Annotated in this window: 45 protein-coding genes and 1 pseudogene; 22 read left to right on the plus strand and 24 right to left on the minus strand. The window is 68.0% G+C overall.

Features of this window, described 5'->3' with window-relative positions:
• Positions 1-210 precede the first annotated feature (210 nt).
• The 4 genes from ADL01_RS27515 to ADL01_RS27530 all read right to left on the minus strand — a co-directional run bounded on the left by ADL01_RS27515 (position 211) and on the right by ADL01_RS27530 (position 2,678).
• Positions 211-522, minus strand: coding sequence for a hypothetical protein (locus ADL01_RS27515; protein ID WP_199834943.1), 312 nt, complete (start codon positions 520-522; stop codon positions 211-213).
• 36 nt (positions 523-558) lie between these two features.
• Positions 559-981: a hypothetical protein gene (locus ADL01_RS27520; protein WP_053744700.1), complete on the minus strand. Its 423-nt coding sequence runs from the start codon at positions 979-981 to the stop codon at positions 559-561.
• A gap of 202 nt (positions 982-1,183) precedes the next feature.
• On the minus strand, positions 1,184-2,155 hold the full coding sequence (locus ADL01_RS27525; RefSeq protein ID WP_199834944.1) for an NAD(P)-dependent alcohol dehydrogenase: 972 nt from the start codon (positions 2,153-2,155) through the stop codon (positions 1,184-1,186).
• Between the two features lie 184 nt (positions 2,156-2,339).
• Positions 2,340-2,678, minus strand: coding sequence for a hypothetical protein (locus ADL01_RS27530; RefSeq protein WP_199834945.1), 339 nt, complete (start codon positions 2,676-2,678; stop codon positions 2,340-2,342).
• A 166-nt stretch (positions 2,679-2,844) separates the two neighbouring features.
• Here ADL01_RS27530 and ADL01_RS27535 point away from each other — a divergent pair, with 166 nt between their 5' ends.
• Together ADL01_RS27535 and ADL01_RS46675 are read left to right on the plus strand one after the other, a co-directional pair.
• Positions 2,845-3,540 (plus strand): hypothetical protein, encoded by a 696-nt coding sequence (locus ADL01_RS27535; protein ID WP_234354809.1) that lies wholly within the window; start codon positions 2,845-2,847, stop codon positions 3,538-3,540.
• Positions 3,540-3,748 (plus strand): annotated as a pseudogene (locus ADL01_RS46675) (IS630 family transposase); the annotation flags it as partial. The gene ADL01_RS27535 and the pseudogene ADL01_RS46675, both read left to right, overlap by 1 nt.
• A 40-nt stretch (positions 3,749-3,788) precedes the next feature.
• On the opposite strand, the gene ADL01_RS27540 reads toward ADL01_RS46675, so the two are convergent.
• Positions 3,789-4,166, minus strand: a complete 378-nt coding sequence (locus ADL01_RS27540; protein WP_053744702.1) for a hypothetical protein — start codon at positions 4,164-4,166, stop codon at positions 3,789-3,791.
• 615 nt (positions 4,167-4,781) lie between these two features.
• Between ADL01_RS27540 and ADL01_RS27545 the strand changes: the two genes are divergently transcribed.
• From ADL01_RS27545 to ADL01_RS27565, 5 genes are all read left to right on the plus strand, one after another.
• Positions 4,782-6,389 carry a carbamoyltransferase C-terminal domain-containing protein gene (locus ADL01_RS27545; protein ID WP_053744703.1) on the plus strand — a complete coding sequence of 536 codons (1,608 nt, stop codon included), beginning with the start codon at positions 4,782-4,784 and terminating at the stop codon, positions 6,387-6,389.
• Positions 6,386-7,186, plus strand: a complete 801-nt coding sequence (locus tag ADL01_RS27550; RefSeq protein ID WP_159049653.1) for a hypothetical protein — start codon at positions 6,386-6,388, stop codon at positions 7,184-7,186. The genes ADL01_RS27545 and ADL01_RS27550 overlap by 4 nt, the downstream gene beginning before the upstream one ends.
• A gap of 47 nt (positions 7,187-7,233) precedes the next feature.
• Positions 7,234-10,878 (plus strand): SUMF1/EgtB/PvdO family nonheme iron enzyme, encoded by a 3,645-nt coding sequence (locus ADL01_RS27555; RefSeq protein WP_159049654.1) that lies wholly within the window; start codon positions 7,234-7,236, stop codon positions 10,876-10,878.
• On the plus strand, positions 10,878-11,642 hold the full coding sequence (locus ADL01_RS27560) for a pentapeptide repeat-containing protein (RefSeq protein ID WP_053744706.1): 765 nt from the start codon (positions 10,878-10,880) through the stop codon (positions 11,640-11,642). The genes ADL01_RS27555 and ADL01_RS27560 overlap by 1 nt, the downstream gene beginning before the upstream one ends.
• Before the next feature lie 68 nt (positions 11,643-11,710).
• The gene (locus tag ADL01_RS27565) at positions 11,711-12,016 is read left to right on the plus strand and encodes a YciI family protein (RefSeq protein ID WP_053744707.1); all 306 of its coding nucleotides are present in this window, start codon (positions 11,711-11,713) and stop codon (positions 12,014-12,016) included.
• A 33-nt stretch (positions 12,017-12,049) separates the two neighbouring features.
• On the opposite strand, the gene ADL01_RS27570 is transcribed toward ADL01_RS27565, so the two are convergent.
• Positions 12,050-12,892, minus strand: coding sequence for an SAM-dependent methyltransferase (locus tag ADL01_RS27570; protein WP_063783595.1), 843 nt, complete (start codon positions 12,890-12,892; stop codon positions 12,050-12,052).
• Positions 12,893-13,061: 169 nt separating this feature from the next.
• Between ADL01_RS27570 and ADL01_RS27575 the strand changes: the two genes are divergently transcribed.
• A complete protein-coding gene (locus tag ADL01_RS27575; RefSeq protein ID WP_053744709.1) occupies positions 13,062-13,472 on the plus strand; it encodes a DUF6924 domain-containing protein in 411 nt (136 codons plus the stop codon).
• A 153-nt stretch (positions 13,473-13,625) separates the two neighbouring features.
• Here ADL01_RS27575 and ADL01_RS27580 read toward each other — a convergent pair whose 3' ends face one another.
• From ADL01_RS27580 to ADL01_RS27590, 3 genes are all read right to left on the minus strand, one after another.
• Positions 13,626-14,387: a PIG-L deacetylase family protein gene (locus ADL01_RS27580; protein ID WP_053744710.1), complete on the minus strand. Its 762-nt coding sequence runs from the start codon at positions 14,385-14,387 to the stop codon at positions 13,626-13,628.
• Positions 14,388-14,562: 175 nt separating this feature from the next.
• Positions 14,563-14,778, minus strand: coding sequence for a DUF397 domain-containing protein (locus tag ADL01_RS27585; RefSeq protein ID WP_053744711.1), 216 nt, complete (start codon positions 14,776-14,778; stop codon positions 14,563-14,565).
• Positions 14,775-15,623, minus strand: coding sequence for a helix-turn-helix domain-containing protein (locus tag ADL01_RS27590; RefSeq protein WP_199834946.1), 849 nt, complete (start codon positions 15,621-15,623; stop codon positions 14,775-14,777). The genes ADL01_RS27585 and ADL01_RS27590 overlap by 4 nt, the downstream gene beginning before the upstream one ends.
• Before the next feature lie 225 nt (positions 15,624-15,848).
• Between ADL01_RS27590 and ADL01_RS27595 the strand changes: the two genes are divergently transcribed.
• Entirely contained in the window at positions 15,849-16,490 is a 642-nt protein-coding gene (locus ADL01_RS27595; protein ID WP_053744713.1) for an ATP-binding protein, read from the plus strand.
• 154 nt (positions 16,491-16,644) lie between these two features.
• Here the strand turns inward: ADL01_RS27595 and drmB are convergent, their stop codons facing one another.
• The 5 genes from drmB to ADL01_RS42645 all read right to left on the minus strand — a co-directional run bounded on the left by drmB (position 16,645) and on the right by ADL01_RS42645 (position 28,827).
• Positions 16,645-18,510 (minus strand): DUF1998 domain-containing protein, encoded by a 1,866-nt coding sequence (gene drmB / locus ADL01_RS27600; protein ID WP_053744714.1) that lies wholly within the window; start codon positions 18,508-18,510, stop codon positions 16,645-16,647.
• Positions 18,507-21,761: a helicase-related protein gene (locus tag ADL01_RS27605; RefSeq protein ID WP_053744715.1), complete on the minus strand. Its 3,255-nt coding sequence runs from the start codon at positions 21,759-21,761 to the stop codon at positions 18,507-18,509. The genes drmB and ADL01_RS27605 overlap by 4 nt, the downstream gene beginning before the upstream one ends.
• On the minus strand, positions 21,758-23,659 hold the full coding sequence (locus ADL01_RS27610) for a UvrD-helicase domain-containing protein (protein WP_199834947.1): 1,902 nt from the start codon (positions 23,657-23,659) through the stop codon (positions 21,758-21,760). Before ADL01_RS27610 ends, ADL01_RS27605 begins: the two co-directional genes overlap by 4 nt.
• A complete protein-coding gene (locus tag ADL01_RS27615) occupies positions 23,656-28,416 on the minus strand; it encodes a DEAD/DEAH box helicase (RefSeq protein ID WP_053744717.1) in 4,761 nt (1,586 codons plus the stop codon). Before ADL01_RS27615 ends, ADL01_RS27610 begins: the two co-directional genes overlap by 4 nt.
• Before the next feature lie 192 nt (positions 28,417-28,608).
• Entirely contained in the window at positions 28,609-28,827 is a 219-nt protein-coding gene (locus tag ADL01_RS42645; protein ID WP_078960787.1) for a hypothetical protein, read from the minus strand.
• A 533-nt stretch (positions 28,828-29,360) separates the two neighbouring features.
• Between ADL01_RS42645 and ADL01_RS27620 the strand changes: the two genes are divergently transcribed.
• From ADL01_RS27620 to ADL01_RS27630, 3 genes are read left to right on the plus strand one after another with little or no spacing between them, the layout of a single operon-like run.
• Positions 29,361-31,514 (plus strand): helix-turn-helix transcriptional regulator, encoded by a 2,154-nt coding sequence (locus ADL01_RS27620; protein ID WP_053744718.1) that lies wholly within the window; start codon positions 29,361-29,363, stop codon positions 31,512-31,514.
• Positions 31,515-31,517: 3 nt separating this feature from the next.
• Positions 31,518-32,513, plus strand: coding sequence for a hypothetical protein (locus tag ADL01_RS27625; RefSeq protein WP_053744719.1), 996 nt, complete (start codon positions 31,518-31,520; stop codon positions 32,511-32,513).
• Entirely contained in the window at positions 32,510-33,388 is an 879-nt protein-coding gene (locus ADL01_RS27630) for a DUF6339 family protein (RefSeq protein ID WP_053744720.1), read from the plus strand. The genes ADL01_RS27625 and ADL01_RS27630 overlap by 4 nt, the downstream gene beginning before the upstream one ends.
• Before the next feature lie 50 nt (positions 33,389-33,438).
• On the opposite strand, the gene ADL01_RS27635 is transcribed toward ADL01_RS27630, so the two are convergent.
• From ADL01_RS27635 to ADL01_RS27645, 3 genes are read right to left on the minus strand one after another with little or no spacing between them, the layout of a single operon-like run.
• A complete protein-coding gene (locus ADL01_RS27635; protein ID WP_053744721.1) occupies positions 33,439-34,821 on the minus strand; it encodes a DNA cytosine methyltransferase in 1,383 nt (460 codons plus the stop codon).
• 11 nt (positions 34,822-34,832) lie between these two features.
• The gene (locus ADL01_RS27640) at positions 34,833-35,828 is read right to left on the minus strand and encodes a DNA cytosine methyltransferase (protein ID WP_053744722.1); all 996 of its coding nucleotides are present in this window, start codon (positions 35,826-35,828) and stop codon (positions 34,833-34,835) included.
• On the minus strand, positions 35,816-36,226 hold the full coding sequence (locus ADL01_RS27645; RefSeq protein WP_053744723.1) for a very short patch repair endonuclease: 411 nt from the start codon (positions 36,224-36,226) through the stop codon (positions 35,816-35,818). The genes ADL01_RS27640 and ADL01_RS27645 overlap by 13 nt, the downstream gene beginning before the upstream one ends.
• A 429-nt stretch (positions 36,227-36,655) precedes the next feature.
• Between ADL01_RS27645 and ADL01_RS27650 the strand changes: the two genes are divergently transcribed.
• On the plus strand, positions 36,656-37,315 hold the full coding sequence (locus ADL01_RS27650; protein ID WP_053744724.1) for an HAD family hydrolase: 660 nt from the start codon (positions 36,656-36,658) through the stop codon (positions 37,313-37,315).
• Here the strand turns inward: ADL01_RS27650 and ADL01_RS27655 are convergent.
• Positions 37,296-38,570, minus strand: coding sequence for a hypothetical protein (locus tag ADL01_RS27655; protein ID WP_053744725.1), 1,275 nt, complete (start codon positions 38,568-38,570; stop codon positions 37,296-37,298). The two genes, ADL01_RS27650 and ADL01_RS27655, sit on opposite strands and share 20 nt — an antisense overlap.
• Before the next feature lie 360 nt (positions 38,571-38,930).
• Between ADL01_RS27655 and ADL01_RS27660 the strand changes: the two genes are divergently transcribed.
• Genes ADL01_RS27660 through ADL01_RS27675 form a run of 4 tightly spaced genes read left to right on the plus strand, consistent with a single transcriptional unit; the run spans position 38,931 to position 42,306 of the window.
• Complete coding sequence (locus tag ADL01_RS27660) at positions 38,931-39,290, plus strand: hypothetical protein (protein ID WP_053744726.1); 360 nt, start codon at positions 38,931-38,933, stop codon at positions 39,288-39,290.
• A 5-nt stretch (positions 39,291-39,295) separates the two neighbouring features.
• Positions 39,296-40,597, plus strand: coding sequence for a radical SAM protein (locus tag ADL01_RS27665; protein ID WP_053744727.1), 1,302 nt, complete (start codon positions 39,296-39,298; stop codon positions 40,595-40,597).
• On the plus strand, positions 40,594-41,499 hold the full coding sequence (locus ADL01_RS27670; RefSeq protein WP_053744728.1) for a radical SAM protein: 906 nt from the start codon (positions 40,594-40,596) through the stop codon (positions 41,497-41,499). The genes ADL01_RS27665 and ADL01_RS27670 overlap by 4 nt, the downstream gene beginning before the upstream one ends.
• A 36-nt stretch (positions 41,500-41,535) precedes the next feature.
• Complete coding sequence (locus tag ADL01_RS27675) at positions 41,536-42,306, plus strand: hypothetical protein (RefSeq protein WP_053744729.1); 771 nt, start codon at positions 41,536-41,538, stop codon at positions 42,304-42,306.
• A gap of 59 nt (positions 42,307-42,365) precedes the next feature.
• Here the strand turns inward: ADL01_RS27675 and aspS are convergent, their stop codons facing one another.
• The 3 genes from aspS to ADL01_RS27690 form a co-directional block, all read right to left on the minus strand.
• Positions 42,366-43,676 carry an aspartate--tRNA(Asn) ligase gene (gene aspS / locus ADL01_RS27680; protein ID WP_053744730.1) on the minus strand — a complete coding sequence of 437 codons (1,311 nt, stop codon included), beginning with the start codon at positions 43,674-43,676 and terminating at the stop codon, positions 42,366-42,368.
• 710 nt (positions 43,677-44,386) lie between these two features.
• Positions 44,387-47,044 carry a valine--tRNA ligase gene (locus tag ADL01_RS27685; protein ID WP_053744731.1) on the minus strand — a complete coding sequence of 886 codons (2,658 nt, stop codon included), beginning with the start codon at positions 47,042-47,044 and terminating at the stop codon, positions 44,387-44,389.
• A gap of 676 nt (positions 47,045-47,720) precedes the next feature.
• Positions 47,721-48,629, minus strand: a complete 909-nt coding sequence (locus ADL01_RS27690; RefSeq protein ID WP_053744741.1) for a LysR family transcriptional regulator — start codon at positions 48,627-48,629, stop codon at positions 47,721-47,723.
• Between the two features lie 133 nt (positions 48,630-48,762).
• Between ADL01_RS27690 and ADL01_RS27695 the strand changes: the two genes are divergently transcribed.
• The 3 genes from ADL01_RS27695 (at position 48,763) to ADL01_RS27705 (ending at position 52,379) form a co-directional block, all read left to right on the plus strand.
• Positions 48,763-49,881 carry a PrpF domain-containing protein gene (locus ADL01_RS27695; RefSeq protein ID WP_053744732.1) on the plus strand — a complete coding sequence of 373 codons (1,119 nt, stop codon included), beginning with the start codon at positions 48,763-48,765 and terminating at the stop codon, positions 49,879-49,881.
• Entirely contained in the window at positions 49,878-51,362 is a 1,485-nt protein-coding gene (gene dctA / locus ADL01_RS27700; RefSeq protein WP_053744733.1) for a C4-dicarboxylate transporter DctA, read from the plus strand. The genes ADL01_RS27695 and dctA overlap by 4 nt, the downstream gene beginning before the upstream one ends.
• 195 nt (positions 51,363-51,557) lie before the next feature.
• Positions 51,558-52,379 (plus strand): SDR family NAD(P)-dependent oxidoreductase, encoded by an 822-nt coding sequence (locus tag ADL01_RS27705; RefSeq protein WP_053744734.1) that lies wholly within the window; start codon positions 51,558-51,560, stop codon positions 52,377-52,379.
• Positions 52,380-52,427: 48 nt separating this feature from the next.
• Here the strand turns inward: ADL01_RS27705 and ADL01_RS27710 are convergent, their stop codons facing one another.
• The 3 genes from ADL01_RS27710 to ADL01_RS27720 form a co-directional block, all read right to left on the minus strand.
• The gene (locus ADL01_RS27710; protein ID WP_053744735.1) at positions 52,428-53,393 is read right to left on the minus strand and encodes a GNAT family N-acetyltransferase; all 966 of its coding nucleotides are present in this window, start codon (positions 53,391-53,393) and stop codon (positions 52,428-52,430) included.
• Between the two features lie 38 nt (positions 53,394-53,431).
• A complete protein-coding gene (locus ADL01_RS27715; protein ID WP_053744736.1) occupies positions 53,432-54,442 on the minus strand; it encodes an SEC-C domain-containing protein in 1,011 nt (336 codons plus the stop codon).
• 129 nt (positions 54,443-54,571) lie between these two features.
• Complete coding sequence (locus tag ADL01_RS27720; protein ID WP_053744737.1) at positions 54,572-56,047, minus strand: beta-1,6-galactanase; 1,476 nt, start codon at positions 56,045-56,047, stop codon at positions 54,572-54,574.
• A 257-nt stretch (positions 56,048-56,304) separates the two neighbouring features.
• Between ADL01_RS27720 and ADL01_RS27725 the strand changes: the two genes are divergently transcribed.
• Positions 56,305-57,111, plus strand: a complete 807-nt coding sequence (locus tag ADL01_RS27725) for a class E sortase (protein WP_053744738.1) — start codon at positions 56,305-56,307, stop codon at positions 57,109-57,111.
• A gap of 67 nt (positions 57,112-57,178) precedes the next feature.
• The coding region (locus tag ADL01_RS27730; RefSeq protein WP_053744742.1) for a hypothetical protein at positions 57,179-57,397 on the plus strand (219 nt) is incomplete at its 3' end.

The raw sequence follows: 57,397 nt of genomic DNA on the forward strand, positions 1-57,397 counted from the left end.
CTGGTGGCGGCGGGGGTGGGGCGGGCGTTCCGGGTGGAGGAGGAGTCGACGGAGGGGCTGGTGTCGGCCGGTCTGCGGTAGGGCGGGCGGCGGGGAGCCCCTCAGGCGGCCGCAGGCCCCTAAGGGGGCGCGGGGACTGTGCGACCAGCCACGACGGCGCCGCACCGAATCAACAACCCCCGACGCCGCCTCCAGCGGAGCGCCTCGCGCCTAATGCCGGTCGGCGACGGCCCAGGAGGCGAGGGCGACGGCGCCGGCGACCCCGAACACGGCGGGCCAGGCGCCCACCTTCTTGGCCAGGGGGTGCGATCCGGCGAAGGCACCGGCATACGCGACGGTCAGCGCACCGGCGGCGGTCACGCCCGCCTGCTCCCGCCAGCGCTGGGCGGCGACGGTGCCCGCGACGGCCAGTACGGTTCCGCCGAGCTGCCGGTTCCTGCTCCAGCGGGCGACGGCGTACCCGCCGACGAGCCCGCCGGCGGCCACGAGTCCCGTGGGGACCTTCGTCTTCGCCATGGCCATGGTTGTCTGCCTCCCGCTGAGTCGTATGGGGCGAGGCTAACTTGTGGGCCCGGGCGCCTCGTTCGCCGGGGTGACGGCCCGGCGGGCCCGCGACTCGGCCTCGTACCCGGCGCCGACGCCGAGCGCAGTCCCGGCCAGCGCGAACCCGAGCGCGCCGGGATTGACGTACGCCGGAACCTGGTCGGAGACGTAACTCCCGCCGCCACGCGTCTCGCAGACGAAGCGCAGCGGCACGTAGCTGACGCTGTACCCGGAAACCTCGCCGGCACCCGCGCCCACGCTCCGGCACGGCCGGACGGGCGCGGAGTCCACGCCGCCGTCCTCCGCCGCCAGCACGGCGCCGAGGAGATGCAGCAGCCCCCAGCAGTACAGGGCGAGGGCGAGGGCGCCGGAGATCAGGGCGAGCAGCCGGAGCAGGGAACCGCGATCCAGGGTCAGGAAGAACAAGGCCGGTCCCATCTCGCGAAACTTACGAAGAGCATAATCGTGATCATGATTATGCCGATCGACTATGCCAGCTCTGAGGATGGCTGAGAGTACCGCTTCGGTGAACGAGGTCCACACGGGCTGACAGAAAACGGCGGAAGAGCCCAGACCGCCACGCACACTTCGCCGGTGCGGCGGTCTGGGCTCTTCCGAGGTCGGCTGGGCGGTACGACCGTCAGTTCGGCGGTACGACGGTGATGACGACGTTCCCGGTCTTCTGCCCGGTCTCGACATACCGGTAGGCGTCGGCGATCTCCTCCAACGGATACCGCCGGTCGACGACCGGCCTGAACTCGCCGGCCTCCATCAGGTCCCGGAAGGACCGCACCATCTCCTGATTCTGCGTGGGAAACGGGAACTTCACCTTCCTGCCCCGGAACAGGGGCGTGACCAGCGGCAGCAGCAGGTTCTGGCATCCCGGGCCCAGTTCCGAGGATAGGTACACCCCGCCGGGTTTCAGCAGCCGCTTGCACTGGCCGAACGTGCTCTTGCCGACGGCGTCGAACACGGCGTCGTAGCTCTGCTCGTCCCTGGTGAAGTCCTGGGCCGTGTAGTCGACGACCCGGTCCGCCCCCAGGCCCTTCACCAGGTCCAGGTGGTCCGGGCCGCAGACCGCGGTCACGGTGGCCCCGCGCTGCTTCAGCAGTTGTACGGCCGCCGAGCCGATGCCGCCGGTCGCGCCGTACACGAGGACGTCGTGCCCGGCCCGGATGCCCGCCTTGGTGAGGAACGCCAGCGCGTAGTGCGCGCCCTCGGTACCGGGAGCGGCCTCCTCGAAGGTCACGCCGGTCGGTATGGTCGCGACGGCGCCGTCGTGCGGGACCGACAGATACTCGGCATGCGTTCCGAACGCGCCCTCGTTGTACCCGAACACCCGGTCGCCGACCGCGAAGGACGTGACGCCGCCGCCCACCGCTTCCACCACGCCCGCGTACTCGGTCCCGAGCACGGTGCGCCGCGGCCTGGTGAGTCCGGTGAGCAGGCGCATGAAGAAGGGTTTGGCGGCCCGGTAGGCGCAGTCGGTGCGGTTGACCGTCGTCGCGTGCACCCTCACCAGTACGTCCCGCTCGCCGACCGAGGGCTTGTCCACCTCGGCGATCCGGACCACGTCAGGGGGTCCGTACCGGTTGTGCACAGCTGCTTTCATGTGTGAACCCTATGTCCGGTGTCCAGCCCTGGCCGGGTGAGGACAAGGGGGAGCCGGGCAAGGGGGGTTCGGAGCGGTGTGACCACAGGTGCTGGTCGCGGGGGTCGGCTTCGTGCTCGCGTGGCGGCGATGGCGTTCGGAGGCCGGGCCTCGCTGATCGAATGGCCCGGCTGTCTCGGGTCCCTCACCCGACCTCGAGGTGGAAGACGACCGGAGAGTGGTCGGAGGCCTTGGGGTTGTCCAGTCCGACGCCGAACAACCGGGGGCCCGTGTACCGGGTCGCCCGCAGCGGAACTCCCTTGCGGTAGATCTCGGGGGGCGCGGCGGTCGAGGCGGCGAGCGAGGTCGACGGCAGCAGGTAGTCGAGCTGCCGGTATTCGTTCCCGCCGGCCCAGTAGTGGGTCCACTGGTCGTCCTCGGGCAGCCGGGTCACGACGTTCTCCACCTGGTCCCAGCCGACCAGATCGGCTATGCCGGAATTGCCGTCCGAGTCCGTCTCCATGTAGTCGTTGAGGTCGCCCATGTGTCACCACCGTGGTCAGCAGGAGGGGGGCCTGAACGGGGCCCGGTTTCGTTGGCGGGTGACGGCCCGCTCGAACGGCAGGTCCTTGACAGGGGGTCAGCCCACGGTCGAACTGCCGCCACGACCCGAACCCCGGTGTCAGACCCTGCTGTTACGGTCCCTGGCCATGGCAGAAGACAACGGAATCGCATGGCTGGGTGAGCGCTGGGCGAGCGACCGCGCCGACCCCCTCCTCGGGGACCAGGCGGGTCTGGTGTTCGCGGAGGGCATCGCGCCGCAGGACCTGGCGGTGGTCTTCGGAGCCGTTCCCTGGGAGATCCCCGAGCCGGTGAGCGCCGAGGCCAAGGCCGTCTACGACCGGACCCACCCCAGCGCACATGTCCCTGACGAACCTTGCGTGGCCGCCTACGGCAGGGAAGGCGATTGGTCCTTCGTCGCCGGGAACTTCGACTACCTGATCCACTTCCGAGAGGGCTGGGCCCTGCCCCAGGGAACCGGCCGGGTCGTCCTCCTCTACAACATCTCCGCCAAGGGCATGTACTGCATGCTCTACTTCGAAGACGGCCGACTGGTGTGGACCGACGAGATCTACGGCTACTTCGACGAGGAGACCCAGCGGAACGGCGGACACTACTTCGACTACGCGCCGGAGATGGCCTTCCTCAACTGGGCCATGCACGAAGCGGGATGCCGCCCTGAGGTCCGCTACGTCGATGGGCGCCCGGTCTTCGAGAACGAAGGCTGGATAACCGACTGGCAGCAGCGGTTCCTCAAGGGCTTGGAGATCGCGTTCGGGATCTCGGTGTGCCGGGAGACGTTCGACGGTGGCGGGTACTCGCTGGCCGGCGTCTACTGGACCTGATAACTGTTGAGCCCGTCCGTGTGCCCAGGTTGACCGACCAGGAGGGGCAGAGGCTGCAGCAGATCGTGTCCCGGGCAACACCAGTTCGGCGCGGTTCCCACGCGCGATGACTCTGCTGGCCTCGGCTGGCGGGAACCGGGTGCCGGTGATCGCGAAGCTGACGCAGGCCGACGGGGACACCGTCCGCGACGTGATTCACCGGTTCAACGGGCCGGTTCAGGAGAAGGACGGCACCGCAGGAGGATCACTCAGGGGGCGAACGACTCGATCTCCCCCGCGAAGACGATGACCTGATCGATGAGGCTCCGCCGGAGATGGACGACGTCCGTTCCCGCCAGGCGGAGACCTCTGTCTTGCGTGGTGAAGACCCACTGGTACCGGGCCCACCCGTCAGGCATGTCCACCGCCGAACAGCGCACCATCGTGCCGGTCCCCGCCGGGTGGCGTCGGATGTCCAGCACGAACCGCTCGACCGCCTCGATCCCTTCGCTGCGGCCCAACGGCCCCCAGAAGGCGATGTCCGAGGTCAGGGCCTGGGAGAGCAGCGCATTCACATAGCTGTCGTCCGAGGCGTTGAACGCGGAGATGAACGTGTCGATCGCAGACCGCGCGGTCTCTTCCTGCACACACCAGCAATACCAGTCGCCTCGCGGAACGTGCTCGTCCCGTGAGCCGTCTTCCGACCACGGTGAACGATCCCGGTCACAGCACTGGAACGGCGCCGAAGCCCGCCGCGAGCCACCTGACCTCAGCGTCTCGGCCCGCTTCGCGACTTCCTCGGCCGCGCGTGGATCCGTGTCGGCATTCTGACCAGCCAGAACCCCCGAGCCAGAGCAACCTGACGGAGTCCTACTAGCACTCGGCGATGCCCACCGAGTCATAGGTGGAAAGGTTGGCCATGGAGGTCCAGCCGTAGGTGGAGGTGACTGGTAACGCTCAAGGCCAGCAGGTAGAACCACGCATACCACGGAGGTTGACACCTGAGGAAGTTGCTACCGCGTGCCTCGCTGATCGTCGGCGGGCAGTCCCTCCCCGGGGTGGCAGAGTCTGGCAGCGGCAGGCGAGATGGACCTGGGAGCATGATCGAGGTCATCGCGCTGACGAGCACCGGGGCGTGTACGACGTAAGGTCGCGCGCAGTCGCCCTCATACTCAACTCAGCCTACTCATAGGCCCATTGACCTGCACGACTGCCCGTCGTTATGTTTATCCGCCGGATAAGACAGCCGTTCGGGGGACCTGGTGCGCATCCTGTCGTTCAAGCCTGGGCATGACGGGACCGTCGCCCTTGTCGAGGACGGGCGCCTCGTCTTCTCGCACGAGAGCGAGAAGGACTCCTTCCCCCGCTATACCGACCTGACCCCTACCGCCTTGCTGGACGCCGCCGAGCGGTTGGACGGACCGCCGGACGTGGTGTGTCTCAGCGGGTGGGTCAAGGGGTTCCACTCAGTCGATCCTCCGCTGGGTGCGGGGTACTTCGGGTACGACGAGGGCGGCATCCTCACTGGCGAGAGCCGCTTCTTCGGCACTCCTGTCCGCACATTCAGCTCGACCCACGAGCGGTCTCATCTGCTGAGCGCATACGGGATGTCGGAGTTGGAGCCCGGGCAGCCCTGCTACGCGCTGGTCTGGGAAGGCAACATCGGGTCGTTCTACGCCTTCACACCGGACCTTAAGGTCCGGCGCTTGTCCACCGTGCTGGAGGACCCGGGAAACAAGTACCAGCACATTTTCGCCCTCGCGGATCCCTCGACGTCACGGGAGCACGGCGGATTCCGTTTCTCCAATGCCGGCAAGCTCATGGCGTTGACCGGCTTCGCGCGCAGCTCCGCGATGTCGCCGGCGGAAAGGGATCTGGTCGAATACATCCTTGACCAGCCGTCGATCCTGCTCACCGCGCCGAAGGAGAAACTGGCATGGTCGCCCTTCCACGACATAGGCGTAGAGAGCCAGGAGTTCAAGGATCTCGCCGCGAAACACTCCCAGGCCATTTTCGACCGCTTCCTCGCAGTGGCCGAGCGGGAGCTCACAGAGGGCTTCCCGCTCCTCATCGCCGGTGGGTGCGGCCTCAACTGCGACTGGAACCAACAGTGGCGCGACTGCGGCCTCTTCCCCGAGGTCTTCGTGCCGCCCTGCCCGAACGACTCAGGCTCAGCCATCGGCACAGCGGTCGACGCGCAGCGTCACTTCACCGGCCAGGCCAAGATCACTTGGGATGTCTACAGCGGGCCCGAATTCGTCCACGACCGGAGCCCGGAGCAGATCGCGGAGGATTTCACGGACGAGCCCCTGGACCTGTCCCGGGTTGCGGGGTTGCTGGCCCAAGGTCAGGTTCTCGCCTGGGTCCAGGGACGATGCGAGATCGGGCCGCGCGCACTCGGGAATCGGTCGCTCCTGGCCGCGCCGTTCGAGGATCAGACACGTGATCGGCTCAACCAGATCAAGCAGCGGGAGTCCTATCGGCCCATCGCCCCGGTGTGCCTGGAAGAGGACGTGAGCGAGCACTTCGACTGGGCCGGTCCCAGCCCTCACATGCTCTACTTCCAGAACGTCCGTAACCCCTCCCTGCGCGCGGTCACCCATGTCGACGGCACCGCACGGGCTCAGACCGTCAACTCGGTACAGAATCCCCAACTGCACGGTCTGCTACTAGCCTTCAGGCAGGCGACCGGAGCGGGCGTGCTCTGCAACACGTCGCTCAACCTCCCGGGCCGAGGCTTCATCAACAGGACCACCGACCTGGTCGAGCACGTCCTCGACCGAGGCATCGACGGCTTCGTCTTGAACGATCGGCTTCACTTGCTACGCAAGCCAACCCCCGCCGACGCACTGCGGGAGGCGAGGGCGTGACCGGTGATCACCGGATACTGACGCTCGCCGGGTTGGCCCAGGGGTGCCTGGAACCATTGATAGCCGGAGACGTCCTGGCCATCCGAATTCCCGGCTTCACGGACCCGGCAGAGGCACACGGGATGGCGCGCCGCCTCGCGGCCCACCCCAGCCTGTCCGCCTACCGCAACACACCCGAACTGGTCAGAGTCGGTGAGAGTCATTACGAGACTCATGACGCGGATGGCAGCACGAACGGCCACGCGCTCGCGGAGTACTTGCGGAACGCGGACCCACTCATGGAACAGATCCGAGCCTGCTGTGCGCCGTACGTCTCTCCGCTGGATGCGCTGTGGCAGGCCCTCGACGCCCTCTACGGACTGGAGCGCGCTCACATCGACGACCGGCCGATGTTCGCCGGGGTGTGTCGCGTCTTTCCCGAGGGCAGCGAACTTCTTCCGCACAACGACCGCCTGATCCGCGATGCTCCCGGGCTGGGCCTCGGTCGTGAACTGGATGCGCAGCTCGCGGCCAACATCTACTTGCGGGTGCCGGAGAAGGGCGGTGAGCTGCAGTTGTGGGACCTCTGGCCGGATGAAGCGCAACTGACGGCCTGGAGGGCGTCCGACAGCGAGTACGGGACCGACCGGGCTCTCGTGCCGCCCCCCGCGTGTGTATTGCCGATCACCGCTGGTGACCTGGTGCTGATCGACGCTACGAAGCTGCACGCCGTGTCCCGGCAGGAGCGGGGCGCCCGGATCGGCCTGTCCTGCTTCCTCGGCGTACGTCGCGGCCGCCCTCTCGTCTGCTGGAGTTGATCCCCCTGACCCCCCGTTCCACGCCTCGCTCCCGGGCTTCCGCTCCTGTGCCGGGACATATCGGTGGTCATCTGCGGAGGCTACGTCTGGCCGGAGGGCTCTCCCAGTTGGAGCTCGCCAGCCGGATGGGCTTTCCCGGGCAGATCGTCACCGAGGTCGAGCGCGGAGAACAGGCGCCCACGGAACGCTACTTGGAAAAGTACGTAGTGGCGGCCGGCCTGTCCCCGCAGCAGACTTTCGCCCTGTGGGAGGAGTTCAGGCGGAGTCCGTCCACTGCCCCGGGTGCCGCCGTGCCGGGCACTGGCCGGGACCATGGTGACTGCCCCTACCGCGGTCTGTACGCCTTCCGGGAGCAGGACGCCCCTCTCTACCACGGCCGCGCCGACGTGGTCCGGCGCCTCGCTCGTACGATCGGACACGCCTCGCTAGCCGGTGTGGTGGGTGCTTCGGGCAGCGGCAAGTCGTCCCTCGTCCACGCCGGCCTGATCCCCGCGCTGCGACGTCAGGAGCACTGGGCGGTCGCCGCATTCCGGCCTGGCTCCCATCCGTACACGGCACTGGCCGGTGCGTTGGTCGAGCTGGCGCACCCCGAGGCTGACGTGGAGCAGAACGCCGTGGCCGCCGCCAGCATGGCCGAGCGCATGCGAAGCGGTGGCATCGGCTCGTCCATCGAACAGATCGTGCGCCGTCTCGACCGGCCGCTCCTTGTCTTTGCCGACCAGTTCGAGGAGTTGTTCACGCACTGCCGTGACAGACAAGACATCGACCAGTTTCTCGACCACCTTGCCGACTTCGCCCAGGAACATCCCGGTGGTACATCCCGCGCGAAGGTCATCCTCACACTTCGAGGCGATTTCTACGGCCGGGCCATCGCGCACCGGCGGTTCTCCGACGTACTCCAGGACCACGTCGTCAACCTGCCACCGATGAACCGGGTCGAACTGCGCAGCGCCATCGTGGAGCCCGCGCGGGCACGACAGCTGGGCCTTGAGGACGGCCTGGTCGACCGCATCCTCGATGACGTGGGCAGCGAACCCGGCCACCTTCCGCTCCTCGAGTTCGCCCTCACCCTGCTCTGGGAACGGCAGACCTCGGGCAAGCTCACGCACACGGCGTATGAGGCGGTCGGCGAGGTCGTCGGCGCGATAGCCACCCGGGCCGAGGAGGTGTACTCGACTCTCTCACCACAACAGCAGGACACAGCAAGGCAGTTGCTGACCCGGCTCGTACGGGTCGCCCCCATCGGCGAGGAGGGCGAGGACGCACGGTGTCGCACCCCCGTCGCCGAACTCACGGGACTCGCCCGCGTCGACGAGGTCATCGCCGCACTCACGGACGCCCGCCTCCTGGTGACCGACTCCGACGAGCGGGCCAGGCCGACGGTCGAGGTCTCCCACGAGGCGGTGATACGCAGTTGGGGCAGGCTACGGACCTGGCTCGACGGCGACCGCCAATTCCTGTTGTGGCAGCAGCGCACCCGCCGCCGCTACGAGGACTGGCGGGCCGTCCCTGACGACGCCTCGACCGTCCTGCACGGCCGACTGCTCACTGAGGCCGAAGGATGGCTCCAGTCGCAGGGCAGCGACGCCGTGGCCGACGATCTCCAGGAGTTCATTCGGCACAGTGCGGACGTCCACCGGGCCGAGCTGCACCAGCAGGCCCTGGCACAGGTCGAGCGGCTTCTGACGGTGAAGACCGACGAACTCCTGGCGGTTGTGACCCAACTGGCACTTCACCGCACGGTCGTCGACCAGCGGGTCCGGCAGATCCTGCGCGGTGAGGTGGCGCTGCGGGCAGGCGCGGACGACGGCCTCGCGTATGAGGACATCTGGCGGCTGCGACTCTTCCTCGCCGGGGCGGATCCCGTCGAGGCCGCATGGATCGGCCGCAACCTGCGTGGTATCGCGCCCGGGGAGCTCGCGGTGGCCCGGCAGGTCCTGTCGCCGATCGACGCGGAACTACGAGGACAGTTGTGGGGGACGCTTCTCGACACCGATACCGTCGGACCCACCGCGCGCCTGCACGCCGCCGTACTCCTCGCGGAACCGGCGACCGCTCCTGGCAACGATCGCTGGAGCGGCGTCGCACAGCGGCTCGCCGCTGACCTCCTCGAACAGGACCAGCTCCACCTGCCCGCGTGGCTGGCGGCGCTGGGCCCGGTCGTTGAGTACCTGCTCGAGCCACTGACCGCGTCCGCGGTGGACAAATCCGTACGGGAGACAGTTCGTGAGACCGCCGTGTCGGTCCTTCAGGAAGTTGCCGCAGATCGCGGTGACCTGTTGGCGAGACTGGCGAGCGGCGGTCCCGAGCACACGTACGCGGAGGTCGTCAGACGCCTGACGCAGAGCGCGATCCCAGGAGTCCACGAGGCGGCGCGCGTCGAACTCCGATCCACCCTGCGCCTCCCGTCGCCCCCAGCTCCCACTGAGACAGAGAGAGTCGAACTCGGCCGGCGCCGTGTCGCCGCAGCCTGCACACTGCTCCGGTTCTCCCACACGGACGGCATTCTGGAGCGGCTGGTGACGGCTCCGGACCCTGAGTTCGCCACCCAGTTCGCGCATCAGGCGTCACAACGTGCGATTCCGGCCGACATCCTCGCGGGACTGCTCGCCGAGGCCCCTGACGCCCAAGCCCGCTACTACCTGATGATGGCGCTCGGCCAGTACAGGCCCGAGGCGTTCTCCACCACAGCACAGTTCGACCGCACCGAACGTCTCGTACTCGACCTTCACCACGCCGACCCTTCCGCCGGCGTACACAGCGCCGCCCGCTGGCTCGACCGCCGATGGAACCACCGCATCGACGGTACGGAGGCCACCGCGCCGTACGACCCCACAGGCCGTCGCACCTGGTTCACGTGCGCCCCGCCGCGCGGCCCCCGCCTCACCTTCAGCGTGTTCCGCCCCGGGAACCTGCTCATCGGCTCCCCGCAGGACGAGTCGGAACGCAGCAGCTACGAGGGGCCGAGGCGCCCCACTGCTCTCACCCGGTCATTCGCCCTGTGCGACGCGCAGGTCACTCGAGGCGAGTTCGAGACTTTCATGGCACAGACCGGACGACAGGGCCTGCCGGACATCAGCGAGTGGAGCGACAAGCCGTCCGAACCGGTCGTCGCACCCACCTGGTACGAAGCGGCGGACTTCGGAGCCTGGCTCACGGCTCAGACGGTCCTCGGCTCCGCCCCGGCCGAGTTCGGCGCCGACATCGACGACCACCCGGTGACCCAGGCCGGATGGGATGGCTTCCGGCTGCCCACGGAGGCCGAGTGGGAGTACGCCTGCCGCGCGGGCACCACCACCGCCTACAGCTTCGGCTCCGACCGCCAACTGATCGACGAATACGCGTGGACCGGCGCCAACTCCGGCCTGAAGACCCACGAGGCGGGCATCCTCCGGCCCAACCCGGCCGGACTCTTCGACATCCACGGCCAGTGCTGGGAGTGGTGTTCCGACTGGTACGCCCTCTACGACTCCGCCGCGGAGTCGGACCCTGGCGGCCCCGAAGCCGGCGACAGACGAGTCCTGCGCGGAGGCTGCTGGAACCTCGGCGCGCGCTACGCCCGATCCGCGTGCCGCAACGCTCACATCCCCTCGAACCGCAACTACTACATCACCTTCCGACTGGCCCTGACCGTTCCCGAGCCCGACCCCGCATGGGCGGGCGGCCCCAATCCCCTTCCCTGGAGCGGCTGATGTCCAGTCACCGTGGCCCTCTCTCCCCGGTCGCCATCGGCGCTCTGCTCATGGCCACCGGTCTGGTAGGCATCGTCGTCGGCCATGTCTCAGCCAAGGGCTGGACATGGTCGGGCATGGTCAGCGATATCGGCACCTCGGTGGGTGCGGAACTCATCGCTGTCGCGGTCACCGTGCTGATGATCGACCGCCTGGCCGAACGGCGAGAATCCGCCCGGCTGCGCCAACAGCTCGTACGCGAAGCGAGCAGCACCGACCACGGACTCGCTCTCCGCGCCGTCCTCGAACTGGACGTTCGCGGCTGGCTGGCCGAAGGGGCGCTCGTGGAAGCCCGGCTGCGGGACGCGAACCTCCACGACATCGTGCTGGAGGGCCAGGACCTCCACGGAGCCGACCTGGTCGGCGCGAACCTCCGCAAGGCCAACCTCTCGCGCGCCAACCTGACGGACTGCGACTTCAACAACGCCGACCTGTCCGAGGCCGTGATAGAGATGGCCGACTTCACCGGGGCACGGCTCCAGGACGCCCAGCTGAATCACGCGGACATGGCGCAGGCGGTACTCCGGTCCGCCGACCTGGCCGGAGCCAACCTGGCCCACAGCGACCTCACCGAGGCGGACCTGCGAGGAGCGGTGCTACGCGGCGCCGATCTGACCGGGTGTCTGCTGGACAACATCCGCATGGACTCATCCACCACCTGGGACGAGACGACGCGCTGGCCCGCCGGTTTCTCACCGCAGGCAGTCATCGGCGCGGCAATCTGAGCGGCCCCCGCCGCCAACCACCACCATGTGCCCGACCGACAACACCTCACGAACCCACGGAGAACCCCATGCAGTTCATGCTCCTCGCCTACGACGGCACGGACGAAGGCGCCCTGGACCGCCGCCTCGCCGCGCGTGAAGCGCACATCGCCCTGGGCGACAAACTGGTCGCCGAGGGCCACATGCTTTTCGGTACGGCCATCCTCGACGCGAACGAACGGATGATCGGGTCCATGATCGTCCTCGAGTACCCGTCGAGGGCCGAGCTCGACGCCTGGCTCAAGATTGAGCCGTACGTCGTCCAGGACGTGTGGAAGACGATCGAGGTGAAGACCGTACGCGTCGGCCCGTCCTTCGTCGGACTGCACAAGTAGCGGGGCTCGCGGCGAGCAGAGGACGCCGGGCCGTCACTGCTTGTCGGCGATCACGAGGTACCGGCCGCGCGTTCCGGACAACCCGGGCGCGACGGCCGCGTCCGACCAACGGCCGTAGTCCGCGTCCGGATCGCCGTACGCGGACACGTGAATCTCCCAGCCGAGCGGCGCGAAGAGCTCCTTGGGCTGGTCACTGCCCGACTTCCACGGATGCCCCTGCTCGGCCATGCGTTGGCGCCAGGCGGCCATCCCGGGGCTGTCCAGGATGGTCTGGCCGACATAGTCCGCGAGGAGCTGACTCTTGGCTGCCGACAAGCCGGTGAGCTGACGCAACAGCACGTCGCGCTCGTCCGGTTCGAGGAAGTACAGCAGTCCCTCCACCAGCCAGCACGTGGGCTGCTGAGGATCGAATCCGGACGCGAGGAGAGGCCCTGTCCAGTCGCCCAACAGATCCACTCCGAGCGGGACCCGGACGGCCGTGGCCGGCGCCTGGAGGTCGCGTACGAGATCTTCCTTGAAGCTGAGCAGAGCGGGACGGTCGAGTTCGTACACCAGCACGCCGGGGGACCACTCAAGGCGAAAGGCCCGCGAGTCCATCCCGACGGCGACGAACACGAACTGCCGTACCCCGTCGCCATTGAGCCGCAGCAGTTGATCGTCCAGGAACCGCGTCCGCACCGCGAGCGCCGGGTCCTCCACACCGGCCTGCACCCGCCCCTCGAACTGCGACATGATCCGCGGCCCCTCGTCACCGGCGAAGACCTCCGCCAACGGGTCGGAGAACAGGCGGTCGGCGCGGCGGTGCTCGCGGGCCCTCATTGATGCGGTCCACAGGGCGGTTTTGGCTAGGGGGTCCAGGGGCTGGGACACGTTCATGACTGCACGCCCTTCTTCTGAACACTCTGGGGCAGGCATTGCGCGATTCATGTCGAACAGCCCATATTCTTCCCCGTGATCGCAGGCCAGACGCGTCAGGCGGTGAAGTCCTCATCTGCTCAGCGGGATCCCTAGGGAAGGTTCGCCGGGTTGGCAGTACTGTGCGCGCATGACTGAGCTGCCCTGCGGTTCGGGTGCGCTGGTTGTGCGCACCGACTTTTCCAGTGACGCCGCGTGGGAGGACCTGAGGCTGGCTCTCTCCTCACCGAGCGAGGACGGCTTCCTGGCGTACGTCGAACTCGTCGCCGACCGCCAGTTCACCGGAGTGACTGCGGAGGAGGCGCTCAGCCTGCTTCCGGTGGGGTACGGGCACCCGCTCCTCGTTCTGGCGGACGCGATGGCCCTGGCCTCGGAGGAGCATCCCCTGCTCGTCATGGATCTGCGGGAAGAGCGCGGGCGTTGCATCCGTGTCGTGGCGAGGGAGCTGTGGGGCATCGAGAACAACCTGTCGATCTCGAACATGGACTTCAAGGAGTTCGCCGTGGCCATCGACGCGGACGGGGTGTTCCGCGGCTTCTGACCTTCGGCCATCAGGGTGCCCTTGTACGTACGGGCCCTGGGCCAGAGGGAGTTGGAGGGAGGGGCGTGAACGGAGCGCAGTTCGTACCTGGAGCGCACCTCGCATCTGTCCTTGGCGCTGGTGGCCTGTTCCCCATGTCGTCGGCCGTCATGTTCAGGCCGTCAGCTCTGTCTGCGATGCCCCCGTGGAGACGAGGTTGTGGCGGATGTACCACTCGGTGGAGAGCATTCGTTCCTGTTCGGACGCGGAGAGGCTGGCGATCAGCCCCGGGGCGGCTCCCCGCTCCACCTCGGTGCGGTGAGCCAGCACGGCGGCGATCTTCTGCTCCAGCCAGGGGCTGACGTCGACGGTCGCTGTGATCCACTCGTCCGGAACACTGCGCATCGCCTTGCCCGTAGGGGCCAGGTGTCCGCCCCATACCGGGATGGCCGAGTGCGGGTGCGTGGCCAGGTACAGGGCGCTCGGCTGCCAGGGCTCACCGGCGTCCGGGTAGAGCCGTTCAAGCCCGGCCGCCTGGACGGCGAGCAGGGTCACCCGGTGAGTGTGCACATGGTCCTCGTGGCCGGTCAGCCCGCCGTACGCGTCATGGGTGACCATGATCTCCGGGCGGAACTCCCGGATGTGCGCGACCAGATGCCCCACCGCTTCGTCGAGCGGTGCATCGCGGAACCGCGCCCTGTCCGGCGCCGACTGCGGTACGCGGGCGTCGGCGTACCCGAGCATCCGGGGTGCTTCGGCGCCGAGGATCTGGAGCGCCTCGGCCAACTCTGCGGCGCGCTGGGTGTCCGCGGCCCAGGTCGGTGTGACAACTGCGGTGCGAGCGCCCGAGCTTGCGTGACGGGCGAGGACGCCGCCTGCTGACAGGGACTCGTCGTCCGGGTGGGCGAAGACTGCGAGCAGGCTTGGCGTGGGCACAGGTGGTCGCCTTCCAGGGGATGTACGGATCACAGGCTGGTGCGTGTTGCGTCGCGCTCCCTTGCCGACATCCGCTCGGCTTCGCCGACCTCGGCACCGGGCCGGAGAACCACACGCGGGAGACACGTATGAGCACGGTCGCTACGCAGCGCCGTTGACGTACGGCCTTCCTCGGTCAGCCCTCCCAATTCCCCTGGCGCAGCGCTCGTACGAAGGCCTCCCAGCTCTGCCCTCGAACGGCGATCACAGGCCCTCCGCCAGCCTTGGAGTCGCGGACAAGGGCACCGTCACGAGCCAGCGCACACTCGACGCACTCGCCCCCCGCGCCGTTGCTGTACGACGACGTGAACCACGTCGCGAGGCCGTCGACCCTGGATCCTGCAATGCTCATCTTGCGTACTCCTTCAGAACGGACTTGATCAGCTGACCGGAACGCTGAGGACTCAAAGCCGCGGCCCTGAGCCCGTCGAAGGCCCGGGTGTACTCACGGACATGATGCTCGCCCTCAAGGTAGACGGCGTCGGTGATGCCGTCTCGGTACACGATGTCCGGATCCGCTTGATCAGGGAAGCCGAGCATCGTGAAAGAGCCGGTGGCAGGGTAGGTACCTGAGTCGAAGGCGAGGATCTGCAAGGTCACGCTCGGCAACTCGGTGACTTCCAGGACGCGTTCAAGCTGCTCCCGCATCAGCGCTCGATCGCCCATGACATTGCGCAGAGCGGCCTCGTTCACGATGAACCACGCGTCGGGGGCGCCGGGCTGCGTCAGCATGGCCTGGCGCTCCATGCGTACTCGCACCGCACGGTCGATGTCCTGGGCGGACATGTGCGCGCCGGTCTTGTGGAGTTCGGCGGTGTAGGGCGCGATCTGCATCAGGCCCGGCAACAACTCGCACTGGTACTGGCGGAGTGTGGAGGCGTCCTGCTCCAGGCCGATGTAGATGTTGAACCATTCTGGGATGCCGGCGCCGTGCACCTGCCACCAACCGCGTGTCTTGGCCTGTCGGGCCAGCGACTTGAGGAATTCGCGCAGCTCGTCGCTGGTGCCGTAGAACCGGCACAGGGCATCGATGTCGGACGGCTGGACCCTGCCGCTGCCCGTCTCCATCCGGTTGACCTTGGAGCCGCTCCAATCCAGTGCTTCGCCGACGTTGGCGCAGGTGAGCGCGCTCTTCTCGCGGAGCTTCTTCAGCTCGATCGAGAGACGGCGACGGCGTGCCGTCGGTGAACCGGCCACTTCGACCCTCTTTCGGATAGCGGGCGTTCAGTCTTGCGCCAAGAGGGCCGCCTGCCAATCACTCGGAAGTGGGAATCCCGCCGTGCACATTGCATGAAGGGATGCGCTCGGTCCATCCTTCCAGAGGCGCAACTCATTGTGAGTGCGTGTAACGCTCCGCTGATCGAGCCGGGTCGGGGGAGACGGCATGCGACGAGAGGGGTCTTCGTGATCCGGGAAGCATGTATGTCACGGAAGCCGTGGGACCTTCACTTCCTGGCGGAGCCCGAGGAAGTGGCAGGTCTACGGCGTGTACTGCGTGTCCACTTGGGGCTCTGGGGCCTGGACGAGCTCGTCGATGCGGCCCAACTCTGTGTCAGCGAGCTCGTGTCCAACGTGATCAGTCACGTTGGTCCCGGTACCCCGACGACTCTCGCCGTCTCGATGAAGGGCACTCATCTGCGCATCGAGGTCCATGACCCGGACACCCGCGCTCTCCCCACGCTCCTCGACGAAGACGTCAACTCCGAATCGGGGCGGGGCATGGAGCTGATCACTTCCATGGCTGACCGCTGGGGCGTTCAACTCCTGGCTGACCAGAAGGTGACGTGGTGCGAGCTGGGCACAGCGCTGGCTACGCGAAACGGTCATGTCGCAGTACCCGGAGTTTCGCGGGCTGAAGCCCTGTTGGGTCTCTATGCGGGAGTGAAGCAGGCAGGCGATTCCAAGCCGAGTCGGCTGAGTACGGCCTTGGCTGAGGAAGCGGTGATCGATGTCATCACGGACTTCCTTCACTGGCTTCGGGCGCGCGGTTGCGACGAGGAGGAGATCCTGGACAGGGCTCAGCGGCGTTTCGACAGTCAGTCAGCGATGATCATGGTGAGCTGAGTGAGGCTGGCGTGGCACCAGGCGGAGGCCGTCCACAGGTCTGAAGCGTGGAGACTGGAACGAAGCATCAGCTATCGATCCAGTTCCCGAACTTACTGAGACGTGGGTGGCGCGAGGCGCCGATCTGTGCCGGTGTCCCACGGCCTGCCGGGCGTCACTGCTCCAGTACGTTCGCGAAGAAGCCCACGTGAGGATCCTCGGGGGTACCGACGAGCAGCGCGCGGTCCAACAGGATGTTGTTGTGCTCGCAGCTCGTCTCCGGGAGCATCACGCAGGCGTGACAGGCTGCGAGGTTGGTGCCGCCGGTGCCCGACGCCTCGGACTCGACGCAGAGCGGGTCTGAGGAGCACCACTCGGCGCGGTGGACGGCTGAACGGATCGCCCGGTCGAGGCGGTCCGGTTCGCCTTGCGCGACGAGCCCGCCGAGGCTGCCCGCAGAGTCGCTCGTCGCTGTGTAGATGAGCACCCCCGCCATGTCGTCGGCGGCGTACAGACGCTCGCGCAGGGAGGCAGCCGGGTAGCCCGCGTCCAGGCTCCACTCGTTGATGAGGACGTGGGCCAGGGTGTGCAGCAGCACCATGCGGGGGGTGGCCGGGGAAGGGACGACACGGCTCGGGTCTCCGGCCCGCTGTTCCAGCACCCGTTGGTGAGCGGTGCGCATCCGCTCGACCCGTGCGGCGACCGCTGTGGCCTTCTCCCAGGTGCTCAGTCTGTCCTCGTCCAGGCGGAGGAAGACCCCCTCGCCGCGCACCTCCATGGCCGGGAGCCAGCGCAGAGGAGAGCCAGACAGGGGCATCTCCTTCGATTCGGTCGTGGAGTCGGGGTCGGCGAGCCGGGTGAACGCCTTCAGGGCGCGTACCTCGCGGAGCTTCTTGACCAGCATCGGCCCGGTGACGCCGAGCAGACCGAGCATGCTCTGGTCGCCCAGCGGGGTCTCGCAGACGAACTGCTCCTCGTGGGAGTGCTCTCCCTCGTCGTTGCCGGATCGGAGACGCTCGTACTCCTTGTTGCGGAGAGCGAGGTATCGATGGTCGAAGGTGGGGCCCGCCTTGCCGTCGGGGTCCTCCTCGCGCTCGGCGTCGAGCAGTTCCATCACCTCGTCCAGCGGTACGGGGCACTTGCCCTTGAAAACACCCTGGAGATAGATCTCGACGTGCTCGCGCCTGTCGTACTCGCGGAGGGTGTCCCAGTGCTCGGCCAGCGGGTCTGCGCGGCCGTCGCTCCACGGCGGGATGGAGAGCGCCGACTTCATTACCGGCTGCCACACCGCCGAGGAACCTCGCTGAAGCGTGCGCAGAGGGAGGCCGCACTCCTGGGCGGGGGCGGACGTTCCGAGCCACGGGCGGGGGCCGAAGCACTTGAGGCCCAGGTCCTTGAGCGCGTTCCTGCGGAACGAGCCCTCCATCGAGACCTCGGGAGCCTTTCCACAGGTGCAGGAGATGAGGATAGAGCGGAGCGACGCCGTACGCCCGGACGTGCGCAGTCTGAGCTTTCCCCCGCACTGTCCGGTCGTCGAGGCACCGCGGTCCGTGGAACGGTGTACCCACTGCCAGTACGGGAACTCGCCGAGGTGCCCGGCTTCGCATGCGACGACGAAGCGGGAAGGGACGAGGTCGACCTCACACGCTCCGCAGACACTTCGACCGGTCGGCGGGTTGAAGTCGCGGTGTCGCTGCAGTTCGTTGCACTCGGGGCAGGAGTGCATCAAGGGGAAGCGTCGGACCCTGAGGCCATCCCTGCTGTTGTCGTCGGACGCGGGCGGCAGCCGGAAGTAGTCGATGTCGAGCAGGCGGGCCAAGCGCCGTTCGTAGATCCGAGGTGCCTCGTGGACGCTCCAGCTCTGGTCGGCCTCGTCAAGGCCGGAGACAACGAAGGACTCGGCGTCGACGGCGATGAGCGAACCGATGCCGTACGTGGTGATCGCCTGGGCGCGGCGGACCGCACCACGCCGCGGGAGGTTGTGGGCGGGTGCGGAACCTGTCGCGCCGGTCCGGCGACGGCGGGCGGGGGGCGGGGTCATCGGGTTCCCTCCATGAACAGGGCGGACTCGGCGTCGACGTCACGCAGGCTCCACAGAGTGGCCCACGCCTCGGCGTCCTCGGACTCGTCGTCGTACGCCTTCAGGAGAGAGGGAGCGCGACTGCCCCTGCGGGGCTCGAAGACGAGGCCGCCGTCGATGTCGGCCTCCTCGCACCACCACTCGACGAACTCGTCGAAAGCATGGGACGCGGCCTCGACCTCCTCCGGGGAGACTGCTTCCACGCGCTCCAGGAGCACGGACCTGATACGGCCCCGGAGAACGTGTTCGTAGGATTCGACCCGGCCCGCGCCCTCGTTGGGGCGGGCGGCCGGGATCAGGGTGCGGGCGAGAGCGACGATCACCGCGTGCAGACCCCGGTCGCGGGAGCGGGCGGAGAACGGCGTCACGGAGGTGGACTCGACCTCCCGGTAGAGGGCCGAGTGGAAGTGCTGGAAGCTCTCGTAGTGGGAACGGTCCCGAGATCGGGTCGAGTTGAGCATGACCGTGACCAGGCCGGGGTGCGCACGGCCGACACGGCTGGTCGCCTGGATGTACTCGGCGGTCGTCTGCGGCTGGCCCATCACGGCCATGAGACCGAGGCGGTCCACGTCCACACCCACCGCGATCATGTTGGTGGCCAGGAGGACGTCCACCGCGTCCTCGTCGGGGAGCCTCTTCTCGATGCCCTTGAGGCGGGTAGGGATCTCGCTGGCGTCGACACGGCTGGTCAGCTCCGAGTAGTTGGCGACCGAGCGGACCGCCACCCCTTCGCGCTCGGCGAGCAGCTCCAGATAGGCCACCACGTCGTCGTGGACCTGAAGTTCGGCCGCAGAGAGCAGCCGGAGGCTGTTGAAGTAGCCGACGAGACTCCAGTACGCGTCGCGCACCTCGTCGGCGGTCTTCGCGTGCTTGGCCCGGTGCAGCAGGGTGGCGTACGTGCGGATCAGCAGGGTGGACTGGCTGGTGCCGGGCGCCAGCAGGCCGACGTAGCGCCGGCTAGCCTTCTCCTCGCGCGGGGTCTCCACGGCGAACCACGAGTCGCGGGCGTCCAGGCCCGCAGGCGGGAACTGGCGAACGCCGCGTGCGAAGAGGTGGCGTCCCTGGTCGGCGGCGCGACGGATTGTCGCTGTGGAGGCGATCACCTTTGGGCGACCCGCGAGTGCGTCGACAGCGGTCTCGTACAAGCCGGTCAGGGTGCCCAACGGGCCGGAGATCAGGTGCAGTTCATCCTGAATGATCAGTTGTGGGGGAGGAGTGGCATCCTCCAGGTCGTCGAGGTTGAAGAGTGCCGAGGTCGCCGGACGCCACGGCATCGACGCGAACTTGTCGACGGTGGCGATCACCAGTGTCGGCCGTGCGTCGTACACCGCCTCGTCGATCAGGTGAACGGGCAGACCGTCGGCGAACTCGCAGTTCGTGCCGGGGCAGCGGACATGCATCCGCCTGGCGTTCTCGTCGGCCTCGTAGTTCCGGGCGTCGAGGCGGGTCCCGCACCAGGGGCAGGTGTGCAACTGGACGGGATTCTCGGTGGCCAGGCGTTTGTCGAGACTCCTGCGCAGCTCATCCAGCTTCTGCCCGGCCACGGCCAGCGTGTTGGGAGTGGCCGAACGCCCCACCCACATGCCGATGGAGAACTCCTCGTGTCCCAACTCGGGCGTGTGGCGCCGCATGTGTTCCATGGCGCAGAGCAAGATCGCGGCGCGCTCGAACTGCTGGAGGGTGAGCAGCCGCAACGTGTAGCGCATGAGGACGGTGACCCCACCTCCGTCCGCACCCTTGCGGAGGCGACGCAGGAACGACGTGAGGGCGATGAGTCCGAGGTAGGCCTCGGTCTTGCCACCACCAGTGGGGAACCACAGCAGATCGGAGACCTCACGGTCGCGATGGTCGGGGTCGTCGATGCCGGCCAGGCAGAGCAGTACGAAAGCGATCTGGAAAGGGCGCCAGCTACCGGCGGCCGGGTCGGGGGCGCCGACGCGTCCGCTCTTCACCCAGGCGCTGCGGGCGCGCTGTTCGGCCATGGCACGGTTGGCGAGCCGGAACGCCGTCATCAGGTCGGGCTTGGTCCGCAGCAGCTCGATGCCCTCGCGGATCCGGTCGAGCGCCTCACGACAGGCCTCCACCTGGTCCCGCGCGGGCTTCTCGTGGCTGTCGCCGGTCAAGGCCTGCGCTTCCGTCGCCTTGCGGTCGATCCAACCCTCGTACCCTGCGGCGAGATCCTCCAGAGCGGCCAGGACCTCGGTGTCGGACTTCTCCGCCAGCCCCAGCATGGACAGCGCCGAGCTGTCGATCTCCGGATTGGAGTCGGTGAGCAGTACCTCCACGGTGGGCACGAACTCGCTCCGTACCTCGGCGACGGCGGCTGTTCGGGTGTCGGTCATGCCGACCGGCGGCGGCATCCAGTCCCATTCGGCGGCGCAGCCGTGGCCGACAGCGAAGGTCGGGGCATGGCGATGCAGCAGCCTGCTGGTGGCGACCTCCGCGTCATGGGCGAAGATCGGCGCGGGGCGCTCGACGAACGCGGTGGAGCCGTCGACCGCGCGGACGGTGAGACCGCACTGGAACAGGGAGAACGCGTCCTGGAGTTCGCGCTCGCCGACCTGGTGGGTGTTGACGAGTGTGACGGTGATCGTGACTGTGCCGGTGGTCGGGTGGGGACGTCGGACGTTGACGCGCAGCAGAGCCCCCGCGCCGAGGTCGAACTTCTTGTCAGGGTCGGGTGTGGTCACGTCGACCGGGGTGTCCGGAAGGACGAGTTCCCTGCGTCGCCACCGCTCCCGTTGCTCTGAGGTCGTGCGGGCCTCGGCACGGCGGGCCGGGATCGGTTTGCCCTCCGGATCGGTGGGCTCGTAGACGGCGGCACGCGCCGAAACCACGATCGAGTCGCTTATGGCCGGGGCGACCGCGAAGGTGAGGCCCATGGACGAGGGGCGGCGGGAGCCCGCGGCGCCTACTTCCTGCGCGGTACCGGACTCCTCGGCGCTGTCATCCGTGCGCAGCGGGGCGACGTCCAGACCTTCGTACTCTGCCTCGTCCTCACGGATCCGCTCTTCCGCGGTCGGGTCGACCGATCGCGGGTAGAGGACGCCGGTCAGGTAGCGGTCGATCGGCGCGTCCTCGGCAAGGACTTCGTCCCGGTCCTCCGGCGCGGCGCCCGGAGCGGGACCGAGAAGCTCGCGGCGGAGTCCTACCAGCAGTTCCTCGTCCCGGACCCGGTAGTGCTCGGAGTGCCGACCTGCCACCTGTGTCATGCGCGCTGCTCCTCCTCGTCGGCCCGTCGATACCTTCCGATGCCGGTGATCCGGGGGACGATCCACGCCCCACGGTCGCCGAGACCGGCGTTGGCGCCGGCGGCGGCGCTGCCCGTCACCGTCTCCAGAGTGTCGACCCGTATGCCGTGGATCTCATCGGGCCACCAGGGATCCCACGTCCTGTTCACCTTCTGCACCTGGAATAGCTCCTCCCGGAACCGCTCCGACGCCTCACCGATCTCCCGGCCGTCATGTACCAGAGCGTACGGCGGGCTCTGGTACTCACTCATCGGCAGATCGTGGCGCTTGCGCAGCACGACGTCCTGCCCGGGGCCGACCTGCGCCAAGAGGTATGCCTGGGTCGCCACGGCGTCGCTCTCTTGGCCGGGCGGGTTGTCCCGGCAGACGTCCCCCGCCTCGGCGACGACGCCGTATCTGTCGTACGACCGCCATCCGCCGACATAGCGGCGGCCGTTCTTTCGGCCGCCCGCTCTCTTGAGGATCGGCAACTCGGGTGACTGCGCGTGGTAAAGGTCCTCGCGGGCGCGAGTCATCGCCACGTACAGGGTTCGGGCCTCGGCAGGGAGGTCCAAGTCGTCCTTGTACTGCTTGCGCAGTTCGGCGACGGTCGGCGGGGTCAGGACGATCACCCGGTCGAACTCGAGGCCCTTGGCCCGATGCACGGTGGAGACGACGAGACGCGCGGTCTCCGGGTCGGCGGCCTCGTCGGGGAACCTGCCGTCGGCGACCGAGCGGCGCAGCCGCTCCAGATCGAGCACACCCCGGCCGGCCGAGCGCGCGGCCCGCCGCAGTACCGTCCACAGGCCGGTCACGTTCGGCTCGTACGGCAGTGGGATCTCCGCGAGCAGCGAGCGGAACCGGTCCTCGGTGAGGCCGGTGGCCTCGGTGCGGCGCAACAACTCGGCCACCCAGTACGGCACCGGCCGCTCTTCGAGGGAGCGCCGCAGACGATGCTCGACGCCGTGCTCGTGGAGGAGGCCGGATACCACCAGGGCCTGTCGGTTGTCGCGGGCGAGGATCGCACAGGTGTCGGGAAAGGTTCGCAACCCGTCCAAGGTGAATGGATCGGTGAGGTCACCCAAGCTGTTCGCCGGATCCAGTAGCAGTTCGCGTAGTTCGTCGTAGCGAGTCGCTGCCTCGTCCGAGTCGGTGACCTGCTGGAGTCGGGGGCCGTGCGCCAACGCGATCCGGGCCTCAGGGGTGACCGCTCGGAAGTTCCGGGTGAGGCGCAGTTCCACGAGGTCGTCGGGGTACGAGAAGCGCAGCCAGTCGAAGAACCGCCCGGTTTCGTCGGCGCGTTCGGTCAGGTCCTCGATCTGGAACCCGTAGACGGACTGGGCGGCGTCGCCGACGACGGTAAAGCCACAACTGTCCTGGTACCGGTCGAGCAGCGTCTCCACCAGCTCTCGGCGCCCGCCCACCAGATCCTGTACCTCGTCGATCACGACATGAGCGGGCGGGACGGAATCGCCGGCCTCCAGCGCTCCCTCCTCGACCGCCCGGGTCGCGGCGTCGATCCGCTCGTCGAAGCCGACTGCACCCCACTCGCCGTCCGGGTGCGACTGAAGGAGCACCCCGTACGCCCAGGCGTCGAAGGTCTGGGCACGCACCCGGTGGGCTCGCTCCCCATGCCGGGCGATGCGCTCGCGCAACTCGCGGGCGGCGGCCCGGGAGAAGGTGAGTACTAGGATCTCGGCGGCCTCCAACGCCTCGTCGGGGTCCTCGTGACCGCTCAGGGCGTCGAGTCGGCGCACCAACGTGTGCGTCTTTCCCGCCCCGGCGCCTGCGGTGACCAGGACACGCGCGTCCCAGGGCTGCTCGACCACGGCCCGCTGCTCATCGGTGAGCGGCGGGCTGTCGAGGTAGGCGTCGGTCACTTTCTGCTCCAGAGATGTTCGAACTGGGTGAAGGCGAGTCGGGTGTCGAAGTTCGCGATGTTGTCACTGACGTTGAGGATCAGGCAGGTGGGTTCGCCGCCGTTGAGCGGACCGCGCAGACCACGACCGATCATCTGCTGGTAGACGTTGGTGCTGTAGACGGGCCGGGCCACGACCACGGCACGGGTGGCCGGAGCGTCGAATCCCTGGGCGAGCACGCCGTAGTTGGTGAGCACCCGGATACGTCCGTCGCGGAACTTCTCGATGCGCGTACGACGGTCCTGCGCGCTGGTAGTCGCGTCCACGGCGGCGGACCGGATCCCCCGGTCGTTGAGCATGGCCGCCAGGTACTTGGCATGGTCGACGGAGGTGGCGAAGAGCAGCGTCGGCCAGTCGTCGGGCAGATCGGCAACCGAGTCGACGATGCGCCTGCTGCGCGCGTGGTCGTCGGCGAGCCGCTGCTCGGCGGCACGGGAAAGCATCGACATCCGCTCGGCCTGAACCTTCTCGTCACGGGTCAGTTCAATCCGGCCGCCTTCCAGGGTGCGGTGCTCCACCTGCGCGAGCATCCCCCACTCCTGGAGATCCCGGTACGGATCACCGGAGGGGAAGACACCCTCGTCGAGCCGCCGGTTCCCGAAGCGCCCGACCAGACGGCGGGTCTCCTCCTCGTTGGTGTTGCGGAAGGGCGTGGCGGTCAGGCCGAGCAGGTGCCGACCGGTCTCGTACTGGGTGAGTCCCAACCGGCTCAGGATCTCGGTGTACCGCTTGGAGATGGCGGTGTGGGCCTCGTCCACGATCACCAGCGCGGCTTGACGCAGCCACGTGTACGGTTCGGTGTCCAGGCAGCGCTCCAGCTTGGCGTCGGTGGCGACCACCAGGTGGGGGTGGTCGACGACGTTCCCGACCTCGTTGCCGCTCCAGAGCCGGCTGATGGTCAACGGGCGTTCCGCACCGACCTTGCTCCACACGAACTTCCAGCTCTGGACTGCCTGTTCGCACAGTTCCTCGGTCTGCGCGATCCACAGCAGCGGCCCGCTCAGGTCGCCGACGCGCTTGACCCAGCGAATCACGGCCTCGGCGGTGACCCGGGTCTTGCCCGCGCCGGTCGGCAGCGACAGCATGCCGCGCTGGGGAGCGAGGCGGTCGAGCATGGTGGTGATGTTGCGGACCAGATCCTCCTGGTACTCGTGGAGGCTTGGGAAGTCCCGAGGGCCCTCGACGGTCTCGAACGGCGGTGGGGTCGGGGTCCGCGAACCCGCGAAGGACACCGGGAGTTTCAGGTCCGAGACGAAGGCGACGGCGGACGAGGAGCCGCTGTAGGAGACGGGAGCGTCAGGGAACCGTGCCTGAATGTCGCGAGCGTGCTGATGGAGGACACCGTCACCGTGGGCGTTGAAGGCCATCTGCGCGATTCGCCGCCCCGACGGCTGGATGCCGTCTGCCGCCTGCAGTTCCGCCTCCATCAGTCCTTCAGGGAGGCCGACCCGCAGTGCTTCCGCCCCGATCAGCAGCTCGATCTTGGTGACCACGTCCTCCGTCTCACGCACGGCTTTCCGGGCCGCCTGCATCGCACTGTCCCGAGCCATCCGGTCCTGATGTTCGAGCACGGCCCGGCAGCCGGACGCGCCGAGGCCCAACCCGAGTTCGCGGTCGATCAGGCAGAGCATCGGCTCGGGATCCAGCGGAACGCGGATCTTGACGGTGCCGTCCTGGCGGACGGCGTCCAGCGGAGAGGCTTGTGTGCCGTTGGGTGTGCGGGTGACCTCCTCCAGCTCGGTGCACCTCTGCACCAGGCTGTTCCGGTTGGAGCTGTTGAGGTGTCGGCGCAGGCCGGGATACAGCTCCACCAGTGGCACCGGATCACCCTCGACCACCTCACGGGTCTCCCGGCTGATCATGTCTGCGAAGCGGAGCATGCCCCACTTCTCGACCATCAGCTCGGCGTCCCCGACGGTCGACACGAGCAGCGCTGGGAGCTGCTCGGCGCGGAGCGCCCGATACTCGGCGGCCCCGACGGCGAGCGTGATCTCGTCGTCGGGACGGGTTCCCCAGGTATCGCCGATCCGGCAGCGGGTGAGGGAGTCCTCGGGGAAGTCCGCGCCGAACCGGGTCAGCATCACGTAGGTCGCGCCGACGAAGGAGTCGTCCTCACTACGGGACACCTCGTCGAGGAGTGCCTCCCAGCGGTCTGCCGGAACATCGTCGACCGTGGACGGAAGTCGCAGCTTGCGGGCCTTCTCGGCCGACAGGTCGGCGACCGGCAATACGTCGCGGTAGGCGGCGAGCTGGGGGCCAACGGCTTCCTTCAGCGGTTTGATTCCCTGGGAGGTGGCGACCGTGCCGTACTTCCGCAACATCCAGCGGATCGGTGAGATCACAGCTTGTCGAGTGCTGCTCTGCGCGCCGATCTGACGTGTCCAGTTGTCGACCACGGCATCGTCGGGAAGTGCCTTCAGGAAGGCGGCACGGGACTCGTCGGAGAGTGCGCGGAACAGGTGGAGCGGGCCCCCGATGGCGGCTCCCTCGACCTTCATCCGGTTCAGGGAAGGGCGAGGCGCGTGGCTGTCCAACCTGCGCAGATAGTCGGAGTGGACGACCTCCCGATACTCCTCGAACCAAGCCTCTCCTTCTGTCGGCCGCACTCCCGTGGTGGGCCGTTCCCGCAGTCCGACCTGGGCGAAGAAAGCGACGTCGTCGGAGTGGAACGTCATGTCGACGGCGACGCTCGGGTCACGTCGCGCGTCGACGACTCTGCCCGGAAGCATGCAGTCCTCGATGGGCCGGAACCTTTCGTCGGCGGTTCGCACACACAGCGTCGAGCCGGGGGTGGCCACCCGCTCCAGAACCTTGAGTGCCAACCGACCGATTCCGGCCCGACGGAACAGCTCCCAGAACCGCTGCCAATCGGTGTCCCCGTAGCCGTCGAAGCCTTGGTCGAGGACGCTGACGAAGCGCCCCTCGACGTCGGCCTCGCGGATCCCGAGAATGTCGAGCGCATGAGCCAACGACGGGTCCTGCGCGAGTGTGTCGACCACGTACACCGTGGATTCGCGCAGCCCACCCTCTTCGGCACGGCGGAACACCCTACCGGGAACGGCCGGGACCAATCCGTGCTCCTCGGTGAGCACGATGTGCGCCTTGCGGGCCTCCTCCGCGTCCGGCGAGCCGACCTCGATCATGTTCGCGAGGATCCGGATCGCCACGGCTGAGGCCTCAGCGGTACCGCTCTCGACCAAGGCCTCCAGCCATTCTCGGACGTCCGATCGCTCGTGCCTGGCCGCGTCGAGGATGTGCTCGACCTTTCCGGAACGCAGGGAGTCGATTTCGACACTCGGGTGCAGCCAGTCCGAGGGGCGACCGGGGCACTCGTGCCACATCCGCAGCCACCCGGCCAACCTCTTCAGATCCTTCTTGTCGAACCGAGGGTGGATGTGCAGTTCGGCAGGAGCGCGCAGCACACCGTCCTGGTCAGGCAGAGACGGACGAGTCGCGGCGCGAGCCCAGATCTCCCGGGTCAAGAACTCGTCCGCCCAGCTGATCGCCTCCTTGACTCGTCCGGGAAGCAGGGGGAGATAGGCGGCAGGGTCCGCGGCGGGAGCAAGCGCGGGAAGTGAGTCGATGACCAACGCCGCCGACACCTTGATCATCTCCTGGTTGAAGGGCGAGGAGTCGAGCAGGTTCTGCCGGTCCTCGTTGGTCTTCCACGCTCCGTTGAGGATGCCGCTCAACGACATTTCGTACTTGGTCGGAAAAAAGGACCAGAACCTGCCACGGCCACGAATCTGCGAGTTGACGTACAGCCCGGTCTCCGGGTCCTTCCGCAGAGCGGGGACACCCCAGGAGAGGTCGAGCGAGAGGCGGTCGTGGAGTTCGCCTGCGTCCGCCTGGGCCGCTGTACCGGGTGTGTGGGTGGTGGTGAACACCCGCCAGCGGATGGTGTTGGCCTTCCCGGTCCTTTCCTCCGTCACGGTGTGCAGGTCGCCGGTCTGCGTCGTGGTCAGGATCCGGCGAGCCGCAGGGAGGTGACGACGGTCCTCAAGGACGACCTTCGCGACGTGCGGTGAGAAGAGCTGGAAGCCCACGGGGAACTCGTCGCGGGACTCGCCGTGCTCCTTGGCACGCCCGCCGTGCATGTCCAGGCCGAGCCGGCGGTCCGCCTTCTTCAGCAGGGGTAGGCGTACGACGGTGGTCGCCCAGGTCAGCAGCTCGTGCAGGACAGGGTCGGCGGCGCGCTCGGTCTGTACGTCGAGAGGACGAGCCATCCGTAGCACGGGGGCGTCGAATTCCGGACCGTACCGAGCGGTCACGCCGGGCACATTCTTGATTTGCTCGTACGACCAGGCACGGTCGAAACCGAAACTTCCGGTGCTGCTGAAGAATTCTGGCGCATCGGTCACCACGAGGACAGATTTTACGCCTACCCCGAACCTTCCGATCTGTCCTCCGCGCTTTTTCGACATGCTCATTCGAAGAATGGTCTCCGCGCCCTCGGAAGTGACGGGACTTCCTTCATTTGCGCAGTACAGATGGGTTCCCGTGAGGACGACGTGGACCCTCCCACCGGGCTCGTCGGCGATTTCGTCGGCCGCGTTCTGGACGAGTTCGAAGAGTTGGCGATCACCGTATCCGCCCTGCGTGATGCGACGCTCTCCGTTGGCGTGCTCGGCGACGAGGCCGGGGTCTACGGCATACGTTTTAAGGACACGGGAAGACTGCTCGATGACGGTTTGAATTACCGAGAACGAAGACGACACTGGTCCTGCACTCCTGAGGTGTCAAAGATCGGGTGAAGGTGTGTGATGGGCCGGCTGTCGACTTCGTGCAGCCGGCCCATGGGTGTTCGAGTGGTGTCAGAAGGGTGCGCAAAATCTCTGCCTTCACGCGTTTATGCTGGTGAAGGCGGTCAGGAGTGTGGCCCGAGAGGTCTCCGCCTGCGCGGGGTCAGGTCATGTAAAGGCGGTCAGGTCCGAAGGGGAGGTGTCGTCGTTGGGCGGTTCCGCACACTCCCTCAGCTCGGGAAACCGTGCCAAGAATTCATCTTCGCGCGGGTGTCCCCTCAGCAGGTCCGCTGCTTCCTTGGGCTCGATGCTTCCCATTGCAATGGCCGAGTTGAATGCACTCAAACCACGGTCAGAATCCAAGTCGTGACTATAGTACTCGTCCATGGCAGGTCCCCTGTCGCATCGGTCGCACAGGGGTGCATAAAGGCATATTGACCCCTCGTGGGAAATGAGTCCAAGTATCTCGGGTAAACGTTTTACCGAAAATCCTAGCAGGCCGAAAGGCGGTCTGACTAGTTGTTAGGTTTGGCTGAGGGGGCGCTTGTGTGGATCTGGTCCAATCCAGTGAATTCTGCCCCTCGGTGCTGATTTTGGACAGAATTCTGACAGGCTGCCCGGTTCTCTCGACTTGCGTTCGAGTTCGTGAGCAGGGTGAAACATTCACCGTCACTAATCATATTGGATGCCGATCGGGTGTCAACCCCAACTGCCCCTCGCTGGTGGGGAATCGAGCGCTCCGAATGTGGGATTCGGTCCAAAAGGACACAAAAACGGGCAATTCAATCCACTGGTCTTAAGTGATCCTGGCATCTGGGCCCGATCAACTGTTGGTTGACAGTGCTCCCCGCGTCAAATTAACCTCCTGGTCAGTCGCCTGCGAGCCGCAGGCGACTCCGAGGGGAAGAGCAGGTAGCGCGTTGGACGCAGGTGAGGAGTTCGGGCCCTGGTTGGCCCGTCAACTCAAGCTCTCGGGGAAGACGCAGGCCGAACTTGCCCAGGAGCTCAAGCTGACTCGGGCCGCCATCTCCGCGTGGATCACCGGCAGGTCGACCCCCCGCCCGACCGTCATGACGGAGATCGCCAGGGCGCTCGGCACGGACGTCGGCACGGTGCACACCCGTACCACCGACACCCAGGCCGGTCTGCCGACCACCTGGTACCACCGTCCCGGCTATCCCGACGGGGGCCGTGACCTGGGCAACGCTGGGGCCTTCGCGTTCGACGCCGACGTCCAGGTGCTCGCCCGAGAGACCTGCCAGAACAGCCTCGACGAACGCCGCATCGAAAGCGGCCGACCTGTCAGGGTCCGCTACACCCTGCACGAGCTGACCGGAGAGGCGCTCGACGCCTTCCGCGAGGCGATCCTCTGGAACGACCTCTTCCCCCACTACTCCGCCGTCTCGGAGAGCGCGGGAAGCCAGAAGGTCGGCCGGGTCGTGGACGCCGGAGTGCGCGACATGTACGAGAAGGGCCGCCTGGTCCTGTTGAGAGTCGACGACTACAACGCGTCAGGGCTCATTGGTGACGACTACGCGGACGGCAAGTTCGCCGCCGTGGTCAGGCGGCAACTGGAGAGCCTCAAGTCGGGTCACGGCGCGGGTGGTTCGTACGGCCTGGGCAAGGCGACCCTGTGGGCCACGAGCGCCCTGGGGCTCGTGCTCATCAACTCCACTCTGTCCGTGCCCCACGAGGGGCGTACGGAGCGACGGGTCATCGGACGTCTCGAACTGCCCTGGCGCGAGGTCGATGGCGAGCCGTACGCGGGCCCCGCCTGGTTCGGGCGTCCCGATCCCGACTCTCCCGGCGCGAGGGTCGCCCGTTCCTGGTGGGCGGACGAGGAGACCGTCGCGCGTCTGCATCTCGCCAGGGAGGGCGACGAACCCGGTACCTCCTTCCTCATCGTCGGCGCGCACGACGTGGCCAGCCTGGAGGAAGGCGGGGCCGATGTCGACGACGAGACCATGGACGAGGAGGGAGCCAGGGACACTCGCGACATTCGCAGAATGCACCAGCGTCTGGTCGAGGCGCTGGGACGCGACTTCTGGGCCGCGATGACTGGTGGGGGCAACAGGCTCCCCCTCCTGGAAGTCTCCGTCCGTGCCCTTCGCAACGGCAAAGTGGTCGTGCCGGAGAAGCAGGTCGACCCGTCCGCCGAGCAGCCCGCCCGGACCCGTGCCTTGAAGGCGCACTACGAAGGCATCACCGTGGATCGGCTCCTTGAGGCCGGCCAGGTGGCAGCGCGAAGTGTTCCGCTGAAGTTGCCTCTGTCCGGAGGAGCCCGGGGGACCCTCGGGACACACCAAGCGGTCCTGTTGGTCACTGACCTGACCACTGACGCCGAGGGTGAGGACGGAGCGAAGAATCAGGTGCATTCGCTACGAGGCAACCGCATGACCGTCAAGACGGCCGGAGTCCCGAACCTGCCGCTCGGCACGAATCCGTTCCAGGCGGTTCTCCTGGTGGGCGAGGCCGCCGGGGAATCGGCCCCCTTCGCGAAGGACGCCGAGGAATTCCTGCGTGCGGCGGAACCACCCGAGCACGACCGCTGGGGGCAGACCGAGGAGCTGAGCCTGCGCTGGTCGCCTTCCGCGTACCGGCGGATCAACATGTTGACCACAGAGGTCAACAGTGCGGTGAGAGAACTCGTCGCGCGGCCGAAGCGCGGCAGCCGTGAAGGCGGTGAGGCTCTGCGCAAGGCGTTGACCGTGAAGACGAGGCCCAAGGCCAAGGCGCCTTCCGGGCCGGTGGTTCCGGTCCTGGACGTGCTCGACGCGACGGTCGGCGATGACGGGGAGTGGCGGATCACCGGGGAGGTGAGCATCCCGCGCGGTGACGAGATCGTCCCGATGGTGCCGGTCGCCCAGCTCGACGTGCGCTCGGGTGGCCGCCCGAAGCTGGACTGGGCGGAGCTGGTGGCTGTCGAGGGCTGCGAGGTGGAAGACGGGATCCTGCGTTTCCCGCCCGGCACTCGTCGCGCGACGTTCCGAGGATCCACCGATGTCACCAGCCACCCGGTCAGGACCACGCTCACCCGCCTCGTGCTCGAACTCCGCGCCGGCAAGGGGGAGTGACGCGTGAAGATCTACCCGTACAAGCGGCTCAACCGGCCGGTCACTCTCAGAGCGACCTCCGTTTCCCTCAGACTCTCGGACGGTACGCGCGACCAACTGGAGACCACCGCGTACTCGACCCAACAGCAGGCGGTCGCACTCGGCATCGCGGGTCGCAGCGACTGGGTGAGCGCCACGATCGGCCTCTCGGTGACGCTGCCGCCCGGGGCGAACGCGCCGGACGCGGCCTGGTCCGACCTGCGCGTCCTCGCCGTTCTGACAGACGGCGAGACCAATGTCCGCACCTCTGTGGCCCTCACACGTGACGCGGAGGACGGCCATGACTGGTCAGGCTCCCTGGAGGTGCTCCGTGACGATCACTTGGGTCGGGCCTCCCTCGCCGTCTACGCCGTCGGGACGGTGGACGGAATACACGGACGGTCGATCGCGGAGACCGATCGGAGCTGGATCGTCGACACGGTCTCCGACGATCCTGTCCGTGGGCTCCAACTGGACGTCCAGAAAGCCTCGTTCAGGAAGAGTTCCCGGGTGCGGTTGCATGCCTATGCGGACGCGCCCTGGATCGTGGACGCCTCAGCGAGAGTGCCTACCGTGTTCGTGAACACGGATGTCGAGGGGGTCATCGGGTTGTTGGACAGCCGCGGCTCCGGCGTGGACAGCAAGGTGCGTGACCTCCTGGTCGCCCAGATGGCCACCGACGTCTGGACCGCGGTGTTCCATGGCGCAATCGGTGACCTGGAGGTGGGACCCGGCGGCAGTCCGGTCTTCCCGACCGACTGGCAGGGCGAGGTGTTGCGGGAGATGCTCCCGGACGTGATTCCCGGCGTACAGGTCGAGGAGGCCCTACGACAGGTCCATCGCCGCCGTACCGGAGACTCGGGCTGGGTGGAACTGCAGACCCGCATCCACTACGCGGCGGTCCGTCGTGCGGATGCCACCAAGGCGCTCGCCTACGCCATCCGCAGCGTGGAACAGATGAACCGAGAGAGTGAGACGTGATCACCCCACCGAACCACGTACCGGAGCGCCTGGCGCTGCTCGACACCTCGGCTGTCGACCCGTTCCTCACCGAGGAACTGCTCAAGGGTGAGCATGTGCATGGCGGCATAGATCTCGCCAAGGTGGTCGACTCGCTGCCCGAGGACGACGCCAGGTGGTCGGTCGAGCCGATCCGGAGCCTGGTGGAGGACGCCATGTTCGAGTTCCGGGCAGACCGTACCCGAGCCGACGCGTGGCTCGCGCCACGGCTCCATGCCACGCTGCGCCTGACGCGGCGAGAGGCTGCGGACAAGCGTTTGTGGAACCACATCGCTCTGGCGGTGGCTCCCGACTACGTGGTCTGGCGCCACCTTTCGGAGCCGACGGCGAGCAAGCCGGGAAGGCGTGTAGCCGCGGAGCGCTTCCGGGGTCCTGCGGACCGGCAGTGTTTCTCGCGCCTGTGGTGGGCAGCTGAGCTGTTCAGGAACGGGGCGGACTACGAGCCGGTCACGACAGCCTGCGGAAACCAGGACCTCATTCACAGCGTTCTGAGGAAGGAGCTGATCGACCACCGCCCCACCGCTCAGGCTTTGGTCGGCTTGCTGAAGAGGGGGTTGGTCACCACCGGGCGAGAGATCGATGGCCTCAGCGTCGCGATCAATGCGGCTGGTGCAACCCTTGTCTACGACGTTCTCGCGCCGGACGCGCCTCGGAATTCGGCCGGTCTGCGAAGGTGGATCGAGGAGGCTGGATCGGCGGCGCCGGTGAGTCGGCGCGAACTCCCGGAGGGGCCCGACGAGGAGCCGGTTCCTGAGGAATCCGTGGCCGCGCTCACCGAGTACTTCGCGGAAATGTTCGACACCGCGCCGGTCAGGGGACGGAAGAACGCAGATTGAACAGACGGGGAGCACGTCCGCGAAGGATCTTCGCGGACGTGCTCCCCGTACTACTCCGATGTCTTCGAGTTGTTCTTGTTGCTCTTGCTTGGGCGCGCGGCGGAGGGTGGCGGCGCCTGATCCTCGGGTCGTGGGCACATGTCCGTGCAGGCATCAGCGGCCCCACAGCCTTGACTTCGCAGCTTCGCCCGCTGTTCCTCCGTGGCTGGCTGCCACGGCTCCCTCAACGCATCCGGATCCAGCTGGGGGAGCCCGAGTGCGGTGCTCAGCAGGTGTGCCCCGAACAGAGGCGGCACGGCGTTGCCCACCTGCTGGGACTGTGCCTTACCGGACCACGGATAGTCCGGCGGGAAGCTCTGCAGCATCCCCGCCTCGTTCATGCTGAACCGCGCGCCCTCGTAGACGATGTTCGCGTCGAGGTGTTGGAAGACCACGAAGCGGGAGATGCGGCCGGTGACGGTGAATGCGGGCTGTCGATCGCTCCGCACCCCGCGCCTCCCTGGGATTCCGGAGCTGCCGTAGTTCGAGCGGACCAGGAAAGGAGTGGCGCGTCCCGGATGTGTACCCACCGGGTCGGCAAGCACGTCACCCATCGACCTCCAGGGTCGCAGGCCCTTGTCACCGGTTTCCCCGTGTTCTTCGGTTCCTGGTGCCGTGCCCTCGTCGAGGGTCGGCTGATGAGCCTGGCCTGTTGCGGCTTGGTCGTCCTCGTTCCTACGGTTCCATTCCTTCGCGTTGTAGGAACGGTGGGTCCGCACGGGAAGTGAAGGCGCATCGAGCCCTTCACGACGAGCGATCAATACCGCGCGGGATCGCTTCTGAGGCACGCCGTAGGTCTCGGTGTCGAGGAGGCCGACAACGACCTTGTACTTGGTGCCGTCCGGAAGGCCCGCCCCCTGTAGCACCTTGGCGTAGTGGTGCCAGAGTTCTTCGACCGCGGGGACCTGTTCCAGGACGATGACGTCGTACGGGCGCTTCTCCCGGTTCGGGCTCCTGGTTGCCTGAATGGCGTATCGGAGGGGCTCGAGGACCAGCGCGGTGCGCGGATCGCTGAGAGTCTTCAGATCCTCGTCGATCGTCTCGTCGGATTCGCCCGCCGCCAGTCGCGCGATGTACTCCTTGACCTTGTTCAAGTTTTTGCGCCCAGCGCCGTGCCCAGCCACCGAGTAGGTTTGGCAAGGAGGTCCGCCGGCCAGCACGTTGATCTCCGGTGGCAGCGACTCGAAGGCATCTCTACGTACCGCGCTCACATCGGCGTGAAGGGTGTCCAGCCCAGCCGCGTATCGCGTCAGACAGGCGCTCTTGTCCCACTCGATGCCGAGACTCGGGATGTCGAGAGCGTGCCCCGCGACGTCCAGCCCTCCGGGCCCCGCGAAGAGATCCAGGACAAAGGGATTGTCGAGGATGGACTGGTGTGGCGCCGCGCTGGTCATGTGGCGGAATTCTAGCCGGCCGCGGAGGTTGCTGGATCCCGGTTCAACGCTTCGGCGACGGCTCGCCCCAGAGCTTCTCCCACGGGCGGCGGTGTCGCGTGCCCGATTTGGCGATATCGGGCGGTCTTGAGCCCCGCGATCTGCCACGATTCGGGGAAACCCTGCAACAGCGCGGCCTGCTCAGCCGTGATCTTCACCATGTTGTCCCTGCCGAGCTTGGGATCCCATATGAAGTCCGGACCGGGGACCAGGTCGCCCACCGTGTGCGCGTTGACGCCCATTGTCGCCCACTTCCGTTTGGCTCCGGTCGGTCCCAGATCGGCGCCCCCTCGGTTCTTCGAGCCACCGACCAGTGTCGGAGCCGGTTGATCGGCTTGGGCGGCCCAGAGGGCAGCCTCCTGCCATCCCCGTGAGGCCATGGACGACCCCAGAGCGGCACCGACCGTTGTCGGCTCGAGCACGGTGGGTGCCGGCGGTCGGAACGCGTCGGCTCGCGGCTGTTCGACCGCCACAAGGACGCCCTGCTTACGGTTCTGCGGTACGCCGAAGTCGACGGCGTTGGTGACGAACCAGCTGAACTCGTAACCCAGGTGCGCCAGTTCGGCCCGGGCGAAATCACGGAACTGCCGGTGCTTGTCCGAGTCGGCGAGCCCAGGGACGTTCTCGATGAGCACCGCCCGAGGCTTGATCGCATGGACGAGATAGACGGTGGCCTCCAACAGCCGCTCCTCCATCCCCGAATCCGTCCGTCCGACGGTCGCATTCGACTTCACCCGTGGCAGACCCGCCGCGAGTAGATCCACGTCGTAGCTCACGGGGTGCTCGGACGGGTCGAAGTCCAACAGATCGGCGCACAGCACGTTCCACTGTGGCCGGTTGGTCTTCAGGGTCCTGACGGCTACCTCGTCGTCGTCCAGCAGCAGGCGCGGTTCGAATCCCGCCCGCTCCAGGCCGAGGGCCAGGCCACCCGCTCCGGAACACACATCCACGAAGGTCAGTCCCCCCACGCTTCACGCCCCTTCGTTCCTTCTGCAAGACGTCGCTGCACAGTTGAAGCCACTCGCACGGCCACTTCCTCAGGTGCTTCATGCTCCCAGAACCGCAACACCATCCACCCCTCCGCGGTCAGATGCTCCGTCGTCTCCCGATCGCGGGCCATGTTCCGGTCCAGCTTGTTGCGCCACCATTCAGCGTTGGCCTTCGGCTGCGTCGCATGTTTCGGACACCCGTGCCAGAAGCACCCGTCGATCAGGACGGCCACCTTCGCCCGGGTGAACGCCACGTCGATCCGGCGTCGAGGCATGCCCGGCACCGGGTACTCCACGCGATAGCGCAGGCCCGCCGCGTACAGCAGGCGCCGCACGGCCAGTTCGGCGCTCGTGTCCTTGCTGGCTTGTCGGGACATGCGCGCGGAGACGCCGGGAGAAGAGGGCCTCACGCTGTCCCCTGCTGTCGAGCCTCAAAACGGACGTTGTCTCGGTCGATGACGATTTCATCCTGCCAGCTCGGGTCGATCGCATGGAATCGGATCAGCGGCCCTTGGATCCTACTGACGACTTCGCGGCGGCAAGAGCATGCCTTCCGAGTTCGTCAGCCCGCGACGTTGCCGTGACACTCCGCATGAACCCTCCCGACCCGCACCAACACCCAGACCCCGCTGCGGAGGCCAAGCCACCCGCCCCCGCGCCGCCAAAGTCGTCGCATACTGCGGCAACAACGCCCCGTCCCCCTCCGACGCCGCGGTCCCGAACTCCGTGCCGCGATGATCTGGCTCGAGGACCTCTTGCGAGCAGCCGATTGAACACGACAACACACGGGCCCTAACCTGCGGAGCATGATTCGTGCGGTGGTATTCGACGTGGGCGAGTGTCTTGTTGACGAGACCCGGGAGTACGGGACGTGGGCGGACTGGCTGGGCGTGCCACGGCACACCTTCGCGGCGATGTTCGGGGCGGTCATCGCGCAGGGGCGCGACTACCGCGAGACGTTCCAGGAGTTCCGGCCCGGGTTCGACCTGACTGAGGAGCGGGAGAAGCGCGCGGCTGCCGGAAAGCCGGAGTGGTTTGGCGAGGATGACCTCTACCCGGACGTCCGGCCCACCCTGTCTGCCCTTCGTGAAGCAGGGCTGTGGGTTGGCATTGCCGGGAACCAGACCGTACGGGCCGGCGGTCTGCTGCGAGGGCTGGACCTTCCTTCCGACATGATCGCCACCAGTGACGACTGGGGGGCGTCAAAGCCGGATGTCAGATTCTTCGAGCACGTCATCGAGTCGACGCCTGCCGAGCCTGGCGAGATCCTTTACGTCGGTGACCGGCTCGACAACGACATCCGCCCTGCTGTGCAGGCGGGGCTCCTGACCGCCCTCGTCCGGCGCGGCCCCTGGGGCACGATCCAGCAGCGCGATCCGGACGCGGACGCGATCACGACGATGCGCATCGATTCGCTGGCAGAACTGCCGGAAAAGATCGCTAAGTTCAACGCTGAAGGGCGCTGACCGTCGTGCCCCAGTCGTAGAGACGGTCGTCGAGGTTCCGGACGTACTGCTCGTTCTGCCAGGGAGCGAGCGTGCGCCGGACCTCGCGGATGCGATCCATACCGGTGGCGTACCAGGTGATAGCCAACTGGTCGAGGGCCATGATGGCGTATCTGCATGCCTCCTCCGGCTTGCCGTCCGCGGCTTCGACCGCAGCGAGGTCGCCAAGGACGACGGTGCGCTGTTTGTCCGACTCGGGTGGCAGACCGTCGAGTACGTCGTGGAGCGTCTGGCGAGCCTGCGGCAGGTGGCCGGCCTTCAACTGCGTGTTGCCTTTGAACGCGGACAGGCGGACGGGGCTGAACCAGTCCACCCAGTCGGGAGTGGCATGTTCGGAGCCGGCGGAGAGTGTGTCCTCGGCGCGGCGGACCAAGCGGAGGGCTGCGTGAGGATCTCCGCAGCGGGTCTCGCATTCCGCTTCTACGGCATCCAGCCACGCCCAGAACTCCGCCGACGCCTGCCCGCGGCGAGCGTAGGTACGGGCGGCCAGCATGCGCTCGGCTGCGGCTTCCCGGTCGTCTGCCCAGCCCGGGATGAAGGCCATGTGCGCGAGGATGGCCGCTCCGAGTAGCGGGTCGTCTGCTTCGCCTGCCGCCTGTAGAGCTCGCAGGAGGGTCTCTGAAGCCTGTCCTGGCTGTTGCAGGTCGAAGAACTCGATACGGCCGGCCAGCAGGTAGGACTCGGCCAGTGCGGCCGCGACGGTCTGACGGGCTGGGTTCGCCGTCTCTGGGAGGAGAGCGCAACCCAGACGGGCATGCTCCAGGATCGCCGGATGTAGCACGGCAGGGGCGACGGACCAGTACAGGTGCCGGTGCGCGCGGGTGACAGCCTCGAAATCGCTACCGACAGTCGCTGGCTGTGTTGTGGCTCCGCCTTGAGCGGGGACGGAAGCCAGCCTGGCTCCGGCGAGGGGTGCTCGGGGGGCGCTGCCGGTCGCGGTGCTGGGCTGGGTCCGTGTGCTTCCCCACGGAGGTGTGAATCCGAGGTCTTCCATGCTCTGCCCCAAGAGGTGGGTCAGGACCTGGTGCACATCGGGCTGCGGCCAGGGCGGTGAAGCGGATTCCCAGCGCCGGATCTGCCGGACGCCGACAGCCAGACCCCTGATGCCGAGGCTTGGCGCCACCTTGGTGATGGCGTCGGCCAAGGCTTGCTGGGAGTTGTATCCGGCAGCCAGACGGGCCGCTTTGAGTCTGATGTTGCCTGCGGGACGCGCCATGGATCTCCTCCGGGGCGAGCTCTCGTCAGAGAGCGACATGCGATGTCCTCATGGTGGCGCAAACACACCCACCCGAGAGCAACAAGGTCCCGTACAAGTCCTCTTGATGGCCTGTCAGAGTCCTCGAATAGGACCTCACGGGTCAGCATGATGTCACCACGTCACTGCGAAGCCACGTCTCACCACGGTGCTCTGCGCCGCAGAGCGGCGGGGCTGAAGACCCGGGGGCCTGCACAACCCCGTGCCCGGTTGTCGCAGTGCTGCCAAGCGCCGCCCCGCCCGCACTCCCCGAGCGGGGGGCGGTACCCGCCGGTCTCCGGGGGTTGTTCGAGTACATCCAGCGCACAGGAAGGATCAGCCATGCCTCAAGCCAGGCGAGAGAAGAAGGACCACCTGATCTACGCGGACGTCGTGGACTCCAAGTCCAAGGCAGGCGTGTGGATGGGGGAGCGAGCCTCCTTCCAGGAGAAGCAGGGCCGCATCATCGAGGCGCTCAAGGAGCGCAACGACTGGGTCGAGCTCAAGAACGCGATCATGGTCATCGGTACCGACCCGGCGGGCATCACGGTCATCGCGCCGAACCCGACGCTGCCCGGTGTGATCGTCCTCGCCGACGGTGGTTCCCCGGCCACTTCCGCGAAGCTCCAGGCCGCGGCCGAGGAGAAGGTCCGTGAGGTCATGGGTGAACTCGGGATCGTCGAAGAGGAAACGGCGGCCTGACCACCATGGCCGTCCCCCGGATCCTGTGGGGGAAGTACTTTCAGTACGAGCGGGACGGGGAAGCGGTTCTCCTCGATCCGGTTGCGCTGGACAGTGTGTTCATCGACTCCGGTGAGGTCCACGACCTCGCCGGGGTCCCCCCGACCGCGACTCATGAAGCCCTTGCCGGGCTCGGCTTCACCCCCGGCGGCCCCGTGGCCGACCGGCGCGAAGCGCTCCGTGACCGACTTCGATTCCTCGGCCTGGACGCCAGCCCCTCTCGCATCAGCGGTCTGCGCGTGGTGCTCACCGACCGCTGCAACATGGCGTGTACCTACTGCTTCGTCGATACGAACACCGGCAAGCCGGACATGACGAAGGAAGAGCTCTCGGCGGGCCTGGAGTTCCTGTTCGAGCAGAATGCCGGGCAGGAAGAGGTGTCCATCCAGTGGTTCGGCGGCGAGCCGACCATCCGCTTCGACCTCATGCAGTACGGCGACCAGCTCGCCGACACTCTCGCCGACCGCTACGACGTGGCGAGGGTGCGGCGCACAGTCGTCACCAACGGTGCCCGCCTGACCGACGATGCCCTCGACCACTTCGTCGCGTACGAGTACGGAGTCGGCATCTCCATTGATGGCCCTCCGGGCATCAACTCCGCGCACCGCCTTCTGCTCGGCGGCCAGCCCGCGGACGACCGGATTCGTCGTAACGTCGCCCGGTTCATCGAGGCCGATGGGCTGCATGTGGGCTGCAACCTCACCCCGACGGCCGCGAACATCGGACGCCTCGCCGAGACCGTCCGGTGGATCATCGATGACCTGGGGCTGAAGTTCATCTACGTCAACACGCCCATCCCTACCGCGGGCCGCTGGCAGGTCAACGGTGCCGACCTGGCGCGCGAGTTGTACGAGGCCCGGCTGAGCGCTCTGGCACGGGGCGGGATGCTGTTCTCCGTTCTGGACCGCGCCTTCCAGGCCCTGGACACCCGCCGGCCGATGCTGTTCGACCACATGCAGGGCGACCGCAGCCTGAACGCCGCCCTGCTGCCCGGCAGCCGGGTCAGCCTGTGCGACATCAACTTCACCGAGCCGTCGTTCCTGCGCACCCTCGATGAGGTGCGAGCCGGTCCGGACAGCCTGACCGGCGTGGCGAAGAGGGTCGCTCCCATCCCCGAGTGCGGGAACTGCCCGGCACTCGCGATCTGTGGCGGCCCGTCCCGCAACGAGCAGGCCCTCATCGGCGGCGATACCCCGGACCCCGAGATGTGCGCGTTCTACACGAGCACCGTGGAGATCGCTCTGTGGGACAACACGGGGGTGCAATGAGCGCCCACGTTCGCACGGCCCTGATCTCCACGGCAGGGCACTGCAAGGTGGCCTGCGGCTTCTGTTTCCGTGCCGACCGCGCTCACGGCTTCCTCGACACCGCGACCTACACCCGCACCCTGTCGCGGCTGAAGGAGACGGGCGTGGACGGGGTATGCCTGACCGGCGGCGAACCGACCCACCACCCGCAGCTCAGGCAACTCGTACGGCTGGCCCGCCAGTTCGGTATGTCGGTGTCGATGGTGACCTCAGCCCGTGCCGTGGCCGAGGTCGTCGCCCTCTCCACGGTGGCGCATCTGCTGGCCAACGTGACCGTCTCCGCCGACTCACAAGGAGCGATGCTGCTGGGACGCACTACCCGCACAGCGGCTTCGGCCATCGACACGCTGCGCGCGATCAGCACCGAGACGAAGATCCTGCACGTCACCTGCTGGGGCCTGAGCGACAGCGAGTGCCAGGAGCTGGCCGGCCTCGTATATGACGCAGGAGCGGAGGTCCAGTTCAGCCCGGTCGTCCTCGACGAGCGCGCCCTGCGCCGCGACGGCAAGTCGGTGCACGACTATCTGGTCCAGCAACATCTCGACGCCGACGTGCTGGGCCGCTACTTCAATCTGTCCGACCGGTACCGGGAGTACCTCGGCGAGCTGCGGGATCTTCAGCTGCCCGCCGCAGGGGGCGAGCGCTGGTCGTGCCGCTCGGCGACCGCCTACGTGTCCGCTGACGGGCACATGCGGCGCTGTCCCTACGGCCAGGCGTCTGTCAGTGTCCACTCGCCCCGTGCCGAGATCAGACAGTTCCTGACCGCTCCGGCGCAGGACCGGGTGACCCCGGACTGCGCTGCCATCTGCCGCCCCTCCGCCGCGTCCGACGAACGCAGTGCGTCGTGTGCCGCGCAGGCGTGAGGGCGGCCCAACACACACGACTCCAAGGACCGCTCTATGACGATCACGACACCTGACGACTTCACCCACCGATGGCGGCAGCCGCCGAATTTCCCGCTGGACGCTCGCTTCGACTACACGTTCCTGCCCGCCGTCGATGTCCTGGATCACGTCCGCAAAGACGAGGAGGTCCGGTTCACCATCCTCGGGGACGACGACTGGCAGGTGCGTATGGACCGCACCGTTGCCTTCCGTGCCGCCCCGCTCGATGAGATCGTGACCTGGCCGTTCCGGCTGGTGCACTTCAATCTCGGTCGCTTCTACGACGACCTCCTGAATGGCTTCCAGGAGGAGGTAATGGTCCCCTGGCGCACACACCTGTCCGCCCAGGGCTTCACCTGGCAGCGTCTGGCGCCCATCCTGTTCCTGTCCACCGAGGGCGCGTCCTCGACGTACCACAATGACAACTCGCACGGGCTGGTCTGGCAGGTCCACGGTGCCAAGACGTTCCACAGCTACCTCGACCCTGACCGGCATCTGTCGGCCTACGCCGCAGTCATCGGCGAGACGACCGGCGAGGAGCCGCCCGAGCACGATGCGGCCGATCGCCACTCCGTCACCATGCGGCCCGGAGACCAGCTGTGGAGCCACGCTCTGACACCCCATTGGGTCACCACTGAGTCGGAGCTCGCCATGAGCGTCACCCTCTCCCACGGCGGCCTGAACCACCAGGGCCTCTTTTCCGAGCGGGAGTTGGCACTGCGGGCCTACTGGGACAAGAACCCCTCCGAGGCGTGGATGCACGACCTGCGCAATGTCCGCTACTGAGACGGCGTCCCACGACACGAGGCTCCTGCCCCGTGTCGTGGGACGCAGCCACAACCGGGTTACGGAGTAAGCCGGTTCGGCCCGCGGAACAGGAAGGTCGCCTCGCGAATCGAGTCCAGGCCGAGCATGACCATCAGCACCCGGCCGAGGCCCATGCCGAGGCCCCCGTGCGGCGGGCACCCGTACCGGAACGCGTTCAGGTAGTCCTGCATCGGCTCCGGGCTCATGCCCTTCTCGGCGGCCTGCTTCAGCAGCACGTCGTACCGGTGCTCGCGCTGCGCGCCGGTGGTGACCTCCAGGCCCTTCCAGAGCAGGTCGAAGCTCAAGGTCACACTTGAGTCGTCGGCAGGCCGCATGTGGTAGAAGGGCCGGATGCCGACCGGGTAGTGCGTGATGAACACGAAGTCGTGTCCGGTGGCCTCCTTGATGTGGGCCGAGATGCTCCGCTCGCCCTCCGGGTCCAGGTCTTCCTTGACCCCTGCGGGGTCCCAGCCGCCCTTCCGCAGGATCTCGTGGGCCTCGGCCATGGTGATGCGGGGAAAGGGCGTCGTGGGGACGGTGACCTCGACGCCGAAGTGTTCGGCGATCGCCTCGCCGTGCGTGTCGGCGACCTTGGCGATGGCGTGGGCGAGCATCTGCTCCTCGAACGCCATGACGTCCTCGACGCCGTCGATCCAGGCCAGCTCGACGTCGACGCCGGTGAACTCGGTGGCGTGGCGGGAGGTGAACGACGGCTCGGCGCGGAAGACCGGCCCGATCTCGAAGATCTTGTCGACGCCGGCCGCGATCGCCATCTGCTTGAAGAACTGCGGCGACTGCGCCAGATAGGCGTTGCGGCCGAAGTAGCCGAGCTTGAAAACTTCCGCGCCGGACTCCGAGGCGGTGCCCATGAGCTTGGGGGTGTGCATCTCAGTGGCGCCCTGCGCGTAGGCGTACTCGCGCATGCCCTGTTCCAGGGTGGTCTGCACGGCGAACATCAGCTGGGTGGCGGGGCGGCGGCGCACGTCCAGGAAGCGCCAGTCCAACCGCTGCTCCAGGCCGGTGTGGTCGTCGATCGGCAGCGGCGTGGCGGCCCTGTTGAGGATTTCAACCGCCTCGGGGATGATCTCCAAGCCTCCGAGTTTGACCTGGGCGGCGTCGACGACACGGCCGGTGATACGGACGGCGGACTCGGGGGTGAGGGCTTCGAGTTGGGCCTCCAATGGCCCTTCGTCGCGCTTGTGGGTCACCTGCACCATGCCGGTGCTGTCCCGCACGACGACGAACTGCATCTTGCGCTGCAGGCGGAGGGTGTTCACCCATCCGCAGACGGAAACGGTACGGCCGACGTGTTCTCGCAGGTCGGAGACGTGTACGCGGCTGTGGATCATTGCGGTCCTCCGAAGGACATCGTCATGATCCCTTGGGAGTGCGGGCGAGAAGGGCAACTCGCGGTACCACCGCACTTTCGCCGCCACAGAGTGGCGGCCTCATTCAGGCCCGGTGACGGGGGCCGGCCGGCGGGGCATTGGACCACCAAGCGGGGTCGTTCCTCCCCGCGCTCAGGAGGGTCTTCGCCTCGGAGCGCGAGACCGCCTTCCCAGCTTCCGGCGGCTCTCTCTGCTCGCGTGATCCGTGGCTACTCGTCTCCGTCAACGCGTTGCCAGAAGGATACGGAGCGTGTGCTGGCGGTGGCAATCAAGAAACTCATTCGTGTAGGGGAGAACCTGCCGTGAGCGTGGCCGTGCGACGGGCGGTGGTCGCCGATTGCTGAGGAGCTCGCCCGGATCCGCCAGCTATCGCTGACGTGCCGACGAGCCTTGGACTACGCCGAGGGATCTGCCGCACGGTCCCTGGATCAAGGATTGCCAGGAAGCCTTCGCCGCTCTGCTCGGTGACCATGACACGGTCGCCGCGTTCGTGGCCGATGCCCGCACCAGGTCGCCTGGCTGTCGGCGCGGTGGGGCTTCTTCTGCCTCGGCTTTCAGGCCCCGCCAGCAGCAAGCCGTTTCGCCGCTGCGGATGTAAATCCCGTAGCCGTCGCGTACCTAAGCAAGGAGCCCCGGATGCACGGTCCGGGGCTCCTTCGTTGGCCTGGCTGCTAAGCAGACGGCAGGCCGTCGATCTGGCCCTGGAGCCGGACGATGTCCCCCTCCGCCTTGGCGAGGCGGGTGCGGATCTTGTCGACCACGTTGTCCGGGGCCTTGGCCAGGAACGCCTCGTTTCCGAGCTTGCCCGTCGCCTGGGCCTTCTCCTTCTCGGCCGCCGCGAGGTCCTTCGCGAGACGCTTACGCTCGGCCGCGACGTCGATCGTGCCGGACAGGTCGAGTGCGACCGTGGCGCCGGCGACGGGGAGAGTCGCAGTGGCGTTGAAGTCGTCGCCTTCCGCTTGGAGGCGCAGGAGTTGGCGGATGGCGGCTTCATGGGCGGCGAGCTGAGTGCCCGACAGGTCCAGGCGGGCCGGGACCTTCTGGCCCGGCTGCAGACCCTGGTCGGAACGGAAGCGGCGGACCTCCGTGATCACCCTCTGGAGGTTCTCGATCTCTGCCTCGGCCGCCGGGTCGCGGAATCCGCCCGGGGCGTCAGCCCCAGGAACAGACACAGTCGTCGGCCAGTCGGCGATCACGATGGATTCGCCGCCGGTCAGTGTCGTCCAGAGGCTCTCGGTGACGAACGGGACGACCGGGTGGAGAAGGCGCAGGGTGACGTCGAGGACCTCGCCCAGCACGCGGCCGGAGACCTTCGCCTGCTCGCCGCCCTCGAAGAAGGTCGTCTTCGACAGCTCGACGAACCAGTCGAAGACCTCGTCCCACGCGAAGTGGTAGAGGGAGTCGGCGAGCTTCGCGAACTGGTAGTCGTCGTAGTACGCGTCCGCCTCGGCGACGGTCGCGTTGAGCCGGGACAGGATCCACCGGTCCGTGGCCGAGAGCTTCTCGACGGGCGGGAGGTCGCCCTCGATCGTGGCGCCGTTCATGAGCGCGAAGCGCGTGGCGTTCCAGATCTTGTTGGCGAAGTTCCGGGACGCCTGGACCCAGTCCTCGCCGATCGGCACGTCCGTACCGGGGTTGGCGCCCTTGGCCAGGGTGAAGCGGACGGCGTCCGAGCCGTACTTGTCCATCCAGTCCAGCGGGTTCACGGTGTTGCCGAACGACTTCGACATCTTCTTGCCGAACTCGTCGCGGACCATGCCGTGGAACGCGATGGTGCGGAACGGCACTTCGCCGTCCATGGCGTAGAGGCCGAACATCATCATCCGGGCGACCCAGAAGAACATGAGGTCGTAGCCGGTGACGAGAACGGAGTTCGGATAGAACTTCTCGAGGTCTGGGGTCTGTTCCGGCCAGCCGAGGGTGGAGAAGGGCCACAGGCCGGAGGAGAACCAGGTGTCGAGGACGTCCGTGTCCTGGGTCCAGCCCTCGCCGGTCGGCGGCTGATCGTCGGGGCCGACGCAGACCGTCTCGCCGTTCGGGCCGTGCCAGACCGGGATGCGGTGGCCCCACCACAACTGCCGTGAGATACACCAGTCGTTGAGGTTGTCGACCCAGTCGAAGTACCGCTGGGACATGTCAGCGGGGTGGATGTTCACGCGTCCGTCGCGGACCGCGTCCCCGGCCGCCTTGGCGAGCGTCTCGACCTTGACCCACCACTGCAGGGACAGACGCGGTTCCAGCGTCGTCTTGCAGCGCGAGCAGTGGCCCACCGAGTGGACGTACGGGCGCTTCTCGGCGACGATCCGGCCGTCGGCGCGCAACGCGGCGACGATCGCGGAGCGGGCCTCGAAACGGTCCAGGCCCTGGAACGGACCGTGCACCGTGATGACGCCGCGCTCGTCCATGACGGTCAGCGACTCCAGGTCGTGCCGCTGGCCGATGGCGAAGTCGTTCGGGTCGTGGGCGGGCGTCACCTTGACCGCGCCGGTGCCGAACTCGGGGTCGACGTGGGTGTCCGCGACGACCGGGATGGAGCGGTCCGTCAGCGGCAGCTTGATCTGCCGGCCGATGAGATGCGCGTACCGCTCGTCGTCCGGGTGGACCGCGATCGCGGTGTCGCCGAGCATCGTCTCGGCACGGGTCGTCGCGACGACGAGAGTCTCGTCGCCCTCGCCGTACTTGATGGAGACGAGCTCGCCGTCGTCGTCCTGGTAGTCGACCTCGATGTCCGAGATGGCCGTCAGACAGCGCGGGCACCAGTTGATGATGCGCTCGGCGCGGTAGATCAGGCCGTCGTCGAACATCTTCTTGAAAACGGTCTGGACAGCCCTGGAGAGACCCTCGTCCATGGTGAAGCGGTCGCGGCTCCAGGCGACACCGTTGCCGAGGCGCTTCATCTGGCCGGCGATCTGACCGCCGGACTCGGCCTTCCACTGCCAGACACGGTCGACGAACGCCTCACGGCCGAGGTCGTGGCGGGACTTGCCCTCCTTGGCGAGCTCGCGCTCGACCACGTTCTGCGTGGCGATTCCGGCGTGGTCCATGCCGGGCTGCCACAGCGTCTCGTAGCCCTGCATGCGCTTGCGGCGGGTCAGGGCGTCGATCAACGTGTGCTCGAAGGCGTGGCCCAGGTGGAGGGAGCCGGTGACGTTCGGCGGCGGGATGACGATGGTGTACGCGGGCTTGTCGCTCTTCGCGTCGGCCTCGAAGTAACCCCGGTCTACCCAGCGCTCGTACAACATCCCCTCTACCTCGGCCGGCGCGTACTGAGTCGGCAGTTCGGGGGAGCTGTTCGGCCCACTGTCGGGGCGCTGAGTGTTGTCGGTCACGACGGCAATTCTAGGGGCCCGGGGTCTCTTCCCTCGCCGGACTTTCTCTCCGCTCGCGGGCCGTAGCCAGGGCATGAGAGCGGCCGCACGAAGGCAATCAAGTGTGACCAAGAACGCTCTCGTGCGGCCGCGCGCCAGCCTACCCTTCTGAGGATCCCCGTGCGGAGCCCGCTCGCAGGATGGCGGCGCAGGTCGTTGAGGGACTACAAACGGGCTGACCCCGGTGGTCGGTCGCAGTTCAGTCGGTCATGAACCGATCCCAGTACCCCCGAGGAAACTCGGACGGGTCGGTACTTCGCGCAGATCCCTGCAGTAGCTGGCCCTCCTGGGGATCGACGACAGATGCCGTCTCAGGGACGGGTTCCGTCGTCCGTGGCAACGGCGGATGGCCGAACGAGCCTTCTGCTGAACGGCGGTCAGGGTTCACGAGGCACCTCGGGTTGCTTGACGCAGGTCCACTTGGACCCGTCCCCATACTGCAGGTTCCCCCGCGACTCCACCCCGTTGGTGGCAATCGCGTAACCGCATCCTTCGAGACGGTAGTTCTGGCGGCCGTCCCTGGAAGTCGAGTTGCAGCCGACCGTGAAGGCGGTGTCGTTGATCTGGCTGCCGTGGTTATCTCGGCGAAGACATCGGCGGGGAAGCCGTCGCCCCGCCAGACGTACGACGCCGCCCCTCAGGCCCCCGCCCCCACCCCCGCGCTGTCGCGCAAAAACCCCGCGAAGGCCAAGGCGGCCGGAGTCAGCACATGGTCGCTCATGCGCACGAGAAGGATGCGCCGCACCGGAGCAGGAGGCTGTAGCGGCAGGATGCTGACGCCGCCTCGGATGCCCTCCAGGGCCAGGGTGGGGGCGAGGGCGACGCCGATGCCGGCGGCGACCATGGCCTGGGCCTCCTGGTAGTCGTGGGCCTCGTAGGCGATCTGGGGCTCGAAACCGGCCGCGTGGCAGCTGCGGGCGAGGGCCTCTGCCACCGGGTGGTTCTCGGCGCGGGTGATCCAGGGGTCGTTCGCGAAGTCGGCGAGGGAGGCCGAGGGGCGGCCGGCGAGTGGGTGGTCGTTGCTGACGAGGAGGGTCGGGGGGTCGTCGGCGAGTGGCGTGACGACGATGTCCTGGCGGTCGATGCGGTTCCAGTCGTAGTCCCACATCAGGGACAGCTCGATCTCCCGGTTCTCCAGCATCGCCCACAGGCCCGCGATACGGGCGCTGCGCACCGCCAGCCGTATGTCCGGATGCGCTTCCCGGAAGGCGATCACGGCCCGGGGGAGGAGGGAGGCGCCGACGGTGGGGAAGGTGCCGACCCGCAGGGTGCCCGCGCGCAGGCCCGCGAAGTCGGCGAGTTCGTTCTCCGCGGCCGTCAGCTCGCGCTCGATCCGCGCCCCGCGTTCGGCCAGGGCGCGGCCCGCGTCGGTGACGGTGACCCCTCGCGCATGGCGCTCCAGCAGGGGCTGCCCTGCTTCCGCCTCCAGGCGGCTGACCTGCTGGGACACCGCTGACGGCGTGTAGTTGAGGGCCCGTGCGGTCGCGGTGACCGAGCCCCGGCGGGCGACCTCGGTGAAGAGCAGGATGCGCCGGACGTCGAGCACCACGTTACCTCCAGCGTTAATTACAGCTTAATGCCCATGCAGATTTCCGAGATTGTACTTCACGCTCTCCGCCCCCACTGTGGATCGCACCCCACGGAAGTGCCGTCGGGCGGGGTTTCGTAAGGAGTCTGTTGTGTTGCGTCTGCAGGGCGAGATGATCCGCGGCGGGACCAGCAAGTGCTGGATCTTCGACCACCAGGACGTGGTGGCGACCGGCGTGGACGTCGACACCCTCCTGCTCGCCGCCTACAACGCCGCCGACCCGCGCCAGATCGACGGCGTCGGCGGTGCCTCGTCCACCACTTCCAAGGCCGCGATCGTCCGGGCCTCGGACGAGCCGGGCGTCGACGTCGAGTACGCCTTCGCGCAGGTCGGCATCGGTGACGCGCGGGTCGAGTGGGCCAGCAACTGCGGCAACTGCGCCACCGCCGTCGCCCTGTACGCCGTACACAACGGCCTAGTACCGATCACGTCGGAGACCACCAGGGTGCGGATGCGCAACGTCAACACCGGAGCCCGACTGACCGGCGCCATCCCCACCCCCGGCCGTACGGCCCCTGACGAGGGCACGGCCTCGGTGCCGGGCACCGCCGCGCTCGGTGTGCCGGTCCTGCTCGGCTTCGAGGACCCGGCGGGTTCGACGACGGGTCGCGCCCTGCCGACGGGCCGCGCCGTGGACACCCTGACCGGCCCGGCCGGCCGGATCGAGGTGTCTCTGGTCGACGCCGGAGCCCCGGCCGCGCTGTTCGAGGCCAAGGCGTTCGGCCTCCAGGGCACCGAGTCCCTGACCGAGTTCGCCGCAGCGCTGCCCGCGCTCACCGTGCTGCGCCGGCAGGCCGCCCTGGCCATGGGGCTGGTCAAGGAGGAGGATCCCGTCAGCCACGCCGTGCCGAAGGTCGGCGTCGTCGCCCGCCCCGCCGCCTACCGCACCACCGACGGCATCCCGGTCGCCCCGGACGAGTACGACCTGGCCGTCCGCATGGTCTCCATGCACGCCCCGCACCCGGCGATCGGTCTCACCTCGGCCGTCGCGCTGGCCACCGCTGCCGCCACCCCCGGCACCCTCGCCCACCGCGTCGCCCGGCAGACCGCCGACGGCACGCTGCGCCTGGGCACCCCGGCCGGTGTCATCACCGCCCGAGCCGTCCCCGCGGCGGACGGCACGTCTCCCACGGTGCTGCTGCACCGCGCCGCCCGCCGTATCGCCCGAGCCGAACTCCTCGTTCCCGTCCTGGAAGGACGCCCCGCATGAGCCGCAACGACGCCGCCACCCCGGGCACCGTCACCGCTCCACCCGGCCGAATCCGCCGAATGCTGTCCCTGCTGTACGTCCAGTGCCTGATCGGTGTCCTCGCCGGAGCTGCCGTCGGCTGGCTGTGGCCGTCGTTCGGAGCCGAGCTGAAGCCCCTGGGGGACGGCTTCATCGCGCTCGTACGCATGATGATCGCGCCGGTCATCTTCTGTACGGTCGTCCACGGCATCGCCTCCATGGGCAGCGCGCGTGCCGTCGGCCGGGTCAGTCTCAAGGCGCTGATCTACTTCGAGGTCCTGACCACCGTCGCCATGGTGATCGGCCTGGTCGTCGTCAACGTCGTCCAGCCCGGCAGCGGACTGCACGTCGATCCCTCCACCCTCTCCACCGAGGGCCTGCCGCCGGCGGCGACCGAGAGCCACGAGAGTGTCGCCGCCTTCATTCTGTCCACCATTCCGGACACCCTGGCGAGCGCGCTGACCGGCCACGAGATCCTGCCGGTGCTTCTGGTCTCGGTCCTGTTCGGCTTCGGCCTGAACGCCGCCGGCGAGGCGGGTGCGGGGATAACCCGGGGCGTCGAGAACCTGTCCAAGGTCCTGTTCACGCTCATCCGCTGGCTCATGCGGCTGGCCCCGATCGGCGCCTTCGGCTCCATGGCCTTCACCATCGGCAACTACGGTCTGGACACCCTGCGCCACCTCTTTCTGCTGGTCGGCTCCTTCTGGCTCACCGCCCTGTTCTTCGTCCTGGTCGTCCTCGGCTCGGTCATGCGTCTCAACGGCCTGCGCCTGCTGCCCTTCCTCCGCTACATCAAGGAGGAGCTGCTGATCGTCCTCGGCACCTCGTCCAGCGAGCCGGTGCTGCCGCGAATGATGGCCAAACTGGAGTACGCCGGCGCCTCCAAGCCGGTCGTGGGGATCACGCTGCCCGCCGGATACTCCTTCAACCTCGACGGCACCGCGATCTACCTGACCATGGGCTCGGTCTTCCTCGCGCAGGCCCTTGGCATCGACCTCAGCCTCACCCAGCAACTGTCGATGCTCGCCGTCATGCTGCTCACGTCCAAGGGCGCCGCCGGCGTCACCGGCTCCGGCTTCATCGCCCTGGCGGCCACGCTCAGCGCCGTACCGCACGTGCCCGTCGCCGCCCTGGCCCTCATCTTCGGCATCGACCGCTTCATGTCCGAGGCCCGTGCCCTGACCAGCGTCGTGGGCAACGGCGTCGCCACCCTGGCGGTGGCCAAGTGGGAGGGGCAGCTCGACGTGGACCGGGCCAGGGCCGTCCTGCGTGGCGAGATCCCGTTTACCGCCGACTCCGAGACCGACCGCGTCCATGAGCCGCAAGGTGACCCGCAGTCGCCGGCCGACACGGCGACACCCAGCGCGAAGCTCGACGAGACCGACGAGACCGACGAGAGCGAGGCGGCCGACCCGAAGTCGGTGGCCGGATCGGACCGTGACCCCGTGCCCACCGCCGGCTGACGCCTCCCACACCAACGCGGCCGGTCCGGGGCCTGTACTCCGGACCGGCCTCTTTGTCGCGATCGGACACCAGCGAAGAGCTGACCGACCGATCCTGCCGCCCGGACGCCGCACAACGGCAATCGCCGAAGCCGTCCACACCATCAACTGCCCCCACCCGCACTCCTCTTACCCCCGGTCGCTACCTTGGCCGCCATGACCCGCACCCCCCAAAACGACCAGTCTCCCCACCACACGAACCACCCCCACCCCCTCACCGGCAAGGTCGTCGTGGTGACCGGCGCGGCCCGGGGACAGGGTGCCGCCGAGGCCGAGGCGCTCGCCCGCGCCGGAGCCACGGTGATCGCAACCGACGTACACCCGGGCGGAGTTGACGACTGCCGGAAGCTGGACGTCGCCGCCGAGGCCGACTGGGCCGCGCTCGCCGCCGAGCTCCGTGACACGTACGGCCATGTCCACGGCCTCGTCAACAACGCGGGCGTCATCCGGCGGGACCGCCTCGGCGACGTACGCCCCGACGACTTCGCGTACGTGCAGTCGGTGAACACCACCGGGCCGCTGCTCGGCATCCAGTACCTCGCGCCGCTGATGCCGCCCGGCTCGTCCATCGTGAACATCGGGTCGTCCGCCGCACTCACCGCCTACTACCCGGTGGCGTACACCGCCAGCAAGTGGGCCTTGCGAGGCGTGTCCAAGATCGCGGCAACGGAGTTGGGCCCGCGCGGTATCCGTGTGAACACGGTTCACCCGGGTTACATCGAGACCGAGATGACCGCGGCCGCCACCCCGGCGTTCCGGGAAGCGATGTTCCGGGAGACCCCGCTCGGCCGCAGCGGCACCGTCGACGACATCGCGCCCCTCGTCGTCTTCCTCCTCTCCGACGCGTCCTCCTTCATCACCGGAGCGGAGATCCCGGTGGACGGAGGCCTCACCGTGCACGGCGGAGTCAAGTCGATCTCGGACGCGATGCGGCCGGCGTCGGTGCCGGTGCCGGGGTCGAGGTCGGGACCGGAGTAGCCCACCGTCGGGTGAGACCGGCCCATGGCCCGTGGTGCCGGGCCGCTGTCAGGCGCTCACCGCTGCCCGGCCCCCCGTCTTGATGAGCGGCGCGTCTCGCGTGAACGGCCGGAACCCGACGCCGTAGTACAGCCCGCGCGCCTTGGGATGCCCCGGCGCGCCCAGGCAGGCGACCGTCATGTGGGTGGCCCCGGCCGCCCGCGCCAGGTGCATGCCGTGCAGCAGCATCGCCCTGCCCAGCCCGAGCCGCCGGAAGTCCGGATGCGTGCCGACCGGCTCGAATTCGGCGGTCCTGTTCATCTCGTCGAGCCACATGATGGTCGACGCGGCCATCGTGCCGTCCGGCGCCTGGACCAGGACGTGCAGGTCACCGCGGTACGGCGGTGTCCGCCTGACGCACTCGTAGGCCTCGGTCGAGTACGGCGACGGAGCCCAGGCGTCGACATGGGCCTGGACCACGGCCGCCGCACCGGCCTCGTCGGCGGTGCGGAACCGGAAGCCGTCCGGCAGCACCGGTCGCTCCAGGTCGTCGAGGTCGCGCTGGTTGAGCTGGGTCCAGGAGCCGGTTTCGCCGAGCGCCGCCGTGTCGGTCTCGTAGCCGTGGGTGGCCCATCGGCTCAGGGCGAACTCGTCGGCCGACACCGGCAGCACCGTGCGCTCGAGACCGGCCGCCACGCTGTCGTACCAGGCGATCACCTCGTCCACCAGCTCACCGTGGTCGGGGTGGACCTGGTGGGCCAGATAGGCGCCGGTGACATCCTTGACCGACCCGTCGCTCCGCCGCACCCGGTGCGGCAGCTGGGCCCAGCCCCACGCGACCAGTTCGCCACCGGAGAACCACAGCCGGCGCAGCCGGCTCCCGCTCTCGTACGGGTGCCCTCTGCCCCAGTTCCAGGCCAGCTCGCCGTACGACGCGTCGGCGTTCACCAGATCGGGGCGCACGGCGGTGACGCGCTGCGCCAGGCCCTGCATGAGCCGCACGTCCGTGGCGGTCAGGAGCTCGGAGTCATCCATGGTGCGTCACTGTGCCAGGGCCCCGCGAAGCCATCGAGCTATTTTCCGTGGCACCCCTCATAGGCGGCCCCCGACCCGCACCAGCAGGCCGCCCCCCGCTGCGGAGGCCACCCCACGGCGAGTCCTCGGGCCGCGAGCGTCGTCGCGTACTGCGGCAGCAGCTCCGTCTCCCCCGGAGACGCCCCCTCCGAGGCCGCGAACGCCTCGTAGGAAGGCACTGTCCCGGTGACGATCCCCAGGTTCGCCGTGCCGGAAGCCGCCAGCTCCCGCAGCGAGGCCTCTATCGTCGCCAGGTGGTCGTCGTGCGAGGGGTACTCGTCCGCCAGGGCCGGATACGCGGCGACCAGCTCCGCCAGTTCGTCCGCCGGCCAGTGCAGCACCGCCACCGGGAAGGGGCGGGACAGCGCCTGCCGGAACGCGCCCAACTCCGCACGCAGCCGCGAGATCTCCGCCTTCAGCTCCGCCGGATTGTCGGAGCCGAGGGACCAGACCCTCTTCGGGTCGTGGAGCTCGTCCAGCGACACCGGCGACGAGTGCACGGAGTCCGCGAGCCGGTCCCAGTCGTCGTGGGCCACGCCCAGCATCCGGCGGACGCGGTGGCGGCCGTAGAGAACGGGGTGGGTCGAGTACGGGGGTTCCTGCGCGTCCGAGACCAGCAGGCGGGCCGCCTCCGTGAACGTCTCGTGCGCCGCCTCCAACTCGTCGTGCGCCTCCAGGGACTCCGCGACGATCACCCAGGGGGCGGGGTCGCGGGGGCCGGCCGCGCGGACGCCGTCGATGATCGCGCGGGCCTCCGCCTCGTGGCCGTACTCCCACAGGTTCGATGCCTTGAGGGCCCGTACGAGATGGGGGTTGTCCAGGTCGGTCGGGGACTGGAGCAGACGGTCGTACAGGGCTGTCGCGGCGGGGCGGTCGCCGGCCAGTTCCCAGTGGGCCGAGGCCTGCACCAGCAGGTGTTCGGCGTCCTCGGGGTAGAGGCCGGCGGTCCGCTCCAGGCGGGCCGCTTCGGCGATGTGGTCGACGTTTTCCTCGGGCGTGTCGGGGCGCATGGGATCACCGTACTGCTGACGACCGACAATGAAGAGAGACGGTCGGCACACTGCCGCGGGAGCGGTGGTGGGGGAGGGAAGCCGCCTGGCCCGGGGGCCTGACCTCCTCGGTGACTCAGCCCCGGTGACTCAGATCGTCACCCCGTCCACCTGCAAGGTCTGCACCGCGCCCGCCGCGAACGGCACGGCCACCGTCTTGCCGCTCAGGAACCTGTCCGAGCGGGCCGTGTAGAGGTCGCCGCCGCCACCTGTCACCGTGTTCCAGCGGGGGACCACGCCGCCCGAACCGCCCGTCACCGTGGCGAAGTTGCCGAGGTTGAAGGTCAGGGTCTGGGCCGAGGAGGACGTGTTCAGGGCGACGATCACCAGGCGCTTCGCGCTCGCGTCGTACGCCGCCACCGCGTAGTCGACGCCCGTGTCGAGGATCGTCATGCCGGGGCGGATGTGGCGGCTGAACTGGGCCATCACATAGTGCTTCGTCTGGACGGTCGTCGGCTGGAGGGTCTTCTCGTCGTAGGCGACCATCGCCCAGCCCGCCGTCGGGTCCATGACCTGCCAGTACACCCAGGCCGTGGGGTGCAGCCAGCGGAAGTCCATGAGGAGGTTCGACGCCAGGGTGCGGCCGGTCCCGTCCTTGTCGCCCGTCTCCGAGTTCCACAGCTTCTTGCCGGACGTCGTCACCACGTCCGTGTAGAGCAGGTCGCGGCGGCCCCCCGAACCCTGGTAGCCGTGCACGTTGACCTGGCCGACCAGGGCCTTCGTCGACGAACCGAAGGCCGCCCAGGTCGAGCGGGCGGTGTCGATGTTCGTCTCGTCCGACGCCGAGATCCTGATCCCCGTCAGGCCCCGCTTGTCCAACTCGCTTCTCATGAACGGGAGTACGGCGGCCTGGACCGAGGCGTCCATGTGGCAGCCCTCCTGCGTGCCGGTGGACGTCCACCAGTTCGCCGAGGGCTCGTTGAAGGGGTCCACCGTCGCGAAGTTCACGCCCCAGTTGTTCTTGGCGCGGAGGGCCACGGCGGCCAGGTGCGAGGCGTGCTGGCGGTAGTTCCACGTCGTGAGGTTGTTGCCGCCGCCCGAGGCGCCCGACGGATTGTGGTTCGCACACATCCACCACATCGGCGAGTTGGCGAACAGCTCGGTCGTCGCCCCGCGTGCCACCGCCTTCGTCAGCGCCGCCCGCTGCTTGGCGTCCGCCGACCAGTTCCACGCCGAGGACGCCGGGTCCTCGTTGTTCCAGTCCTGCCAGTAGCCCTCGATCTGCTTGAACGCCGGGATGTTCGGCGACGCCACCATCTTCTCGCCGCCCACGCTGTTCCAGCTGGACGCGCCGAGGTTGTAGCGGGCGATGTTCAGGCCCAGGCCGGGCAGTGAAGTCCCGTTGTACGTGACCGACTTGGTCGTGAAGAAGAGGTCGGCGAAGTCGTCCCGGGCGCCGAACACGTTCGCCCACCAGGCGAGCGAGGTGCCCCAGCCCTCCCACGTCCCGAACTTGGCGGCGGGGTTGACCGTGATGGTGGCGTCGGCTCGCGCGGTGCCCGTGGCCAGGGCACTGCCGAGAACCGTGCCGCCTGCCGCGGCCAGCAGGGATCTGCGTCGGATCATGACTTCTCCGTCCGGATTACGACCTTCCGTTCATGTCACGACGAAGCATCGGGCGCGGTGAGCGAATTTGTCGAGAGTTGTGCCACCCCTTTTTAAAACCATTGGACAAAGCGTGCTCACGGGGAGGAGACGGACACGGTGCGTGCTGTTCGCCGCGCCAGGGAACCGGTTTCAAGCTCCCTCCCGGGCCTGGTGACTTCGCGAGGTCTGGCCTATCGTGCGGCCGGACCCATGTGAGGCGCGAAGGAGGCGTACGCATGCGGGCTCGGGCTCCAGTGGTACGCCACCGCACACTCCGCCGACGTGCCCTCCGCCGCCGCGCGCTGTGGACCTGCGGCGAGCTTCTCGTCACCCTCGGTACGGTCCTCGCGCTCCTCGTCGTCCACCAGCTGTGGTGGACCAACCGGCAGGCCGAGCGGGGCGCCTGGCAGGAGGTGCGGGCCCTGGAGAAGCAGTGGGGCAGCCCCGCGAGCGGCTCCGGTGCCGCCGATGACGCCACGGCTGTCTCCGGTTCCGGCGGCCACCCGGACCCCTCCGGCTCCGCCACCCCCTCCGGCGGCGAGGGAGCGGACGGCACTCGCCGCGCCAACTCCCGCTCACCCACGCCGCGTTGGTCCCAGGCGTACGCCGTCCTCAGCATCCCCCGGCTCGGCCTGCGCGTCCCCGTCGCCGAGGGCGTCAGCAAGTCGCGCGTCCTCAACAAGGGGTACGTCGGGCACTACCCCGGCACCCAGCAGCCTGGCCAGGCCGGAAACTTCGCCGTCGCCGGGCACCGCAACACCCACGGCGAACCCTTCCGGTACGTCAACCGGCTGCGACGCGGGGACGCCGTCCAGGTCGAGACGGCCGACGCGGTGTACTCGTACACCGTCGACCGGACGCTCCCGCAGACCTCCGCCCGCGACGACGGCGCGATCAGGGCCGTACCCCGCTCCACCGTCAGGCCGGCCTACGGCTACCGCAGCCCCGGCTACTACCTCACCCTCACCACCTGCACCCCGGAGTACACGTCCCGTTACCGTCTGGTCGTCTGGGGCAAGCTCACGTCGATGCGGCTGCGCTGAGCCGGAGCCGGGCATCCTGTATAACGAACGGCAGGGAAGTGACTGGGCGAAGGAAGGGGGCGTGGGCATGATCCGGAGCTGGAGTCCGGTCCGGGTGGACCCGCGTACCGCCGCCGCGCTGTTCCTGCTCCTCATCGAGGTCGCGCTGCTCGACACCGGCAGCCTCTCCGCCGCCGTCGCCCTCGCGGCGACCGCAGCGGCCGGGTCCGCGTTCGTCGCCTGCTCGCTCATCGCCTCCCGCCTCGCGCCCGCCGTGCCGCCCACCCGGGTCCGTACGGCCATCCGC

This window comes from Streptomyces sp. NRRL WC-3618 (assembly GCF_001280005.1).
Classification (GTDB): domain Bacteria; phylum Actinomycetota; class Actinomycetes; order Streptomycetales; family Streptomycetaceae; genus Streptomyces.

Bases quoted from the DNA above. Each gene is read 5' to 3' on its own strand.
- ADL01_RS27560 (WP_053744706.1), top strand. From the start codon at position 10,878: ATGTCCAGTCACCGTGGCCCTCTCTCCCCGGTCGCCATCGGCGCTCTG.
- dctA (WP_053744733.1), top strand. From the start codon at position 49,878: ATGAGCCGCAACGACGCCGCCACCCCGGGCACCGTCACCGCTCCACCC.
- ADL01_RS27725 (WP_053744738.1), top strand. From the start codon at position 56,305: ATGCGGGCTCGGGCTCCAGTGGTACGCCACCGCACACTCCGCCGACGT.
- ADL01_RS27645 (WP_053744723.1), bottom strand. From the start codon at position 36,226: ATGTCCCGACAAGCCAGCAAGGACACGAGCGCCGAACTGGCCGTGCGG.
- ADL01_RS27710 (WP_053744735.1), bottom strand. From the start codon at position 53,393: ATGGATGACTCCGAGCTCCTGACCGCCACGGACGTGCGGCTCATGCAG.
- ADL01_RS27635 (WP_053744721.1), bottom strand. From the start codon at position 34,821: ATGACCAGCGCGGCGCCACACCAGTCCATCCTCGACAATCCCTTTGTC.
- drmB (WP_053744714.1), bottom strand. From the start codon at position 18,510: ATGACCCCGCCCCCCGCCCGCCGTCGCCGGACCGGCGCGACAGGTTCC.
- ADL01_RS27525 (WP_199834944.1), bottom strand. From the start codon at position 2,155: ATGAAAGCAGCTGTGCACAACCGGTACGGACCCCCTGACGTGGTCCGG.
- ADL01_RS27530 (WP_199834945.1), bottom strand. From the start codon at position 2,678: ATGGGCGACCTCAACGACTACATGGAGACGGACTCGGACGGCAATTCC.
- ADL01_RS27650 (WP_053744724.1), top strand. From the start codon at position 36,656: ATGATTCGTGCGGTGGTATTCGACGTGGGCGAGTGTCTTGTTGACGAG.
- ADL01_RS27705 (WP_053744734.1), top strand. From the start codon at position 51,558: ATGACCCGCACCCCCCAAAACGACCAGTCTCCCCACCACACGAACCAC.
- ADL01_RS27520 (WP_053744700.1), bottom strand. From the start codon at position 981: ATGGGACCGGCCTTGTTCTTCCTGACCCTGGATCGCGGTTCCCTGCTC.
- ADL01_RS27565 (WP_053744707.1), top strand. From the start codon at position 11,711: ATGCAGTTCATGCTCCTCGCCTACGACGGCACGGACGAAGGCGCCCTG.
- ADL01_RS27715 (WP_053744736.1), bottom strand. From the start codon at position 54,442: ATGCGCCCCGACACGCCCGAGGAAAACGTCGACCACATCGCCGAAGCG.
- ADL01_RS27670 (WP_053744728.1), top strand. From the start codon at position 40,594: ATGAGCGCCCACGTTCGCACGGCCCTGATCTCCACGGCAGGGCACTGC.
- ADL01_RS27585 (WP_053744711.1), bottom strand. From the start codon at position 14,778: ATGAGCATTGCAGGATCCAGGGTCGACGGCCTCGCGACGTGGTTCACG.
- ADL01_RS27665 (WP_053744727.1), top strand. From the start codon at position 39,296: ATGGCCGTCCCCCGGATCCTGTGGGGGAAGTACTTTCAGTACGAGCGG.
- ADL01_RS27660 (WP_053744726.1), top strand. From the start codon at position 38,931: ATGCCTCAAGCCAGGCGAGAGAAGAAGGACCACCTGATCTACGCGGAC.
- ADL01_RS27595 (WP_053744713.1), top strand. From the start codon at position 15,849: ATGTCACGGAAGCCGTGGGACCTTCACTTCCTGGCGGAGCCCGAGGAA.
- ADL01_RS27655 (WP_053744725.1), bottom strand. From the start codon at position 38,570: ATGGCGCGTCCCGCAGGCAACATCAGACTCAAAGCGGCCCGTCTGGCT.
- ADL01_RS27535 (WP_234354809.1), top strand. From the start codon at position 2,845: ATGGCAGAAGACAACGGAATCGCATGGCTGGGTGAGCGCTGGGCGAGC.
- ADL01_RS27570 (WP_063783595.1), bottom strand. From the start codon at position 12,892: ATGAACGTGTCCCAGCCCCTGGACCCCCTAGCCAAAACCGCCCTGTGG.
- ADL01_RS42645 (WP_078960787.1), bottom strand. From the start codon at position 28,827: ATGGACGAGTACTATAGTCACGACTTGGATTCTGACCGTGGTTTGAGT.
- ADL01_RS27515 (WP_199834943.1), bottom strand. From the start codon at position 522: ATGGCCATGGCGAAGACGAAGGTCCCCACGGGACTCGTGGCCGCCGGC.
- ADL01_RS27720 (WP_053744737.1), bottom strand. From the start codon at position 56,047: ATGATCCGACGCAGATCCCTGCTGGCCGCGGCAGGCGGCACGGTTCTC.
- ADL01_RS27605 (WP_053744715.1), bottom strand. From the start codon at position 21,761: ATGACACAGGTGGCAGGTCGGCACTCCGAGCACTACCGGGTCCGGGAC.
- ADL01_RS27575 (WP_053744709.1), top strand. From the start codon at position 13,062: ATGACTGAGCTGCCCTGCGGTTCGGGTGCGCTGGTTGTGCGCACCGAC.
- ADL01_RS27675 (WP_053744729.1), top strand. From the start codon at position 41,536: ATGACGATCACGACACCTGACGACTTCACCCACCGATGGCGGCAGCCG.
- aspS (WP_053744730.1), bottom strand. From the start codon at position 43,676: ATGATCCACAGCCGCGTACACGTCTCCGACCTGCGAGAACACGTCGGC.